The sequence below is a fragment of the Variovorax sp. YR566 genome, assembly GCF_051992195.1.
Taxonomy (GTDB): domain Bacteria; phylum Pseudomonadota; class Gammaproteobacteria; order Burkholderiales; family Burkholderiaceae_C; genus Variovorax.
This window is the reverse complement of sequence record NZ_CP197092.1, coordinates 7017640-7073089: the sequence shown is the minus strand read 5'-3', so window position 1 is coordinate 7073089 and position 55450 is coordinate 7017640. Positions and strand designations below refer to the sequence as shown.

Sequence of the window (55450 nt, the reverse complement as noted above, 5' to 3'; positions counted from 1 at the left end):
GCTTGTCCGCTGGCCACACGGCGCGCATGGCGCGGAACACTTCGAGCGGATAGCGGCAGCGGGCTTCGATGTCGCCGCCGTATTCGTCGGTGCGCAGGTTCGTGAGCGGGCTGATGAAGGCCGACAACAGGTAGCCGTGCGCGCAGTGCAGTTCGAGCCAGTCGAAGCCGCATTCGACGGCGCGACGGGTGGAGGCGACGAACTGGTCGCGCAGCGTGTCCATCTCGGCCCGCGTGATGGCGGCGGGCAGCTGGTTCTGTTCGCCGTAGGGCAGCGCGCTCGCAGCCAGCAGCGGCCAGTTGCCGCTTTCGAGCGGTTCGTCGGTGCCTTCCCAGCCCACGCGGGTGGAGCCCTTGGGGCCGCTGTGGCCGAGCTGCATGGCGATCTTTGCGCTCGACTGCGTGTGCACGAAATCGACGATGCGCTTGAACGCGGCCTGCTGCGTGTCGTTGTACAGGCCCGTGCAGGCCGGCGTGATGCGGCCTTCGGGCGTCGGGCTGGTCATTTCGACGAACACCATGGCGGCGCCGCCGAGAGCGCGCGCGCCCAGGTGCACGAGCAGAAAGTCTTGCGGCACGCCGTCGACCGCGCTGTAGGTGGCCATCGGCGACACCAGGATGCGGTTCTTCAGCGTGAGCCCGCGCACCTTGTAGGGCATGAGCATCGGCGCCATCGCCTTGCCGCCCGCCAGCCATTGCTCGTAGCCGCCGAGCCATTGCGTGTCGCGCACGCGCAGGTTCTCGTGGCTGATGCGCTGCGAGCGCGTGAGCAGCGAATAGGCGAACTGCTCGATCTCCATGCCGGTGTAGCGCGGCACGTTCTCGAACCACTCGGTGGAGTTGCGCGCGGCGTTCTGGATCTTCAGTACCTCGACGCTGCGGCGCGCTTCGTAGCCTTCGAGCACATGGTCGACCGTGCCGCCCTGCGCGAATTCGTTGGCCAGGTCGATCGCGTCTTCCAGCGCGAGCTTGGTGCCCGAGCCGATGGAGAAGTGCGCCGTGTGCGCGGCGTCGCCCATCAGCACCACGGGCACCGAGCGGCCTTCGACGTCGATGCGGTGCGTCCAGCGCTCGCACACCACGCGCGGAAAGCGGATCCAGTTGGCCGAGCCGCGCAGGTGCGTGGCATTGCTGATGAGCGAGTGGCCACCGAGGTACTTGGCGAACAGCTTCTCGCAAAAGGCGATGGCCTCGGGCTGCTCCATCTGGTCGAGGCCATGGGCCTTCCAAACGGCCTCGGGCGTCTCGACGATGAAGGTCGATGTCTTGTCGTCGAACTGGTAGGCGTGCGCCTGGAACCAGCCGTGCTCGGTCTGTTCGAAGGCGAAGGTGAAGGCGTCGAAGGTCTGGTGCGTGCCCAGCCAGACGAAGCGGCAGTTGCGCAGATCGACGTCGGGCTTGAACACGTCGGCGTAGCGCTGGCGGATGCGGCTGTTGAGGCCGTCGCTGGCAATGACCAAGTCGGCGTTGTACTGCGCGGCAATGGCCTGGTCGTCGGTGGCGTCGGTCTCGAACACCAGATCGACGCCAAGCGCGAGGCAGCGCTCCTGCAGGATGTTCAGCAGCCGCTTGCGGCCGATGCCGCAGAAACCGTGGCCTCCCGAGCGCACCTGGCGGCCCTTGAAGAACACCTGGATGTCGTCCCAGTGATGGAACTCGTTGCCGATGAGCGCCGCGGTGTCGGCGTCGGCCGCGCGCAGGTTGCCCAGCGTCTGGTCGCTCAGCACCACGCCCCAGCCGAAGGTGTCGAAGGGGCGGTTGCGCTCCACCACGGTGATCTGCAGCGCAGGGTTGCGCGCCTTCATCAACAGGGCGAAGTAGAGACCCGCCGGCCCCCCGCCAATGCACAGGATGCGCTGGAGGTCCGAAGCGGGAGCGGATTTGAGCGGGCTGATGCTGTTCATGGTTCAATAGTTTAGACATAAACAATCTCATGTCAATCCCGATTCGCACCGGGCGCCCGGCGTGCCGCTCGCGGCCGCCGCTGACACGGGTAGTCATGCAAAAACTTGGAAAAATCAATACCATGGGCCCCATGCAAAACTTGATACCCAAGATCGAGTCGCAGCTGGCTTCGCTGCCTGTCCCCATCGCGCTGGAGCTGCCAGATGGCCGGCGCGTTGCCCAGGCGGGAGCCCGCGTCACCCTGGCCTTCAAGGAGTGGACGGTGCTCGCCAAGCTGGCGGCCCGACAGGTGGGAGCCATCGGCGAGGCGTATGTCGAGGGCAAGGTGCAGATCGAGGGCGCCATGCGCGACCTGATCGACGCCACCGTCGGCATGCTGCCCGGCAACCCGGCCGAAACCGACACTGGTTGGTGGAGCCGCCTGCAGCACCGGGCAAAGTCCCATGGCTCGCACTCGCTGCGCAAGGACGCGGCCCAGATCGAGTTCCACTACGACGTCTCCGACGACTTCTACGCGCTGTGGCTGGACCCGCGCCGCGTGTATTCATGCGCCTACTTCCGCACGCCCGACCTCACGCTGGCGCAGGCGCAGGAAGCCAAGCTCGACCACATCTGCCGCAAGCTCATGCTGCAGCCGGGCGAGCGCTACCTCGACATCGGCTCAGGCTGGGGGGCGCTGCTGCTGTGGGCGGCCGAGCACTACGGCGTGGACGCCACCGGCATCACGCTGTCGAAGAACCAGCATGCCTACGTGCAGCGGCTCATCGAGCAGAAGGGCCTGCAGGGCCGCGTGCGCGTCGAGCTGCGCGACTACCGCGAGCTGTCGGTCGACCAGCCCTTCGACAAGATCTCGTCGGTCGGCATGTTCGAGCACGTGGGCGCGGCCAACATGCCGACCTACTTCCGCAAGATCCATTCGCTGCTGAAGCCGGGCGGCCTGGTCATGAATCACGGCATCACTTCGGGCGAGCTCAACTACCGCCAGCTGGGCGCCGGCATGGGCGACTTCATCGAGAAATACATCTTCCCCGGCGGCGAACTGCTGCACGTGACGCACGTGCTGCGCGAGACGGCCGCGGCTGGCCTGGAGATGGTCGACACCGAGAGCCTGCGCCCGCACTATGCGCGCACGCTCTGGGCCTGGTCGGATGCACTCGAGGCGCAGCTCGACACCGCGCGCGAGGTGCTGCAGCGCAACGGCGGCCGCCAGGCCGAGAACGCCGAGCGCGTGCTGCGGGCCTATCGCCTCTACCTCGCGGGCTCGGCCATGAGCTTCGAGCAGGGCTGGATCTCGCTGCACCAGATGCTGTCCACCAGGCCCGACGGCAAGGTCGAGCACGGCGTTTTGCGCGGCGCGCAATCGGTGTACCCTTTTGCCCGTGACTACATCTACAAGTGAGTGAAAACACCATGCTCTATCGATTCCAGTCCCGAGCCTCCCCCGACTTCGTGATGCTCGAAGTGCATGCGCGCCAGTTGCTCGACATCGTCGGCAAGTCGGCGGCCCCGCAAGGCATCATCACGGTCGAGCAGATCCCCGACGCCATCGCGGCCATCGAAGCCGCGCTGGCGCGCGAGGGCTCCAACGCCCACAACAACGACGACTACGCCGTCGAAGGCCACGCCAACGAGGCCGAGAAGCAGCATGTCGGGCTGCACCAGCGTGCAATCCCGCTGCTTCACATGCTCAAGGATTCGCTGGCCGAGAAGAAAGACGTGACCTGGAAGACCTGAGCTCCGTCAGTCGACTTTCGCGCCTGAGTCTTTGACGACCTTCGCCCACTTCACATGCTCGCTCGCAATGAGCTTGGTGAAGTCGGCGGGTGAATTCCCGCTCGGAATCGCGCCCTGCGCGAGCATCTTTTCCTTGATGGCCGGCGTGCCCAGCGACTTGGCCACTTCCTGCTGAATCCGGTTCACGATTTCGGGCGAAGTGCCGGCCGGTGCCAGCAGCCCGAACCACGAGCTCGCCTCGAAACCCTTGAGCGACGGGCCCCCCACTTCTTCCACCGTCGGAATGTCCGGCAGGGCAGGCGAACGCTGCGCGCTCGTCACGGCCAGGGCAGTGAGCTTGCCGGCCTTGATCTGCGCCATCGACGAGGGCAGGTTGTCGAACATCACGTCGGCGTTGCCGCCCACCATGTCCAGCAGCGCAGGGCCCGAGCCCTTGTACGGAATGTGCGCCATGAACGTGCCCGTCATGCTCTTGAACAGCTCGCCCGCCAGGTGGATCGACGTGCCGCTGCCGCTCGACGCCATGTTCAGCTTGCCCGGGTTGGCCTTGGCGTACTTGATGAAGTCCTGCACGTTGCGGATGTTCAGCGTCTTGGCCTTGTCGGCGTTCATCTCCATCACGTTCGGCACGGCGGCCACCAGCGTGATGGGCGCGAAGTCCTTGATCGGGTCGAAGGGCAGCTTGGGGTACAGCGCACGGTTGATGCCGTGCGTGCCCACCGTGCCCATCAGCAGCGTGTAGCCGTCGTTCGGCGCGCGCGCCACGATCTCGGCGCCCACGTTGCCGCCCGCGCCCGCACGGTTGTCCACGATGAACTGCTGGCCGAAGGCCTTCGACAGCTCGGGCGCCACGGCGCGCGCCAGGATGTCGGTGGTGCCGCCGGCCGCAAACGGCACGACGATGCGCACCGGCTTGGTCGGCCAGGTGCCTTGTGCCCACGAAGGGGCGGCCATCAGGGTCAGGGCGGTGGCTACGGATGCGGCCAGCGCGGTGCGGCGACTGGGCTTGAAGAGAGAGAAAGAAGAAGTCATGCGCGCGTTTGTACAGGTGCGCGCCACGGGCGTCGCGGGTGAAAACCCCGTGAGCCGGTGGGTCGACGCACAGTCGGCTCAGGCGACCTGCATGCGCTGCGCAAACCGCTCGTTGCGAAAACGCTCCAGCACGAAGTCGATGAACACGCGCGTCTTCGGCGGCAGCAGCTTCTTGCTCGGGTAGTAGAGCCACACGGCGCCCGCGTCCTGGTGCCATTCGGGCAGCAGCCGCAGCAGCTCGCCGCTGCGCAGCCCGCGTTCCACGAAGGGCATCGGCAGCATCGCCACACCCAGCCCCATCAGTGCGGCATGCGCGATGGCTTCGGGGTCGTTGAAGATCGCGCGCGGCCGGGGCAGATCGACCGTGACCTCCTCTCCGCGTGCCTGCCGCAGCGTCCAGCTGCGCAGCCGCCCCGTGGGCGAGGAGCGGCGCAGCAGGGCGTCGAGTTCCGCCAGATCCGAGGGGTGCCGCGGCCGCTTGCGCCCCTCCATGTAGCGCGGCGACGCCACCGCCACCACGTGGATGCGCGCCAGCTCCCGCGCCACCAGCCCGGCCGACAGCTCGATGCCGCCGCCGATGGCCGCGTCGAAGCCCTCGCCGACCAGGTCGACCTGCTGGTTGTCGAAATGCCAGTCCGGCAGGATGGCCGGGTAGCGCGCGAGAAAGTCACCCATCAGCGGCAGCACGTGCTCGCGCCCGAAGGCCTGGCCCATGCTCACCTTCAGCGTGCCGGCGGGCTGACCGTCGTCGGTGTCGATGCCGGCCACGGCCTCCTGCAGCGTGGCCAGCGCGGGGCCGATCTGCGCCAGGAAGCGCTCGCCGCCCTCGGTGAGCGTCAGGCTGCGCGTGCTGCGCTGGAACAGCCGCACGCCCAGCCGCGCCTCGAGCCGCGCCACATTCTTGCTGACCGCGGCCGGCGTCAGCCCCAGGCGCCGGGCGGCGGCCGAGAAGCTGCCGCCCTCCGCGCTCTGCACGAAGGATTCGAGGTGATTGAGCGGTTCCATGGCCGCATTTTCATTCTCATCTTCAACTTTAGGTTGAATTTGATTGCGCCAATTGATGGCTACCGCCGAGGGAATGAAATGCCGACACTGAAGGTCTTCTTTCTCCCGTCCTCCTTCAACTGATCGGAAAAATCATGACTTCCAGCACTGCTTCTTCTTCCGCCGTCCTGGCCGGCAAGGTCGCCTTCGTCACCGGCGGTTCGCGCGGCATCGGCGCCGCCATCGTGCGGCGCCTGGTGCGCGACGGCGCCGCCGTGGCCTTCAGCTACGCCAGCTCGGCCGCCCCGGCCGACGAACTGGTGCGCAGCATCCAATCCGAAGGCGGCCGCGCCCTCGCGCTGAAGATCGACAGCGCCGACGCTGCCGCGCTCACCGCCGGCATCGACGAAGCGGCCCGCGCCTTCGGCAAGATCGACATCCTCGTGAACAACGCCGGAGTGTTCCTCGGTGGCACCCTCGACGACTTCTCGCTCGAAGATTTCGACAAGACGCTGAACGTCAACGTGCGCGCCGTGTTTGTCGCGGCCAAGGCGGCCTCGCGCCACATGGGCGAAGGCGGCCGCATCATCAACATCGGCAGCACCAACGCCGAGCGCATGCCCTGGCCGGGCGGCAGCGCCTATGCGATGAGCAAGTCGGCGCTGGTCGGCATGGTCCAGGGCCTGTCGCGCGACCTCGGCCCGCGCGGCATCACGGTCAACAACGTGCAGCCCGGCCCGGTCAACACCGACATGAACCCGGTCGACGGCCCCAACGCTGCCGCCATGCACGGCCTGATGGCGCTGGCCCGCCATGCCCATCCGGAAGAAATCGCCGGCATGGTCGGCTACCTGGCCAGCCCCGAAGCGGCGTTCGTGACCGGTGCCAGCCTGAATATCGACGGCGGCTTCGCGGCCTGACTGTTGCTCGCCAGGCCGGTCCCTTCTTCTCTACTTATTTTTCTTATTAAAGATAGTAGTAGTAGATAAGGGTAAACCCCCGCTGTGGAAACTGTGCTTTTTTCCATGGCTGACAACGACTTGCGCTGCCTGCTTCACTGTGCGCACCTCTGCTTTCGGGACGGCCTCGAAAGAGGAACAACTTAAGGGCGGTCGGGCCGGCTGTGGACAACCGGCTCCTTGTGCCAAAACTTTCCCCAGAGTTTTCCCGCGCGTCTGCGCTCAGCGTCTGCACGCAGTGAAGACACCGGAGCGGGTCGTCCTTCGCCTACGCAGGATCGCCCAATGTGACGACGCGGCGGCGCCGTCGATCTTTCAACCATGGGTCTTCGCTCAGCCGCCAGAGCAATCAATGAAAGCAGAGGCAAGGCTGAACCCCGCAGACTTGGCCCGTCGCACAGACGGGCAACGAAAGGACCCCGACATGGCATACACCGAAGCAACCACAGACACCCTGAACACAGGCCCCATCCTCGCCAACGACGAGGTCGTGGACGTGCTCAACGACCTGCTCGAAAACTCGCGCGACGGCGAATACGGCTTTCGCGCCTGCGCCGAAGAAGTGAAGGACCCCGCGGCGAAGCAGTTGTTTGCCAGCCGCGCCGAGCAATGCAGGAAGGCCGGTGCCGAACTGATCGCGCTCGTCACCACCTACGGCGGCACACCGGCTTCCGGCGGCACCACCAGCGGCGCATTGCACCGCGGATGGGTGCACGTGAAGGGATCGCTGGGCGCGAACAGCGAGCTTTCGATCCTGGAGTCGTGCGAGCGCGGCGAAGACGCGGCGGTTGCACGCTATCGCAAGGCGATGAAGCAGAACCTGCCTGCCGACGTGCGCGGCGTGATCGCGATGCAGGCCGAAGGCGCGCAGCGCAACCACGACCAGATCCGCGACCTGCGCAACGCCGCGCGTGCGCGTGAGTAACTCGCGCTGATCGGATTCGCGCCGATCTCGCGGCGCCTCACGAAAAGGCCGGGACCTCCCGGCCTTTTTCACGCGTGCCTTCACCCGGATAGCGCACGCATTGCAGCGCCTCGAAACCCTTCTGCGTGACCGCCAGCACCTGCACCACGCGCAGGCCCGGCATCTTCGCGATGTCCGCGGCCGAGGGCACCAGCGCGAGCACCAGTCCGGCCGCGCGCAGTTTCAGGACTTCATCGATGTCCTTGCGCGAGGACATCACCATGGGTAGCCGCGTGGCGGCAATCTGCCTGAGCATGAGCATGTCTGTGAGCATTTCTTGTCTCCTTGTTCATCGGCGACAAAGGTCGGGAGAGCGTTCGGAATATGGCCTCCCGCCAGGCGGGAGGGATGCGAAAGATACCGGGCCGCACACGCCCGCAACGTAGGACCGCATCCCGCGACAAGGGTCGCAATGCGCTCCGGGAATTCCCGGATGCCCAGAGTCCCGCCGCGATGGGATAGTTAGTTCGCCCTTCAAACTAACTAATTTCTTACACGGCTGATCCCTGCGGGGCGCACCAACATTGGAGAGACATCGATGCAACTGAAACACACCCTGGCCGCCATGGCCTTCGGTCTCACGGCCGTGGGCGCGATGGCGCAGACCGTGGTCGGCGTGAGCTGGTCGAACTTCCAGGAAGAACGCTGGAAGACCGACGAGGCTGCCATCAAGGCCCAACTGGAGAAGCTCGGCGCCAAGTACATCAGTGCCGATGCGGGCGGCTCGCCCGAGAAGCAGCTCGGTGACATCGAGGGCCTGATGTCCAAGGGCGCCAAGGCGCTCATCGTGCTGGCGATGGACAAGGACGCCATCCTGCCCGCCGTCACCAAGGCCACGCGCCAGAAGGTGCCCGTGGTGGCGTACGACCGGTTGATCGAGGCGCCCGGCGTCTTCTACATCACCTTCGACAACGTCGAGGTCGGCCGCATGGAGGCGCGCGAAGTCTTCAAGGTCAAGCCCAAGGGCAACTACGTGATCATCAAGGGCTCGCCGAGCGACCCGAACGCCGACTTCCTGCGCGCAGGCCAGCAGGAAGTGCTCGACGCCGCCGTCAAGAAGGGCGACATCAAGATCGTCGGCGACGAATACACCGAAGGCTGGAAGCCCGAGGTCGCGCAGAAGAACATGGAGCAGATCCTCACCAAGAACGGCAACAAGGTCGACGCGGTGGTCGCGGCCAACGACGGCACGGCCGGCGGCGCGGTGGCTGCGCTCACGGCCAAGGGCATCCGCGGCATTCCGGTGTCGGGCCAGGACGCCGACTTCGCGGCGCTCAACCGCATCGCGCTGGGCACGCAGACCGCCACCATCTGGAAGGACTCGCGCGAACTCGGCCGCGAAGCCGCCACCGCCGCCGTGGCGCTGGCCGCCGGCAAGCCGGTCGACAAGGCCGCGCCATGGGCCGGCGGCGCCAAGAAGATCTCGCTGTCCTCGCGCCTGCTGACGCCGGTGCCGATCACGCGCGACAACCTCGACGTGGTCGTCAAGGCCGGCTGGATCAAGAAGGACGAGCTCTGCAAGGGCGCCTCGGGTGCGAGCGCACCCGCCGCCTGCAAGTAAGCCGTAACAACGGACGCGCCGGTCGCGCGTCCATCCGCGCAACGCTGCCGCCTCGGGCCGGCCCATCACGGGCCTGGCCAGGGCAGGTTGCGCACCTGTAGTCCCTGGGGGTTTCAAGAATGAGCAATCCAACACCGGGCTGGTGGCGCCGCACGGGCATCGACCTGCGGCTGATATTGATGTGCGTGCTGCTGGCCGTGATGGCCGTGGTGTTCAGCGTCATGTCGGGCGGCGTGTTTCTGTCGCCCGAAAATCTCTACAACGTCGCGCAGCAGACAGCCGTGGTCGGCATCGTGTCGACCGTGATGGTGCTGGTCATCGTGGCGCGCCACATCGACCTGTCGGTCGGCTCGGTGATGGGCTTCGTCGGCGTGCTGATCGCGTACCTGCAATACACCTCGGGCTGGTCGTGGCCCACGGCCTGCCTCGCGGGGCTCGCGGTGGCGCTGCTGGTGTCCATCTACCAGGGCTGGCTCACGGCGGTGCTCGGCGTGCCGTCGTTCGTGGTCACGCTGGGCGGCCTCATGTCGTTTCGCGGCGCGGCCTTCCTGGTGGCCGACGGCAAGACGCAGCCGGTGAACGACGAATTCTTCCAGCGCCTGGGCGGCGGCTATGACGGCGGCATCGGCGTCACCGCGAGCTGGGTGCTCGCTGCCATCGTGGCGCTGGTGCTGTTCGGGCGCATGCTGCAAAAGCGCCGCGCGCGCCAGCGCTACGACATGCCGACCGAGGCGCTGTGGCTCGACGTGCTGATCACCGCGGTGCCGGTGGCGGTGGTGATCGCCTTCGCATGGGTCATGAACAACTACCAGATCTCGTCGAAGAGCGAGCCGCAGGGCATTCCGATTCCGGTGCTGATCTGGGCGGTGGTGGCGATCGTGCTGTCGTTCATCGTGCACCGCACGCGCTTCGGGCGCTATGTGTTCGCGATGGGCGGCAACCCCGACGCTGCGGCGCTGGTGGGTATTCCGGTCAAGCGCGTCACGCTGATGCTGTTCGCGCTGCTGGCGGTGCTGGTCACCATTGCGGCCATCGTGTCGATCGCGCGGCTCAACGCGGGCACCAACTCGCTGGGCACGGGCATGGAGCTGTACGTGATCGCGGCGGCCGTCATCGGCGGCACGGCGCTCGCGGGTGGCAGCGGCTCGATCTTCGGGTCGGTCCTGGGCGCGCTGATCATGCAGTCGCTCGACAGCGGCATGCTGCTGCTCGACGTGCCCATCGGCAAGCGCATGGTCATCATCGGGCAGGTGCTGATCGTGGCCGTGGTGTTCGACGTGCTGTATCGCCGCAAGTTTGGGGAGAACTGAAATGGCAGACATCGACACCTCCAGACCCCTGGTGGAACTGCGCGAAATCCGCAAGGCCTTCGGCGGCGTCAAGGCCGTGGACGGCGTGAGCGTCAACCTCTACCCCGGCGAAGTGGTCGCGCTGCTGGGCCACAACGGCGCCGGCAAGTCCACGCTGATGAAGATGCTCGCGGGCGCCTACCCCATCGACTCCGGCGACACGCTGATCGCGGGCGAGAAGGTCAACATCCGCACGCCCGCCGAAGCGCAGGGCCAGGGCATCGAGACCATCTACCAGACCCTCGCGCTGGCCGACAACCTCGACTCCGTGTCGAACCTCTTTCTCGGCCGCGAGAAGATGACCCCGTGGCGCACGCTCGACGATCACTTCATGGAAGTGCAGGCGCGCAAGGTGTTCCATCGCCTCAACAAGAACTTCACCAACATCCGCGTGCCGGTGCGCAGGCTCTCGGGCGGGCAACGGCAGGTGGTGGCGATCTCGCGCGCGCTGTACTTCAACGCGCGCATCCTCATCATGGACGAGCCCTGCGCGGCGCTCGGCCCTGAAGAAACCGCGATGGTCGGCGGCCTCGTGAAGCAGCTCAAGGCCGATGGCGTGGGCATCTTCCTGATCACCCACGACATGCCCGACGTGTTCTCGCTGAGCGACCGGCTCGCGGTGATGAAGAACGGCAAGCTGGTCGGCACCTACCGCACCGCCGACGTGACCGAAGACGAAGTGCTCGGAATGATCATTGCCGGCAAGCGGCCCGAGGGCAAGGAGCAGGCCCATCACGCCGACACTGCCGCGCTCGCCTGATGTTGTCGTGAAGACGATAGGCGACCAGCAATTGCTCAAGCGCATGAACCGCAGCGTGCTGCTGCGGCTGCTGCGCGCGCAGCCCGGCCTGTCACGCGCGCGGCTGGCCAGCGAGAGCGGGCTCACCAAGTCGACCGTGAGCCTGCTGGTGCGCGAGCTGATCGACGAAGGCTGGCTCAGCGAGGCCGGCGCCACCGTGGCCGACGGGCTCGGCCGGCCTTCGACGCCACTGCAGATCAACGTCGGCGTGCGCGCGCTGATGGGCGTGGAGATCGCGGTCGAGACCGTGCGCCTCGTGTGCGTCTCGCTGCAGGGTGAGGTGCTTCACTCGAACACCCACGCACTCACCGACGGCTCGCCGGCCGGCGTGTGCGCGCAGGTCGCGCGCATGGCGGCCGCCGCGAATGCGCAGCTGGAGCAACTGGGCCTGCGCCTGTCGAGCATCGGCGTGTGCGTGCCCGGCGCGGTGGACGACTGCACCGGCGTGGTCCGCTTCGCGCCCAACCTCGGCTGGCGCAACGTGAGCCTGCTGCCCGCGCTCGAAAAAGCCTTTGCCGCCATCAGCCTGCCCGGCGTGACCGTGCAATTGCAGAACGACGCCGATGCCGCCGCGCTTGGCGAATACGAGTTCGCGGCGGGCGAGGGCGAAGACCCGCTGGTCTTCGTCAACTGCGACGTCGGCGTGGGCGCCGGCGTGGTGCTGAACGACCGGCTCTTCACCGGCGCGCAGGGCATGGCCGGCGAGATCGGCCACACCATCCTTGAACTCGACGGGCCGCTGTGCTCGTGCGGCCGACGCGGCTGCGCCGAGGCCTTCTTCGGTTCGCGCGTGCTGGAGCGCAAGGGGGTCGACCTGCCGCGCGCCGCCGCCTTCTTCGGCGTGCTGCTGCAGAACCTGTGGGTCACGTTCAATCCGCGCGCGATCGTGCTCGGCGGCAAGGCGTGCGCCGAGCATCGCGGCTTTGCGCAAGCGGCGTTCGAAAGCATGAAGCGCCACGCTGACGATGCCGGTATGCCCGCGCCCGACCTGCGCACCGCGCGCTACGGCGCGCTGGCGCCTGCGGTGGGCGCAGCTGCATTGGCGCTGCACGAATACCTGCGGCCGCTGCAGCCCGATGCGAAGGCGCGTCGCGCGCGTGCGCTGGCCCGCGCCGCGGCCTGATCAGTCCGCGGCGTCTTCTTTCCAGCCGCGCAGCCGGCGATAGAGCGTGCCGCGCGACACGCGCAGCTGCCGCGCCGCCTGCGACACATTGCCGCCGTGCGCCACTAGCGTTTCCTCGATCAGCTTGCGGCTGTGCTCGCGCAGCGTTGTCTCGGCATGGGGCTCGGGCTCGCAGGCTTCGGCAGCAGGCATCTGCGCATCCTGCTCGATGGCCAGCGGCGTGGCTTCGCCGGGCATCGCCACCGCATGCCGGAAGTCCACGCCATCCGCGCCCTTCAGCCGCGCCTGCACCCACACGCCCAGCCCGCTCGCCAGCCGCAGCGGCTGCGCTGCCTCGCGCCGCCCAAGGCGCAGCAGGCTCGCAAGGTCATGCCCCAGCAGGCGTTCGACATCGCGCTCGTCCGCCGCTTCGGGCAGCCGGCCCAGCAGCCGCGCGCCCGCGTTGTTGAGCCACGCGATCGTGCCGTCGGGCGCGATGCCGGCCAGCGCTTCGAGCGGCGTGCCCAGCAGCGTGGGGCTGGCCTGGAATCGCAGGATCAGGTGGTCGCGCGACTGCGCCTGCAGCAGCCGGTTCTCGATGGTCGTGGCATAGAGCGCCACCATCGATGCCGCGTCGAAGCCGAAGCGCCGCGCCTCTGCCGTGAGGTCGAGCACGCCGGCCAGTTGCCCCGTCACGTCGCGTATCGGCGCCGCCGCGCACTGCATCTGGCACAGCACGTCGAAGTAGTGCTCCGCGCCGTTGACCGTGCAGGCCTGGCCGGTGCTCGCCACGATGCCCGGTGCCGTGGTGCCGACGATGCGCTCGGAGATATTCACGCCCACGCGCGCGGTCTTGCACAGCACCGGCTGGTGCGCCATGGCGGGCTGCTGCGTGACGTGCACCAGCACGCCCTCGCTGTCGGTGAGGATCACGCGGCAGTCGGTGCCCGCGAGTGCGTGCTCCATCTGCACCAGCTCCTGCCGTGCCACCTCGAGCAGTTCGCGGTTGCGCGCGAGCGTGGCGTGCAGCCGGCTCGGCGTGACCGCGTCGAAGGGCACGATGCGCTGGCGGTCGGTGTGCGTGCGGCTGCAGCGCATCCACGACTGGATCACCGCCTCGCCGACGAGGCCCGAGGGGCGCACGCCTTCCTCGAAGAACTGCTGCCGCGCGAGCGCCACGCGCTGCGCGGGCGTGCTGGCAAAGAGCTGGCGCGGCGCATCCGCCGTGCCGATTCTTCTTCCGTCGAGGGCCATGGTGTTCGCTGCCTCCCGCAAGGGACCGAGTCCGGGACCAGCATCGAATGTGTTCCGCAATGGAACAGCACCGGACTGGGGAAATCCCGAAGATGAATGCGAAGCCCGCGCAGACCATCCTTGAGCCACAAAGGAGACCTGCGATGAAAAAAACACACTCCGGGCTGCTCGTGCTCGCCGGCGCTTTGCTGTGCCTGGGCGCAAACACGGCGGCCACGGCCCAGAGCGCACAGGACCGCGCGGCAGCCGCCACTAGGCGCGTCGACGGCAGCTTCATCCGCGCCAACGCGGCGCAGAAGAAAACACCCGACTGGCCCAGCGTCGGCCTCGACTATTCGGAGTCGCGCTTCAGCCAGCTCGACCAGGTGAACGCCGGCAACGTCAAGCAACTGGGGCTGGTCTGGTCGTACAACCTCGAGTCGACGCGCGGCGTGGAGGCCACGCCGCTGGTGGTGGACGGCATCATGTACGTCACCGCCTCGTGGAGCGTGGTGCATGCCATCGACACCCGCACCGGGCAGAAACTGTGGACCTTCGATCCGCAGGTCGATAAGTCCAAAGGCTTCAAGGGCTGCTGCGACGTGGTGAACCGAGGCGTTGCGATCTACGAAGGCAAGGTCTACGTGGCGGCCTACGACGGCCGACTGATCGCGCTCGACGCAGCCACCGGCCAGAAGGTCTGGGAGAAGAACACCATCGAGGGCCAGAAGGGCAGCTACACCATCACCGGTGCGCCGCGCGTGTTCAAGGGCAAGGTCATCATCGGCAACGGCGGCGCCGAGTACGGCGTGCGCGGCTTCGTCACGGCGTATGACGCGAAGACAGGCGACCAGAAGTGGCGCTGGTTCGTGGTGCCGGGCGACCCGGGCAAGCCCTTCGAAGACGAATCGATGGCGCGCGCCGCCAAGACCTGGGACCCGAGCGGCAAGTACTGGGAAGCCGGCGGCGGCGGCACCGCGTGGGACAGCTTTGCCTTCGACCCCGATCTCAACCTGATGTACGTGGGCACCGGCAACGGCTCGCCATGGGCCGCCAAGGCGCGCAGCCCCAAGGGCGGCGACAACCTCTACCTGGGCTCGGTGGTGGCGCTCAACCCCGACACCGGCAAGTACGTGTGGCACTACCAGGAGACGCCCGGCGACAACTGGGACTACACCTCCACGCAGTCGATGATCCTGGCCAACGTGAAGATCGACGGCAAGGCCCGCAAGGTGCTGCTGCATGCGCCGAAGAACGGTTTCTTCTTCGTCATCGACCGCACCAGCGGCAAGTTCATCTCGGCGAAGAACTTCGTCGAGGTCAACTGGGCCACCGGCTACGACAAGAACGGCCGGCCCATCGAGATTGCCGCCGCGCGCCAGAACGAGAAGCCCGGCGACAGCATCCCCGGCCCCTTCGGCGCGCACAACTGGCACCCGATGTCGTTCAACCCGCAGACGGGGTACGCGTACCTGCCCGCGCAGCACGTGCCGATCAACCTGATGGACGACAAGGACTGGAAGTTCGACCAGAACGTGCCCGGCCGCCCGCACTCGGGCCTGGGCTGGAACCTCGGCAAGTTCGCCAATGTCGAGCCGCCCACGAGCAAGCCCTTCGGCCGCCTCGTGGCGTGGGACCCGGTGGCTCAGAAGGAAGCGTGGGGCGTCGACTACGCATCGCCATGGAACGGCGGCACCCTCACCACCGCCGGCAACCTCGTGTTCCAGGGTACGGCCGATGGCCGCCTGCTGGCCTACAACGCGAAGACCGGCGAGAAGCTGTGGGAAACGCCCACCGGCACCGGTGTGGTGGCCGCGCCCTCGACCTACATGGTCGACGGCAAGCAATACGTGTCGGTCGCTGTGGGCTGGGGCGGCGTGTACGGCCTGGCGCAGCGCGCCACCGAGCGGCAGGGCCCGGGCACGGTCTACACCTTCGCGGTGGGCGGCACGGCCAAGATGCCGGACTTCGTTCAGTACCGCATGGACAAGCTGGTGCAGGGCGTGAAGTACGACCCCGCCAAGGTCCAGGCCGGCACCATGCTCTACGTGAGCAACTGCGTGTTCTGCCACGGCGTGCCCGGCGTGGACCGCGGCGGCAACATCCCCAACCTCGGCTACATGGACCCGGCCTACATCACGAACCTGGACAAGTTCATCCTCAAGGGCCCGGCCATGGCGCGCGGCATGCCCGACTTCACGGGCAAGCTCTCGGGGGACGACATCGAGAGCATCAAGGCCTTCATCCAGGGGACGGCGGACGCCATACGCCCGAAGTAGGGAGGGCCGCTCTCTCCTTGGCTACCGGCCGCCGTACCAGTACTGGGTGCTGGCGGCCCAGGTCGAATCCGGGTATTTCGCGTGCAGGGTCTGAAGGCCCTTGCGCGACCAGTCGCCCACCGCCTTGTCCGGGCAGGCGTAGCGCGCCATCTTCACCGCGACCGATAGCGCCTGCGGCACCAGCGGATCAGCGCGGTTGCGCTGCATCAGCGCCAGGCTTTCCTGGGTGAAGTAGATCGAGTCCTGCGGAATGGCGCGCAGCTTCGCGACCAGCGCGGCCTGCTGTGCACGCTCGTCCTGCGGCAGGAACTCGGGCATCTCGAAATCGGCAGCCGTGGCGGCCTGCGGGCCGGTGGTCATCACGCCGAGCGGGCGGCACCACTTGCTGTAGCTGCCGGTGGCCATGCTGCGGTCGTACGCCGGTTCGAGCCAGGGCTTGAGCGGCGTGGGCCGGATGCCGTCTGCCACGGGCCAGTGCGGCGGCAACAGCACCTCGGTGGTGCTTGCCATGCGCTCCAGCAGCAGGTGACGCCAGGCGGCGGTGTCGGTGACCGACAGCGCCATCGAGCGGCGGATGCCGGCGATCATGTCCGGCCCCTTGGCGGTAGCCCCCTGCGACGGTGACGCGATACGCATCTGCGCAGCGCGGCGAGCGCTGGCGTAGTCCTCGGCCAGCACGGCGCGGGTCCATGCGGTCTCCAGCAGGGAGTCGCGCAGCGCGGGCGAGAGCGCCGGGTCGGCCGCGAGCCGCAGCCACATTGCGAGCGGCGCGCGCGTGTTCAGGAAGCGCGTCGCGTCGTCGTCGAAGGTGCTGGCCAGCGGCACCGCATTGGGTTTGGCTTCCATCGCCTCGGGGTCGCGGCGAGCAACCACCAGGCGGATCGCCAGGCGGCGCCATTCCTCTTCCGACGAGGCCGTGGGCAGCAGCAGCGCCTTCACGATGTTCTGGCCCGAGAGGCTGTGTGCGATCAAGGGCGAATCGGCTGCACTGGCGACCAGTTCACGCGTCTCCTTGAAGCGGCCCTGCGCAAACAGGCGCTGGGCGCGCAACTGGGTGGCGGCGAAGCGTGCGGGGTGGTCTTCGGGCACGGCCGCCAATGCGGCCTGCAGTTCGGCCTCGCGCTTGTCGTCGGTGGCGGTGCTCACGGGCACCAGGCTTGCCGCGGCCATCAGCCAGGCGAGGTCGTGCGTGCGCTGGTAGTTGCTCCAGCTGAACTTCTCGCGCCACTTGTCCTGGGCGGTGATGCCGCTCGCCGGACCGTTGAAGCCGCGCACCGTGTTGAGCCACTGCACGAGATCCGACTTCTGATCCGGGCCGGCGTACGAACAACCGGCCATCATGCAGTAGCGGAACTCGTGGTTCAGCAACAGCAGCCTGGCGGCGGCGACATCGGGTGCGCCCATGGTCTTCAGGCTGTCGGCCAGGCGCTGCAGGCGCGTGCCGGGCGTGAGGTAGCGGATGCGCAGTGCCTCGGCCAGCCGGTGCACCGACGGATGCAGCGCCTGCAGGCGTGGGTTCTTCAGCAGCGGCAGCGCGATGGCATCGACCGCTTTGGTGAGTTCGGCCTGCTGCTTCAGCGCCTCGGGGCTTTCCTTGCCGGCGTCGTCCCGTTCCGAGAAAGACGGCTCGCCGCCCGGGCTCTGCCGCGCCAGCACGCGCAGCCGCATGTAGGCCGCGAGGTCGCGCCAGGGGCTGGCCTTGTCGGCCGCGATCTCGGTGAACGCGGTGTCGGCCTCGTCGAGATCGTCGGCGTAGAAGCGCTGTGCGGCCAGCTGGTAGGCATGGTCGGCCTGCAGCCAGGCGGGGGCGCGGGGTGGCAGTTCGGGGATGGTGCCGGGCTCCTTGTTGCAGGTGTCGAACACCGCGTCTTGCGCCTGCAGCCAATGCCGCACGTAGGGGGTGGCCGCCTTGTCGCCGGCGGCACGCGTCATGCGCTGGGCCAGCGTCTTCGTGGCGTTGCGGAAAGCGTCGCCGTAGAAGCAGTTGGGGCTCGCCTGCAGGCTGCTGGCGTTCCATTTCGGCTGCTGCTGCGAAGGCGCCAGCAGGGCGGGCCTGTCGCGGGGCGACTGGGGATCGAGCTTCGCATTGGCGTCGTCGCGCGCTTTTCGCCATTCGATCCAGGCGTCGTCCGTTTCGGCCATGCCGTTGTCTTCGCGCGGCAGCTTCTCCAGCAGATCGGAGAAGGCCCGCACGGCGTCGGAAGAGAACGGCTGGCCGTGCAATCGCCAGTACCAGAGCACCTGGTAGGGCACGAGGTAGTCGGTGTAGTAGCCCGCGGGCCGCTCGACGAACTCGCGCACCGGCTGGTCGGGCCGGGTGGTGGCGAAGAACAGGTCCTCGGGGTCGCCGCCGCCGCTGGCATGAGCCGCGAGAGCGCTGCCGAGCAGCGCGGCCATTGCAAGCAGCCTGGCGCCGGCGCGCATCGCGTTTGCTGTTGAAAGAATCATTTATGCGAATCCCTGTTGCCGAGTTGTTCGAAGTCTTCGTTCTTCCATGCGCCCGCGTGGAACACATAGCGCCGCTTCACGCTGCCGAGCACGGGCCATGCCTCGCCGAGCATCAGCCCCGCCGCGTCGCGGCAGGCCGGCACCGTGGCCGCGCCCGTGGCGTCGAGCCGCTGGCGAATGCGCGCTGATTCCGCCCCCATGCGGAAGTACATCGGCACGATCTCGTCGAGCAGGCCGGGAGGCAGCCACGCGTCGCTCATGCACCATGAGGCGAGCGCCGTGGCCGAGAGCCGCACGCCGCCGGCGCGCACCGGCTGCAGCCGCCGCAGCAGTGCGACATACGCCTCGCGCTGGCTGCGGCGCGCCTCGAAGTCGAGCTGCACCCAGCCCGAGCGGTTGCCGTGCTTCGCGGCATGCTCGATGGCGGCGGCAATGGCCTCCTGCTGCGCGTCGTTGACGGGCGAAGGCGCGAGGTTGTCGAGTGAAACATGGACCACCGGCACCACGGTGGTGGCGCCCGGCGCGATGCGCAGCGGCCACTGACGCCAGCTCGTGCGGCTGCGCTCGCCGCTCAGCTGCACCGTGGCATGCAGGTAGGCCACGCCTGCGCCTTCTGGCAGCGCGGAAAAAAGCTGGGGCCGGTCCCAGACCCACAGCAGCGTCTGCGGCTGGGCCATGCCGTCATGCGCCAGCAGGGCCAGGAAGACCGGAAAGGCCGCGCTGCGAAAACGCATGGGAGAGGGCGAAAGGGGCGGGAGGGTGGAAGAAAAATCCCGGCCAGCATAACGAAAAAAGCCGCCTGGCCCGGGGGGCGCAGGCGGCCTTGCGGCTGCTTGTGGCTGCGGTGAATCGATCAGTCGGCGTACACGCCGGCAGCCTTGATGATCGGACCCCACTTCGCGATTTCAGCCGAGACGAACTTCTTGTGCTCCGCCGGCTCGACGCGCTTGTCGGTCGTGATCACGGCGCCCAGCGCTTCTTCGCGCTTGATGAAGCCTGGGTCCTTCATCGCGGCCTTGATGGCCTCGTTGAGCTTCTTCAGCACCGGCGCGGGCGTGCCCTTGGGCGCGTACATGCCGTGCCAGATCGTCACTTCGAAGCCCTTCAGGCTCGACTCGTCCAGCGTCGGCAGGTCTTTCAGCGCGGGGGTGGTCAGGCGCTTGGCGGTGGTCACGGCATAGGCCTTGACCTTCTTGGCCTCGATCTGCGACGTGGTGTTGGTCGTCTGGTCGCACAGCAGGTCGATCTGGCCGCCCAGCAGGTCGGCGATGGCTGGGGCCGTGCCCTTGTACGGCACGGGCGTCATCTCGACCTTGATCGCGCTCTGGAACAGCAGGCCGCACAGGTGCGACGCAGCGCCCAGGCCAGCATTGCCCAGGTTGATCTTGCCCTTGTTGGCCGCGATCCAGGTCGTCAGTTCCTTGTAGTTGTTGGCGGGCAGGCCGGGCTTGCCGATCAGCGTCATCGGCACTTCGTTGACCATGCCCAGGTATTCGAAGTCGGTCTCGACGTTGAAGGGCAGCTTGCGATACAGCGCCGGCATCGTCGACATGCCGATATGGTTCAGCAGCAGCGTGTAGCCGTCGGGGTTGGCGCGCGCCACCTTGGCGGTGCCGATGGAACTGCCCGCGCCCGCGGTGTTGTCCACCACGATCGTGGTGCCGAGCGTCTTCTGCATGGCCTCCGCCAGATCTCGTGCGACACGGTCGGTCGGGCCGCCGGCTGCGAAAGGCACCACCAGCGTAACGGTCTTGCCCGCGGGAAAGTCCTGGGCGTGAGCACCGGCGGCTGCGGCGGCAATCGCCGCGAGGGCGAACAGTTTCTTCATGTCGTCTCCGGGAGGGGGTAATAAAAACGCCGCGATCTTAAAGGCTGACTGCTGCCTGACCTATAGCGAATAGCCCTTAGGTTCGCGTCGTCATCCGATACCCTTGCTTCTTCCGCGCATGCCACCGCATGCGCCATGTAAAGCGAGAAAAAGCATTCCCATGACGACGACCCCTTCCCCCGCAAGCGCGCAGCGCCTGCCGCGCGATCTTGCGCTCGTCACCGTGGCCATCGATGCCGCGATGGTGCTGGTCAACATGGCCATCCAGCTCTGGCCCGATTCGCCCCACGGCGAGCAGCTGCGCAGCACCTATGCCCTGCCGGGTGTGTGGATACCGATGGTGTTCAGCATCGGCATGGCCTGGGTGCTGGCGGCGGCGCTGGCCTGGAGCCACGGGCGCAATGCGCTCGAAAAGCGCGGCGTTGGCAGCGTGGCGCGGCTGCCCCAACCCCGCATCCGCTACGCCGCGGTGTACATCGCGGTGCTGGTGCTGAACTTCTACTTACTGAGCCCGCTGTTCTACGAAGTGCAACTGCTCTTCATGCCGGGCGGCCGCCTGCATGATTTTTTCGGCTCGACGTCCATGAGCGCGGCGATGGCGGTGTTCACGGTCTTGCAGTCCGTCGCCCAGCTGATATTGCTCGTGCTCGGCGTGTGGGTCTCGGCCTGGTTCGCGCTGAGAGCGGGCAGTGCAGTGCCTTCCGATGCGCAGCAGCAGGACGACGATGAAGCCATCGGCACATCGCCGCGCCGCGCCGTGGCCCTCGTGGGCGCCGCGGTGTTCGCATCGCTGCAGATGTGGAGCGGCGTGGTCGTGAGCCGCTGGACATCCGTCGCGCGCGGCATGGATGGGCTCGAACTGCTGATCGCCTGGATGCTGCCGCCGTTGGTGGCCTTCGCGCTCGCGTTCTGGGGCGGCTGGCTGGGCGCCAATGCCGGGCTGGCGCGGGTGCGGCCTTTCAGGGCCGTGGCGGCCGCGGTGCTGGCTTTCGTGCTGGTACAGGTCAGCTGCATCGCCATCGCATTGGCCTGGGTGATGCTGGCGACGTGGTCGCACAGCTTCGACAACGCGGGCGGCCTCATCGGCTTCGCCCTGGCGCTCGTGCTGATCTATTCGGTGCTCGTGGTGGTGTTGATGCGCGCCGCCACGCGCTGGCTGTACCGCCGCGACTGACTGGCTACTTGTAGCTGCGCGCGTCCTCGATCACCTTGCCGTCGTTGGGCAGACCGCCCGCACCCACGACGACGACCTCGCCACGCAGCTTGGTCACTTCGCGGATCACCGCGCTCACGCGGGCCTCGAGCCCTTCGGGCACCGCCCCCGCGCATTCGAGCTGCAGCGTCATCTTGTCGTCGCCCATCTCGCCGGACACGATGAGCCGCGCGCGCTGCACTTCGGGAAAGCGCCGTGCGATCTCGGCCACCTGCGAGGGATGCACGAACATGCCGCGCACCTTGGTGGTCTGGTCGGCGCGGCCGAGCCAGCCCTTGATACGCTTGTTGGTGCGGCCGGTGGGGCAGGTGCCCGCGAGCACGGCAGAGAGGTCGCCGGTGCCGAAGCGCACCAGCGGGTAGTCGGGGTTGAAGGTGGTGACGACGATCTCGCCGACCTCGCCATCGGGCACCGGGTCGCCGGTGCCGGGCCGCACGATTTCCACAAGCACGCCTTCGTCGATCACCAGGCCTTCGCGCGCGCTGGTCTCGTAGGCGATCAGGCCCAGGTCGGCAGTGGCATAGCACTGCGTGCCCTTCACGCCGTGCGCGGCAATCCAGTCGTGCAGGCTGGGCGGAAAGGCTTCGCCGGAGACGAGCGCCTTGGTGAGCGAGGGCAGCTTCTGCCCTTTCTCCTCGGCCTTCTCCAGCAATATCTTCAGGAAGCTCGGTGTGCCCGCATAGCCTTCGGGCTTGAGGTCGACCATGGCTTCGAGTTGCTGCTCGGTCTGCCCGGTGCCGCCCGCGAACACGGTGCAGCCCATGGCGCGTGCGCCGCTTTCCATGATGGAGCCGGCGGGCGTCATGTGATAGCTGAAGCTGTTGTGAATGAGCTCGCCGCTGCGAAAGCCCGCCGCATGCAATGCCCGAGCGGTGCGCCAGTAGTCGCGCGCTTCGCCCTCAGGCTCGTAGATGGTGCCGGGGCTCGCGAACACGCGCGGCATGCGCGGGCCGCGCACGATGGTCGAGAAGCCGCCGAAGGGGTCGTCGGTGCGGCGTGCCTTCTGCAGGTCGAGCAATTCCGATTTGCGCGTGACCGGTAGTTTCGCCAGCGCCTCGCGTGTCGTGATGTCTGCGGGCTTCACGCTGGAGAGGATCTTTGCGAATGCGGGTGCTGCCGTCTGGGCCTGTGTGATCTGTTTTGGCAGCGCGGCCAGCAGGTCGCGTTCGCGTTCGGCCGGGTCGCGGATCTCGAGCTTGTCGTAGTGGTCGGTCATGTCCGTACCCTTTGTCTTTCAGTTCGGTTTTTCGCCACGCTGGCGTTTGTTCGGGGTGCGTGCGAATGACACCGGGTGCTCCCCTCCGAGAATGTCCCCTGTCGGCGTGATCGCACCCCAAGCAGCGACACATGAATACATCAAGCCAGCCACCTCTTGCGCCGCTTGTAGCTCTTCACATCGCGAAAGCTCTTGCGATCCGCGCCGCCCACGCCAAGGTAGAACTCCTTCACGTCCTCGTTCTCGCGCAGGCTCTTGGCCTCGCCGTCCATCACGATGCGCCCGTTCTCCAGGATGTAGCCGTAGTCGGCGTAGCGCAGCGCCATGTTGGTGTTCTGCTCGGCCAGCAGGAAGGTCACGCGCTCCTTGGTGTTCAGGTCTTTCACGATCTCGAACACCTCCTCCACGATCTGCGGCGCCAGGCCCATAGAGGGTTCGTCGAGCAGCACCATGCTCGGGTTGGCCATCAGCGCGCGGCCGATGGCGCACATCTGCTGCTCGCCGCCCGATGTGTAGGCCGCCTGCGAAGTACGCCGCGTCTTCAGGCGCGGGAAATATGCGTAGACCTTCTCCAGCGTCTGCTGCACCGCCGCCTTGCCATCGGTGCGCGTGTAGGCGCCGGTCATCAGGTTCTCTTCGATGGTCAGGTGCGCGAAGCAATGACGGCCTTCCATCACCTGGATCAGCCCGCGCTTCACCAACTCGGCGGGCGAAAGCGCCTCGATGCGATCCCCGCGCAGCTCGATGGTGCCTTTGGTGACAGCGCCGCGCTCACCCGCGAGCAGGTTGCTCACTGCGCGCAGCGTGGTCGTCTTGCCCGCGCCGTTGCCGCCGAGCAGCGCCACGATGCCGCCGTCGGGCACCGTGAGCGACACGCCCTTGAGCACGAGGATCACGTGGTTGTAGATGACCTCGATGCCGTTGACATTGAGAAGGATGTTGGGTTCGCTCATGGTGTGGTCCGAAGCATTCGCAAGAACAGCGCGTGCAGCGCAGTGCTGTTCTTGCGAATGGCGGCTCTCGCGAGCCGCCACGGCACGCTCAGTGCATCAAGACTGGCAATCTGCTGCCTCGCGGCGCGTCAGCTTCTTCTCGCCCGCGTACTTGTCGGCAGCAGACTTCACCATCGGCTTGATGATCTGGTCGTCGGCCTGGTACCAGTCGGACATGTCGCCCCACTTCGCGCCGTCCCAGGTGTGCACGCGCGCCCAGGTCGAGCCCATGTGGTCCTGGCACGAAGTGCTCACCGGACGCATCACGCCCGAGAAACCGAGTGCGTCGAGCTTCTTCTGGTCGAGTGCCAGGTTCTCCATGCCCCAGCGCACCTGCTCGCCGGTCATGACCTTGCCCTTGCCGAAGCGCTCCTGCGCGCGCTTCACGGCCTCGACGGTCAGCATCTGGATGATCACGCCGCGCGTGTAGAGCACCGAGCCCACTTCGTCCTTCGGCCCTGTGCCCTGGCCCTTGTCGTGCACCTGCTTCAGGATGTCCTGGATCACCTTGGGCTGCGTGCCCGAGGTGTTCAGCGCCAGCGCGTGGTAGCCCTTGGCATTGGCGCCCACGTCCTTCACGTCGGGCTCGGCACCGGCCCACCACACGCCGTACATCTTCTCGCGCGGGTAGCCCGTGGCCACGGCCTCTTTCAGCGCGGTGGAGTTCATCACGCCCCAGCCCCACAGCAGCACGAAATCAGGGCGCTGCTGGCGCACCTGCAGCCAGGCCGACTTCTGCTCCACGCCGGGCGCGGTCACCGGGATCAGCGACAGCTCGAAGCCGTTCTGCTTGGCGCGCTCCTGCAGCAGCGGAATGGGCTCCTTGCCGAACGGCGAGTCGTGGTACACGAGGGCGATCTTCTTGCCCTTGAGCTTGTCCATGCCGCCTTCGGCCTTGCCGATGTGCTGGATCAGGATGTCGGCCGCGGTCCAGTAGGAGCCCATCAGCGGAAAGTTCCACTTGAAGACGCCACCGTCCTGCGAGGCGGCCAGGCCGTAGCCCAGCGTGATCAGCGGGATCTTGTCGGTCGGCACCTTGTCGGTCAGCGCGAAGGTGATGCCGGTGGCCTGCGGGTCGAACAGCGCAACGCCCGGGCGGCCCTTCAGACGCTCGTAGCATTCCACGCCCTTGTCGGTGGCGTAGCCGGTCTCGCATTCTTCGTATGTGATCTTCACGCCGTTGATGCCGCCGGTCGCATTCACCAGCTTGATGTAGTCCTGCTTGCCGTTGGCCCAGGGCGTGCCGTTGGGTGCATAGGGGCCCGTGCGGTACACCAGCAGCGGGAAGAACTGCTCCTTGGCCTGCGCATTGGCGAGCGATGGCGCGAGCAGGGCGCCGAGGGTGCTGGCCACCAGGGCGGCGGTCAGAGCGAGCGATTTCAGTTTCATGCCTGTCTCCTTTGTGGGCACCTCGGTGCCGGGTTTTTTACGAACGGGAACTCATCAATCAATGAGGGAAGGGCCAGAGCCGCAGCTTCTCTTTGGCCGTGGACCACAGCCGCGCAAGACCATGCGGCTCGACGATCAGGAAGAACACGATCAGCGCGCCGAAGATCATGGTCTCCAGGTGCGAGGCCAGCGCGGTCGAAATCGAGAAGCCCAGCCACCCCGGCAGCTGGTTCAGAAACAGCGGCAGCAGCACGATGAACGCGGCGCCGAAGAAGCTGCCCATGATCGAGCCCAGCCCGCCGATGATCACCATGAACAGCAGCTGGAACGAGCGGTCGATGCTGAACGCCGCCGGCTCCCACGCACCCAGGTGCACGAAGCCCCACAGCGCGCCGGCCACGCCGACGATGAAGCTGCTCACCGCAAAGGCCGTGAGCTTGGCGTACACCGGGCGAATGCCGATCACCGCGGCTGCCACGTCCATGTCGCGCATTGCCATCCACTCGCGGCCGATGGCGCTGCGCACCAGGTTCTTTGCCAGCAGCGCGAACACCACCACGAAGAGCAGGCAGAACAGATACTTCTGCACCGGCGATTCGATCGGCACGCCGAACACGTTGAGCCCCGCCACGCTCACCGAGCCGGATGAAGAATTGTTGGTGAACCACTGGATGCGCAGGAAGGCCCAGTCGGTGAAGAACTGCGCCGCCAGCGTGGCCACAGCAAGGTACAGCCCCTTGATGCGCAGGCTCGGTATGCCGAACAGCACGCCGATCACCGTCGCGCACAGGCCGCCCAGCAGCAGCGATGCGATCAGCGGCATGCCGTCGATGCGCACCTGGAAGTTATAGGCCGCATATGCGCCCACCGCCATGAAGGCGCCGGTGCCCAGCGAGATCTGGCCGCAATAGCCAACCAGGATGTTGAGGCCCAGCGCCGCGAGCGAAAGAATCAGGAAAGGCGTGAGGATCGCGCGCATCCAGTAGTCGGACACACCCAGCGGCACCACGACGAACGCCACGAGCAACAGCACCAGCATCGCGATGCGATCCTGCGCAATCGGAAAGATCTGCTGGTCGGCCCTGTAGCTCGACTTGAACTGACCGTTTTCTCTGTAGAACATTGCTCAGACCCGATCGATGATTTTTTCGCCGAACAGGCCTTGAGGCCGAACGAGCAGGAAGACCAATGCCAAAACATAGGCAAACCAGATCTCGATGCCGCCACCGAGCATGGGGCCGAGATAGATTTCAGACAGCTTCTCGCCCACGCCGATCAGCAGGCCACCGATGATGGCGCCCGGAATCGATGTGAGCCCGCCGAGGATCACCACCGGCAGCGCCTTCAGCGCCACCAGCGAGAGCGAGAACTGCACGCCGAGCTTCGATCCCCAGATGATCCCGGCCACCAGCGCCGAGAAGCCGGCCACCGACCACACGATCACCCAGATGCGCTTGAGCGGAATGCCGATGGACTGCGCGGCCTGGTGGTCGTCGGCCACAGCGCGCAGCGCTCGGCCCGTAGCCGTCTTCTGGAAGAAGATGGCCAGCACCACCACGAGGCCGGCCGCCACCAGCGCGGCGATCAGGTCTTCCTGGCTCAGCAGCAGCCCGCCCTGGAAGGTGCCTTCGAGCACCATCAGCGGCTCCTTGGGCATGCCCACGTCGATCTTGTAGATGTCGTTGCCGAAGATCGTCTGGCCCACGCCGTCGAGAAAGTAGGCGATGCCCAGCGTGGCCATCAGCAGCGTGATGCCTTCCTGGTTCACCAGCTTGCTGAGCGCGAGCCGCTCGATCAGCCAGGCCACCACCACCATCACCGCCATCGCGGCAATGAAGGCCAGGATGTTCGCGAGGATCTGGCTCTGGAAGCCGAACCACAGCGGGAACCACTCGGAGAAGCGCGCCATCGCCAGCGCCGCGAAAAGCACCATCGCGCCTTGCGCGAAGTTGAAGACGCCCGAGGCCTTGTAGATCAGCACGAAGCCGATGGCGATCAGCGAATAGAGCATGCCGACCATGAGGCCGCCGAAGAGGGTTTCAAGAAAAAAGCCCATCGTGTTCTTTCGTGATCAGTGCTCGACGCCGAGGTAGGCGCGAATCACGTCTTCGTTGTTGCGCACTTCATCCGGCGTGCCGTCGCCGATCTTCTTGCCGTAATCCAGCACCACCACGCGGTCGGAGATGTCCATCACCACGCCCATGTCGTGCTCGATCAGCACGATGGTCGCGCCGAACTCGTCGTTCACGTCGAGGATGAAGCGGCTCATGTCCTGCTTCTCTTCCACGTTCATGCCGGCCATCGGCTCGTCGAGCAGCAGCACCTGCGGCTCCATTGCGAGCGCGCGGCCCAGGTCGACGCGCTTCTGCAGGCCGTAGGGCAGGCGGCCCACCGGTGTCTTGCGGTGTGCCTGGATTTCGAGGAAGTCGATGATGTGCTCGACGAACTCGCGGTGCCGCAGCTCCTCGCGCTCGGCGGGGCCCCAGCGCAGGGCTTGTGCGAGCAGGCCGCTCTTCATCTTGAGGTTGCGCCCCGTCATGATGTTGTCGAGCACGCTCATGCCCTTGAACAGAGCCAGGTTCTGGAAGGTGCGCGCCACGCCCATCTCGGCCACCTGGCGAGAGTTCATGTGCTTGAAGGTCTGGCCGCGGAAGGTGATGGAGCCCTGCTGCGGCCAGTACACGCCGTTGATGCAGTTCAGCATCGAGCTCTTGCCCGCGCCATTCGGGCCGATGATTGCGCGCACCTCGTGCTCGCGCACGTTGAAGCTGATGTCGGTCAGCGCCTTCACGCCGCCGAAGCTCAAGGAGATGTTCTGCACGTCGAGGATGACGTCGCCTGTCTTCCGGGTGCTCATGCCGCCGCCTTCACGATGGGAAACGTCTTCGCTTCAACGACCTTCAGCGTGGCGCTGACAACCCCCGTGCGTCCGTCCTCGAACTTGACCTGGGTCTCGATGTACTGCTCGGTCTTGCCGCCGTAGAGCGCTGCCACCAGCACCGCGTATTTCTCGGCGATGAAGCCGCGGCGCACCTTGCGCGTGCGGGTCAGTTCGTCGTCGTCGGGGTCGAGCTCCTTGTGCAGCACGAGGAAGCGGGCGATCTGCGTCTCGCCCATGCCGTCTTCGCTCGCGAGGTCGGCGTTCACCTTGGCGATGCATTCGGCCACCAGCGCCAGCACGTCGGGCTTGCCGGCCAAATCGACGTAGCCGCCGTAGGCGAGACCGCGGCGCTCGGCCCAGTTGCCGACGGCTTCGTAGTCGATGTTGATGGCCGCGCACACTTCGTCTCGCGCGTTGCCGAAGCACACGGCTTCCTTGATCTGCGGGAAGAACTTGAGCTTGTTCTCGATGTAGTTGGGCGCAAAGATCGCGCCGCTCACGAGACGGCCTACGTCCTTCGCGCGGTCGATGATGCGCAGGTGCCCTTCGCTGTCGAGCACGCCCGCGTCGCCGGTGTGGAAGTAGCCGTTTGCATCCAGCACTTCGGCCGTGGCGTCGGGGCGCTTGTAGTACTCCTTGAGCACCGACACGCCACGCACCAGCACTTCGCCGTCTTCCGCGATCTTCAGTTCGATGCCCGGCGCGGCCGTGCCCACGGTCTGCAGCTTGACCTTGCCGTCCTGCTGCAGGCACACATACGCGCAGGTCTCGGTCTGGCCGTAGAACTGCTTGAGGTTGACGCCGATGGAGCGGTAGAAGCGGAACAGATCGGGCCCGATGGCAGCGCCAGCGGTGTAGGCCACGCGGATGCGGCTCATGCCAAGCACGTTGCGCAGCGGGCCGTAGATCAGCAGGTTGCCCAGGCCGTACATCAGGCGGTCGCCGGTGCCCACGGGCGCTCCGTTCAGGATGTCCGCGCCCACGCGCCGCGCCAGCGCCATGAACTTCGCATAGAGCCAGCGCTTGGGCGCGGCCGCGTCTTCCATGCGGATCGACACGGCCGTGAGCAGCCCTTCGAAGGTGCGCGGCGGGCCGAAGTAGTAGCTCGGGCCGATCTCGCGCATGTCGTTCATCACCGTCTCGGCCGACTCGGGGCAGTTGAGCGTGAAGCCGCCCACCAGCCATTGCGCGACGGAGAACAGATGGTCGCCCACCCACGCCATCGGCAGGTAGCTCATGATGTTGTCGCCGGGGCCGAGCTTGTCGGTCTGCACGCCGCCGCGGCCGGCTGCGATGAAGCTCGCATGCGTCTGGCACACGCCCTTGGGGCGGCCGGTGGTGCCCGAGGTGTAGAGGATCACGCCGACATCCGTAGCCTCTCCGCTGGCCACCGCGCGGTCGTAGTAGCCGACGTTGGCCTTGTCGAACTCGCGGCCCAGCGCGCGCAGTTGCTCGTAGCTCATCAGGCCCGGCTGGTCGTAGTGGCGCAGGCCCTTGGGGTCGTCGTAGATGATGTGGCGGATGCCGTGCTGCTGGTCTTTCTGGAGCTCGCGGCATTCGAGCAGCTTGTCGACCTGCTCCTGGTCTTCGACGATCACGAAGTCGATGGCCGCGTCCTGCAGCATGAAGACCATCTCGCTTGCCACCGCATCCTGATACAGCGGCACCGGCACGCCGCGCAGGCTTTGCGCCGCGACCACCGCCATGTACAGGTGCGGCCGGTTGGCGCCGACGATGGCCAGGTTGTCGAAGGGCTTGAAGCCGAGGCTCGCGAGACCGCAGGCCATTTCGCGCACTTCCTGCGCCACGGCGTTCCAGGTCCAGGTTTGCCAGATGCCGAGATCCTTCTCGCGCACGGCGGGCGCCTCGGGTTGGGCGTCGGCATGCGCGAGCAGCAGACGGGGGAAGGTGGGGGCGGTTGTTTGCACAGTGGGCGGATCGTAGGTCTCACTTTGACGCCCGGTTGTCGTTCCAACGACAATCCTAGGGACACTACTCCCCGGAGTTTCCCGATGCCTCACGGCAATCTCAACCACAACGTGCTCGGCGGTTCGATCAAGGATCGCGTGCGTCCCGCCAATGCCGCGGAGCTCGAAGGCATCCCCTGGCTGCCCACGCTCACGCCCGCCGAGCGCCGCCGCGCCGAAGCCGCGCTGGTGGTGGGCGAGGCCGAGCCCGGCGACCTGGTGTGCCGCGTCGGCCGCTCGCCCACCTACTGGTTCGGCGTGGTCGAGGGGCTGCTCAAGATGAGCAACGACAACGCCGACGGCGGCTCGGTCACCTACACCGGTGTGCCGCCAGGCGGCTGGTTCGGCGAAGGCACGGTGATGAAGCGCGAGCCCTACCGCTACAACATCCAGGCGCTGAGGCGCAGCCTGGTGGCGGGGCTGCCGATCGAAAGCTTCCACTGGCTGCTCGACCACTCCATCGGCTTCAACCGCTTCGTGATGAACCAGCTGAATGAACGGCTGGGCCAGTTCATCGCGGCGCTGGAGATCGACCGGCTCAACAACCCCGACGCGCGCGTGGCGCGCAACCTGGTGTCGCTGTTCAACCCGGTGCTGTACCCAGGCGTGGGCGAAGTCTTGCGCATCACGCAGCAGGAGCTGGCCTACCTGGTCGGCCTTTCGCGCCAGCGCGTGAACGAGGCGCTGAACGGCCTCTCGGCACAGGGCCTGATCCGGGTGGAGTACGGTGGGCTGCGCGTGCTCGACCTGCCGGGCCTGCGCGCGACCGCGATGTCGAACAGGAAGAACGCCTCGGCGGAAACGGAAAACACATGACCCTCAAAGACCAGCTCCAGGTGGTGCCCGCGAACGCGGAAGCCGCTTTCATCCCACCGTCAGAGGCGCCGAAGACGAAGGCCGAGGACGCCGGCCCGACGCTGCAGGAGGCCATCGAACGCAACGAGGCGTTGAACGAGAAGCTCGATGCGCTCAACGAAATACTGGCCAAGCCGCTCAGCGAAATTCTTGCCGACCGCGAGAAGTCCGAAGAGGCCGCGCTCGCGTGGGACCGCTTCGGCGCGATGTGGATGCTCTCGCAACGCGCGATGCGACGCGTGGCGCTCGACCTCGCAGCGCAGCTCGGCGTGAGCGAGGAAGAAGTCGTCGCGCGCGCCATGGCCAATGCCAATGCAGTACTCAACGGCGCAGACGAGGTCGACCTCGACGGCACCATCGCGCCTGCGCAGCTGCAGCACATCGCCCGCCACCGCAACTTCCTGCGTAAGCAGTTCCGTACCGGCTGAGCACCAAGGCCTCTCGATACCGCTTAACCTCCCCGCCTTCGTTCAAGAAAGAGCTTCCCGATGACCGCTTCCCACCTCACCCTCATCACCGGCGCCTCGCGTGGCCTGGGCCGTGCCATGGCCGAACAGCTGCTGCAGGCCGGCCACACGGTGCTGGGCATCTCGCGCAAGCAGGATCCGGCGCTTGCCGAAGTAGCCAAGGCCGCCGGCGCCGAACTCGTGCAATGGGAGCAGGACCTGTCCGACCCCGTGGCCGCATCGGCCCGCGTGTCGGCATGGCTCAAGACCATCGACGCGCAACGCTTCGACAGCGTCACGCTCATCAACAACGCCGGCACCGTCGGCAACCCCGCGCCGCTGTCGAGCGCGGTGGAGGCGGAGCTGTCGCTGGCCCTGCGCATCGGCCTCGAAGCGCCGATGCTGCTGACGGCGGCTTTCCTCGGCGCCACCCGCGAATGGCGCGGCGCGCGCAAGGTGCTGAACATCTCGTCGGGCCTGGGCCGCAACGCCATGGGCAGCCAGGCGCCCTACTGCGCGGCCAAGGCCGGCATGGACCACTTCTCGCGCGCCGTGGCGCTCGAGGAAGCGAATGCAACGAACGGTGCACGCATCGTCTCGCTTGCGCCCGGCGTGATCGACACCGACATGCAGGTGCAGCTGCGCGGTGCGTCGGCCGAGAAGTTCCCGGACCGCACGCGCTTCGTGAGCATGAAAGAGGACGGCCGGCTCGACAGTCCCGCCACTGCGGCGGCCAAGGTACTCAAGTACCTGGCGCGCGAAGACTTCGGCAACAACCCCGTGGCCGACGTGCGCGACCCTGCCTGATCGAAACGAAGGACACGCACGCCATGGCTACCGCCAAGTCGATCGACACCCTCGAGTACAAGCTCTTTCCGTCGCCGAGGAACGTGCACCGCATCGTCTTCGAGCACCAGGTCTTCGTGCCTTACCCGTACGCACTGATCGTGATGGACGAGTTCTACTTCAAGGGCCGCTACAGCCTGTTCTCGGCCTGCAGGCTGAGCGACGGGAAGATGGGGCAGGTGGCGACGTTCGAGGATGCGTCGGACGTCGCCATCTTCAACACGAAGTTCGTGCCGGACTGAACTGCGACTACTGCATCGCGAACCGGTCGCGCTGCGCCTGCGCGCATTCGCCCATCACGTTCAATGCGCGCTCCACCGTGGGCGTGCCCATCACGAAGGGGTTCGCCGCGCCGGCCGGCTGCTGCCGCATCGCCGCCATCTTGGCCTGCGAGCTGTCGACGTTCGAGTGGTTCGACAGCATCACGTCGATGCCTTGCGCCTTCACCAGGGAGTCCATGCGCCGGGTGGACGCGATGTAGCTGTCCAGCCGAGGCACGTCCTTGCCGAAGTTGAAGCCTGTGCCGCCCCAGAGCATGGCGCGGTGCTTCCTGCCGTTCTCGCTCACGTCGAACACCGGCGAGAGCGTGCCCATGGTGTGGCCCGGCGTGAGGTACAGCGTGACGGTGGTGTCGCCCAGGGTGACGCGGTCGCCGTCCTTTGCCGAGATGTCGCCCGCGCCGCGCTTGGGCGGCGCGCCCCAGATGGGCGTGGCGAACTCCAGCTTCGTCTCGGTCATCGTCCAGTCGGCATCGCTCATCACCACGCGCGCGCGGTACTTCTGCGCGAGGTAGGGCGCGCCGCCGTAGTGGTCGCCGTGGCCGTGCGTGATGATCACGTACTTGATCTGCGCCGGGTCGAGGCCCAGCTTGCGCATGCCGCCTTCGATCAGCGCGGCGGCCTCCACCTGGTTGTTCAGCGCATCGATGAGGATGATGCCGTCGGAGGTCTTGATGGCCCAGGCGCTGACCCAGTCGGCGCCCACGAAATACAGGTTGTCGAAGGCCCTGGCGGGCGGTGGCGCCGGCTTGTTGATGAGCAGCGGGAGGCCCTTGTCGAGCTCCTCCTGCGGCGGGCGCGTGGCGGGGGCGGGCTTGCATAGCGTGAGCAGCGGACCGAGGTCGGTGCCCGCGGCCTGCGTGGCTGCCGCGACGTGGGCAGCCACGGTTGCGTCGGAAGGTTTCTGCGCGGGCGTCTGTGCGCAGCCCTGGACGAGGGCGACAACCGCCGCCAGAGCGGCTGTCTTCAGGGGAAGGGAAGGAACCATCGGTGTCTCCATGCCGTCGTTGCGGCTTGTTCTGGAGACACCATTCTGCGGCGCGCAGGCTTATTCGATTGTCGCGCCCGAGGCTTGCACGATGCCCTTCCACTTCTCGTAGTCGGTCTTGAGCAGCGCGCCGAACTGCTCCGGCGTCATGCTCTGCGGCTCCGCGCCCTGCGCGATGATGGCCGCCTTCATTTCAGGCGTGGCCAGCAGCTTGTTGATATCGGCATTCAGCAGCGTCACCACGTCCTTCGGCGTGCCGGCCGGCACGAAGATGCCATACCAGGTGCTCACGTCGAAGTCCTTGTAGCCGAGCTCGGCCACGGTGGGCGTGTCGGGCAGCGAGGTGCTGCGCCTGGCCGAGGTGACTGCCAGCGGGCGCAGCTTGCCCGCCTTGATCTGCGCCATGGCCGAGGGCACCGACGACACCATCAGGTCGACGTTGCCCGCGAGCACGTCCATCATGGCCGCGTTGGAGCCCTTGTAGGGCACGTGGCGCATCTTGATCTTGGCGGCGCTGTTGAAGATCTCGCCGGCCAGGTGGATGGTGGTGCCGTTGCCGGGCGAGCCGTAGGTGACGGTGTCTGGCGCGGCGCGCGCGGCCTTCACCACATCGTCGAGCGTCTTGAACTTGGAGTTGGCCTGCGTGACGATCACCACCGGCGTGTAGGCCACGTGGGCCACCGCGGTGAGGTCTTTCACCGGGTTGTAGCTCAGGTTCTTGTAGAGCCAGGGCGCGACGACCATGTTGTCCTTCTGGCCCATCACGATGTCGTAGCCCGTGGGCGCGGCGCGCGCGGCCTCGGCAATGCCGATGGTGCCGCCGGCACCCGCGCGGTTGTCGGGCACCACGGTCCAATGGTTCACCTCGGTGAGCTTCTGGGCCACCAGGCGCGCCAGGATGTCGGTGCCGCCGCCGGGCGGGAAGGGCACGACCATGCGGATGGGCTTGGCGGGGTAGGCCGCGGTCTGTGCATGAGCGGTGGCCGTGAAGGCCAGGGGGAATGCCAGCGCGAGGGCCAGCTTGCCGAGGTGTCTGCGGATCATGGGTTGTCTCTTTGTCGGGGTCGATTCGGGGTTGCAGTCGTTGCCGTCGTCACTGCACCGGGGGTGCAGTGTGCCGGAAGCCGGGTAAGAAGGATTTCTTCATTTGCGATGGGGCTCGTATCGACTTGCGGGGTGCCATTTTCCGATGCCTTGACAGGGCCCTGTTCGACGCAAATACTGCACCGTATGGTTGAGTATTTTTGGCAAGCCCGGCATGCGTCGATGGCACGCCGGGCCTCCCCGAAGGAAACCCAGGAGACTCGCATGCTCGGAAACATCAACGCAGTGGCCAATCTTGCGGTGAAAGACCTCGCGGTGGCCCGCCGCTTCTACGAAGACACGCTGGGCCTGTCGCAGGTCGACGCGGAGGGCGACGAAGTCATCGTCTACCGCAGCGGCAACACGCGAATCAACGTGTACCGCTCGCAGTTCGCCGGCACGAACCAGGCGACGGCCGTCACCTGGCAGGTGGGCGAAGACATCGAGCGCCTCGCCGCTGCCCTCAAGGCCAAGGGCGTGCGCTTCGAGCATTACGACATGCCCGACACGAAGCTCGTGGGCGACCTCCATGTCATGGGCGACATGAAGGTCGCATGGTTCAAGGACCCGGACGGGAACATCCTGAACCTGATCAACGGCTGATCGATCAGCCGAAGTTTCAGCCGAAGTTCTTCGCCGCGAAGTCCCAGTTCACCAGCTTGGCCAGGAAGGTCTCGACGAACTTCGGGCGCAGGTTGCGGTAGTCGATGTAGTAGGCGTGTTCCCAGACGTCCACGGTCAGCAGCGCGGTGTCTGCAGTGGTCAGCGGCGTGCCGGCGGCGCCGGTGTTCACGATGTCCACCGAACCGTCGGCCTTCTTCACCAGCCACGTCCAGCCCGAACCGAAGTTGCCCACGGCCGACTTCACGAAAGCTTCCTTGAACGCGTCGTAGCTGCCCCACTTGGCTTCGATGGCCTTGGCCAGCGCGCCGGTGGGAGCGCCGCCGCCTTGGGGCTTCATGCAGTTCCAGAAGAAGGTGTGGTTCCAGATCTGGGCAGCGTTGTTGTAGATGCCGCCGCTGGACTTCTTGATGATCTCTTCAAGCGTGAGCGACTCGAACTCGGTGCCCTTTTGCAGGTTGTTGAGGTTCACCACGTAGGCGTTGTGGTGCTTGCCGTAGTGGTATTCGAGGGTTTCCTGCGAGTACTCGGGTGCCAGCGCATCGAGGGCGTAGGGCAGGGGTGGGAGCTTGTGTTCCATCGTGGTTTCCTTGTGGTGGTTGCTGAAAAAACAGAGTCAGGCATTCGCCTTGGGTTCGACCCGGTAGGCGCACCTTCGCGCGCCCGCCAGCACGTGTTCGACGCGGCTGACGCTCACGTCGGGCCCCAGCACTTCGTCGAAGAGTTGCAGCTCACTGCGGCACAAGCTCGTGCAGGCCTGCGCCGCGGTGCAGATGGGGCAGTGGTTCTCGATGAATAGAAAACCCTTGCCCTGTTCGTCGGGCCGGAACTCGGCCATGTAGCCCTCGCGGCTGCGGATTTCCGCCAGCCGCTCCAGCCGCGCCTTGAGGCTGCGCGCGCCGCGCATGGCCTCGGTGTAGTTGGTGCGCATGGTGGCTTCGCGCGCGCTGATGAGCTGGTCCATGCCCTTCTCGCCGAACACGCTGATGACGGCGCTGATCATCTGTACCGTCATCTCGGCATGCGTGTCGGGAAAGCGCTTGTGGCCCTCCCCGGTGAGCCGCCAGATCTGCGTGGGCCGGCCGCGGCCGCTGGAGCGGCTCTCGGCGTCGACCAGGCCTTCGGCTTCCAGCTTGGCCATCTGCTGGCGCACCGCCTCCACAGTGACGTTCAGCACCTTGGCGATGTCGGGAATGCCGAGCGCGCCGCGGGTTTTGAGCGTCGAGAGGATGCGGTCTGCCGGCTGGTGCGGCATCCAGGTGGGCTTGGCATCGGGGGCGGACATGGCGGATTCGGTCGTAGGGAGGAAACAGCGCCATTGTCAGGTGGTTGGCACTCCCTTCGCAGCGGCGGGTGCTTGCCAGCCGCCGCCCAGCGCCTTGTAGAGCGCGACGAGGCTGGTGTACGAGGCGGTTTCAGCCTCGGCCACCGCGTCTTGCGCGCGCAGCAGGGTGCGCTGCGCATCGAGCACGCTCAGGTAGGGCGCGGCCCCTTCGCGGTAGCGCACCTCGGCCAGCTCGGCGGCGCGGCCGCTGCGGGCGGAGGCTTCCACCAGCCGCTGCAGGCGCAACTGGTTCTGACCGTAGCCGGTAAGGGCGCCTTCCACGTCCTCGATGGCGCGCAGCACGGTCTGCTCGTAGAGCGCGCGGTCGCCTTGGGCGCGGGCCTCGGCGCCACGCACGCGGGCCTTCACCGAGCCCAGCCGGAGAGCCGGCCAGCTCACGCCCGGCGTCACGCTGAAGGCGCGGCTCGACGAACTGCCCAGGTCGGAGCCCCGCAGCGCGACGAAGCCCAGGAAGCCGCCGATGTCGAAGCGCGGATACAGCTCGGCCGTGACCGCACCCACGTTGGCCGTGCTGGCCGCCAGGCCGCGCTCGGCGCGCAGCACGTCGGGCCGGCGGCGCAGCAGTTCGGCCAGGTCGCCGATGGGCAGGCGCTTGTCGAGCACGCGCAGCTGGCGCGGCTGCAGCATCGGCTCCAGCTCGCCGGGGCGCAGGCCGGCCAGCACCGCGACGCGGTAGGCCGACTGCCGGCGTGTGGTTTCAAGCGCGGGCAGCTGGCTTTCGGTGGTCGCCAGGTTGGCCTGCGCGCTCGCGAGGTCGCCTTCGAGGCCGCGGCCGGTCTGCACCTGCGCCTCGGTCACGCGCAGGCTCTGGCGCAGGCTGTCGAGCGTGCTGCGCGTCACGGCAATGCGCTGCTCGGCGCCGCGCATCTCGTAATAGTTGCGCGCCAGTTCGGCCACGGCAACGATGCGCACCTGTTCGAGGTCGGCGGCGCTGGCCTCGGTGCGCGCGGTCGCTGCCTCGTCGAGCCGCTTCAGGCGGCCGAACAAATCGATTTCCCATGAGGCGTCGAAGCCCGCGCGGCTGCTCTGCGACAGCGAACGCACATCAGGCTGCGTGCCGCTGTTGCCTTGCGCAATGCTGCGCGTCTTGCTCGCGCCGGCGGTCACGACCGGCAGCCGGTCGAGCTCCGCCTCGGTCTGCGTAGCGCGCGCTTCGAGCAGCCGGGCCTGGGCGATGCGGATGTCGTGGTTCTCGGCCAGTGCGCGGTCGATCAGCGCATCGAGCTGCGGATCGTCGAGCTGGCGCCACCAGTCGCGCTGCACCGCGTCGTCGGCGAACAGCGAGCGCTCGGGCGCAGTGATGGCAACGGGTGCGTCGGCCGGCGCCTTGTAGTCCGGCCCGACGGCGCAGCCGGCCAGCACCAGCATGCCCAATGCGAAGGGAGCGGCGTATGAAAAGAATCGGTTCATGGTCATGCTCCTTCGGCCAGCGCATCGAGTTCGGCCGCGCGCTGCGAGTGGCCCGCCGCGCGGTGGTCGCGCGCCAGCAGCGTGTACATCGTGGGCAGCACGAACAGCGTGAAAAGCGTGCCCACCAGCATGCCGACCACGATCACCAGGCCGATGCTGAAGCGGCTGTTGGCACCCGCGCCGCTGGCAAACAGCAGCGGCACAAGGCCCATCACCATCGCAGCCGTGGTCATAAGAATGGGGCGCAGCCGGATGCGTGCGGCCTCCTCGATCGACGCGCGCCGGTCGAAGCCCTTGTGCACCTGGATCTCGTTGGCAAACTCCACCATCAGGATGCCGTGCTTGCTGATGAGCCCGATGAGCGTCACCAGCCCGATCTGCGTGTAGATGTTGATGGTGCCGAAGCCCAGTGCCAGCGGCACCAGCGCGCCGCAGATCGACATCGGCACGCTGATCAGAATGATCAGCGGGTCGCGCAGGCTCTCGTACTGCGCGGCCAGCACCAGGTAGATCACCACGATGGCGAACACGAAGGCCATCACCAGCGCCGAGCCCTCCTGCGTGAACTGCCGTGCGTCCGACTGCCAGTCGTAGCTGAAGCCGGCCGGCAGCTTCTTAGCCTCTTCGCTCAGGAAGGCCACCGCGTCGCCCATGGTCACGCCCGGCATCGGAATGGCCTGGAAGGTGGACGCGTTGAGCTGGTTGAACTGCGTGAGCTTGTTGGGCCCCACGCTGGTCGACAACTGCACCAGGTTGGCCAGCGGCACGGGCTGGCCGCTGGCGCTCTTCACGAAGTAGCGCGACAGCGCTTCCGCCGTGAGCCGCTGCTCGCGCGGCGACTGCGGGATCACGTCGTACGAGCGGCCGTCCATGCCGAAGCGGTTGACGTAGTTCTCGCCCACCAGCACAGCCAGCGTGTCGCCGATGGACTTCATCGTCACGCCCATGCTGTTGGCCTTGGCGCGGTCCACGCGGATCTCGACCGTGGGGTTGTTGAATTCCAGGTCGCTGTCGACCACGGCGAACTTGCCGCTGTCGCGCGCCGACTTCTTCAGCGCTTCCATCGCCTCGAACACGGTGCGATGGTCGCCCGCGCTGCGAACGACCATCTGCACCGGCAGCCCGCCGGTAGAGCCCGGCAGCGAGGGCAGCTGGAACGCGAAGACGCTGCTGCCTTCCACGTCATTCATGCGGCCCTGCGTGTCGCCCTGGATCTGGTCGGCATTGCGCTTGCGGTCTTTCCAGTCGGACAGCTGCACGCCGCCGATGCTGTTCGACACGCCGTCCGAGCCGTTGATGAGCCAGCGGCCGGTGTTCTCGGGCAGAGTGGCAAACACCTCGTCCCACTTCTTGCCGAACTTCTCGACGTAGTCGATGTTCGCGTGCTGCGGCGACTTGATGGCCGTGAGCACCATGGCCTGGTCTTCACCCGGGGCCAGCTCGCGCTGCGCCGCGTTGTAGAGGAAGGGCAGGCTCACCAGCACCAGCGCCGCGAACGCGCCGGTCACCCAGCGGTGGTGCAGCGACACGTCGAGCAGCCGGCCGTAGCCCGTGGCGAGCCGGTGGAAGAAAGCCTCGGCAGCGCGCGCCATGCGGCTGCCTGTGGTGTCCTGCGGCAGCAGGAACGAGCTCATCACCGGCGACAACGTGAGCGCGATCACGCCCGACACCACCACCGCACCCGCCAGCGTGAAGGCGAACTCCTTGAAGAGCGAACCGGTGAGCCCGCCCATGAGCCCGATGGGCGCGTACACCGCGGCGAGCGTGAGCGTCATCGCGATCACCGGGCCGGCCACTTCGCGCGCGCCGATCAATGCGGCCTGCACGCGCGACTTGCCTTCTTCTATGTGGCGGTGCACGTTCTCCACCACCACGATGGCGTCGTCCACCACCAGCCCAATGGCCAGCACCATCGCCAGCAGCGTCAGCAGGTTGATGCTGAAGCCGAACAGCAGCATCAGCGCGGCGGCGCCCAGCATCGACAGCGGAATCGTCACCACCGGAATGAGCACCGCGCGGATCGAGCCCAGGCACAGGAAGATCACGATCACCACGATGGCGATGGCTTCGAGCAGCGTGTGCCGTACCTCGTCGATGGAGGCCTCGATGAAGCGCGCCAGCTCGAAGGGCAACTGCACTTCAACGCCCGGGGGCAGGTTCTGCTTGATGCCGGGCAGCAGCTCGCGGATGCGCTTCACGATCACCAGCGGGTTGCCGTTGGGCGCCGCCTGCAGGCCGAGGTAGATGGCGGGCGCGCCGTCCATCGTCGCGCTGCTGTCGGCGCTTGCAGCGCCCAGCTCCACCGTGGCCACGTCGCCCAGGCGCACGATGGCGTCGCCGTCTCGCTTGATGACCATGTCGCGGAACTCGGCCACGTTCACCAGGTCGGTGTTCACGCGGATGTTCGACACCACGTACAGGCCCTTCACCTGGCCGGGTGCGGCCTGCACATTGTTCTGGCGCAGCGCGTCGGCCAGTTCGCCGGCCGAGATGCCGCGCGCGGCCATGCGGTTGGGGTCGAGCCACACGCGCATGGCGAGCGTCTGCCCGCCCGACACCTCGACGCCCGAGACGCCGGTGATGGAGGCGAACTGCGGTTGCACCACGCGCGAGAGGTAGTCGGTGAGCGCCGGCATCGGCATCGTCTTGCTGGAGAAGCCGACATAGGCCACGGCAGTGGCCTCGCCCGACGATTTGAGGATGACCGGGTCGAAGGCCTCGGCCGGCAACCGGTACTTCACCTGGCTGACCTGCGCCATCGCCTGTGTGAGCGCCTGGTTGGCATCGGCGTTGAGCTTCATGCGCACGCTGATCACGCTGCGGCCCAGCGTGGAAGACGACGAGAGGTAGTCGACGTTCTCGATGGTCGCCACCGCCTGCGCGATCGGCTGCGTGACGAAGCCCTGCATCAGCTCCGGCGAAGCGCCGGGGTACTGCGTGGTGATGGTGAGCGTGGTGCTCTCGGTCAGCGGGTACTGCCGCACCGGCAGGTCGCCCAGCGCACGCGCGCCGAGCAGCAGGATGAGCGTGCTCACCACCAGCGCCAGCACGGGGCGGCGCACGAAGAGGTCGGTGAACTTCATGACTTCGATTCCTGCGCGACGGCCAGCGTGTCTTTTGCAGTCGGCATCACGGCGGCGCCGGTGTACAGGCGCAGCTGGCCGGAGGTGACGACCTTGTCGCCGGGCATCAGGCCCTTCTCGATGACGACCAGGCCGTCCTGCCGCTCGCCGGCTTTCACGAACACCTGCTGCGCCGTGAAGCCGTCGCCCTTTTCGGCGGGCCGCACCACGAAGACCGAGTCGCCGTGCGTGCTGTAGGTGATGGCCGTCTCGGGCACGGTGATGGCGTCGGCACGCGCTGGCAGCGCGACCTTGCCATTGACGAACATGCCCGGCGTGAGGGCGCCGTCGGCGTTGTCGATGGTGGCCTGCAGGCGCACCGTGCGCGTGTCGCTGCCGATCTGCGGCTCGATGGTGCTGAGCCGTCCCTGGAACACGCGCCCCGGATAGGCATCGACCGAGAGCGCCACCTGCTGGTTGCGCTTGAGCACGGGCAGCGCGGTTTCGGGGAGCGTCAGGTTGGCGAACAGCGTGCGGCTGTCGGTGAGCGACACCAGCGCATCGCCGGCCCGCACGAACTGGCCGAGGTTGACGCGGCGGATGCCGAGCACGCCGTCGAACGGCGCCTTGATGCGCTTCTGCTCCAGCAGCGCCTGCACGCGCCGCAGATCGCCGCTGGCCTGGTCGAAGGCGGCCTGCGCCTGTTCGAGCTGTTCCTGCGTGGCCGCCTGCTGCGGCACCAGGCGGCGCGTGCGGTCGAGCAGTGCCTTGGCATTGGCGCGCTGGGCCGTCAGGCGCTCCAGGTCGCCCTGCTCGGGTGCGTCGTTGAGCTGCACCAGCAACTGCCCCGCGCGCACTTCGCCGCCGGGCGTGAAGAGAATCTTCGCGACGCGGCCTTCCACTTCCGCCGGCACTTCGACCTGCCGGTTGGCCTCCAGCGTGCCGATGCCGCTGAGGAAGCGCGCCACCTCAGTCTTCTGCGCGGAGGCCACCGCCACCTTGGCCGGCGGCCTGCCGCCACCCTCCGCATGCGCTGGCGTGAGCTTCGTGACGAGCCCGTAGCCGGCTCCCCCAATTACCAATGTCGCGAGGCCGGCGCCTAGCCACGCCCTTGATTGCTTGTTCATTACGACGTCCATTATTAATCAAAGAAAGTACTTTGATTATTAAAAGATGCCGGTGGCCTGTCGATGAAGGCGTGGCAATGGCCGTCGTAGGCCGGGGCTATTTGTGCAAGGCTGTGCATGTCGAGTTCTCCAGGGTTGCGCGGGGATTCCCGCTGACCTCAAGAAGACGCGCCACCCACCCGGGTTGTGACAACCCGGTGCCTTGCTATCTGTCTATCTGTAGTGAGTCGCCATGAAATCGATGAAGGCGCGCACCGCGGGCTGCACGTGCCGTGTGCGCGGATAGAGCGCCGCGTAAGTGCGCTGACCGAGCGTGACCTCCGGCAGAACGCGCACCAGCGCACCCGCCTGAAGATCGGCGCGCGCCGTGTGCCATGTCAGCGCCGCAATGCCCAGCCCGCATTTCGCGGCCGAATACAGCGCGGTGATCGTGTCGCAAGCGAAGCGCGACTCGGGCCTGAGCGTTTGCTGTTGGCCGTCGCGCAGGTGGAGGGTCCAGTGCGCAGGGCTTTCCGGCCCGTTGTGCTGCAGGCACTGGTGCTGCGACAGGTCTTCCGGCGTGCGGGGCAGGCCGTGCTCGGCCAGATAGCGTGGCGCGGCGACCAGCACCATGTCGGAGACGGCCAGCGTCCGCGCCATCATCGAGGCATCTTCCAGTTCGGCGCTGATGCGCAGCGCGACGTCGATGCCTTCGGCGACCAGCTTGGTGAAGCGGTCGGTGCAAACGACTTCCAGTCGGATGCCTGCATACCGCGCCTGGAAGGCCGGCAGCCAGTCGGGCAGCTCCAGCGTCGCGATCGAGAGCGGCATGCTTACCTTCAGTGTTCCCGAGGGCGCCTTGCTATCCGCCGCCGCATCGGCATGGGCCGCATCCAGTCGCGAGAGGATGTCCGTGCAGGCGGCGAGATAGCGATGCCCCGCTTCAGTCAGCGTGATACCGCGCGTGTCGCGCCGCACCAGCTGCGCGCCGAGCGACGCTTCCAGCGCCTGCAACTGGCGCGACAGGCTGGAGTGCGTGGTGCCCAGCGACTGCGCCGCCGACGAAAGGCTCTTCGCCTGCGCGATGCGTTGAAAGGCGCGCATCGCCTTCACCTGATCCATGCGCCGCCCTCCTGCGGGTTTCTTAGATTCCTCGCATTTTCAGGCAACCGGCAATGCCAGGATCTGCGCGGTGGTCAGCACGTCGCCGAAGGTGTCTTCGATCTCGGCCAGCGCTGCGCGATGCAGGCTGTCGTGCGAAACGGTGTCGCCGTTCTCGCGGCGGATCGACCGGGTGGCAGTGGCATCTGACGACACCACCACGTCGAAGCCTTGCACAGCGCCGTCGCGGGCAGCGCCGGCCACGCATGCGTGGGTCATGAGCCCGGCGATGACGAGCGTCTGCACGCCGGCTGAGCGCAGGCGCTGTGCGATGTCGGTGCTGGCGAACACGCTGACGGTGGTCTTCTGCACGACCGTATCGCGCGCCCTCGGTTGCATGTCTGCGTGGAACTTCACGGTGTCGCCGCCCTGGGCGAATGTCGCGGAGCCCGCCGGCGCCACGTGCTGCATCTGGAACACGGGGAAAGCGTGCCGGTCCGCCCACGCCAGCAGGCGTTTCGCGTGGGCGACGGCATCCGATGCGTCGGCAATGGGCATGCGGCCGGTGAAGTATTCGTTCTGGAAGTCGATCACCAGCAAGGCGGTGGCCTTGCCGTTCAATTGCTGCAGAGGCTTGGCGCCCGACATGGCGCGGAGGGTCGGCGTCGGTGCGGGGGAAGACGCGGGTGCGGCAGCGGAAGTGCCGACGATGCCGGCCGCGCAGGGCACGGCCAATACGCTCATGAGTCCGCGGCGAGAGAGTCCTGACATGGTTGCTGTTCCTGGAAGAGATTCATCAAAAGTGATGAGGAAGTCTAGGAACGGCAGCGGACAGCGACTAGGCCGGCACGGCGACAAGTGTTGTGCGGCTTGCGCACACCGCCACCGGACGCGGATGCAATTCAAGCCGCGTCGGGCATCCGGCTGATGAGCTTGTCCAGCGTGATCGGATAGTCGCGCACCCGTATGCCCGTGGCGTTGTGGATCGCGTTCGCCACCGCCGCACCCACGCCGCAGATGCCGAGTTCACCGACGCCCTTGGCCTTCATCGGCGAAGAGATCGGATCGGTCTCGTCCAGGAAGATCACTTCCTGGTGCGGGATGTCGGCATGCACCGGCACCTCGTAGCCGGCCAGGTCGTGGTTGACGAAGAAGCCCAGGCGCTCGTCCACGGCAAGCTCTTCCATGAGCGCGGCTCCTACCCCCATGGTCATCGCGCCGATGACCTGGCTGCGCGCCGACTTGGGGTTGAGAATGCGGCCCGCGGCGCAGACGGCGAGCATGCGCCGCACCCGTATCTCGGCCGTGAATGCGTCGACCCCGACTTCCACGAAGTGCGCGCCGAAGGTGGACTGCTGGTACTGCTTGTCGAGGTTGCCGAACTCCAGCACGTCTTCCGCGACGATGCTCTCGCCGGCCGCGATACCGGCGAGCGGCACGCTGCGGCCACCGGCGCGCACCATGCCGTCCGCGAAAACGGCGCCGGCGGAGTCAAGGCCCGCCCGCTGCGCGACGGCCTCCCGCAGCTTGGTGCAAGCAGCGTAGACACCAGCCGTCGAGCAGTTGGCGCCCCATTGCCCGCCGGAACCGGACGACGCGGGAAAGTGCGAATCGCCGAGCCGCACGACCACGCGTTCGAGCGGCACGCCCATCATCTCGGCGGCCGTCTGCGCAATGATCGTGTAGCTGCCGGTGCCGATGTCCGTCATATCGGTCTCGACGGTCACGATGCCGCGCGCATCCAATGCCACGCGCGCGGCCGACTTCATCACCTGGTTGTTGCGGAAGGCGGCCGCCACACCCATGCCGACGAGCCATCGGCCGTCGCGCACGAGGCCGGGCCGCGCGCTGCGCTTGTTCCATCCGAAGCGCTCGGCACCCGTGCGCAAACACTCGATGAGGCGGCGCTGCGAGAACGGACGGCTCGGGTTGGCCGGGTCTACCTGCGTGTCGTTCAGCACGCGGAATTCGATGGGGTCGATGCCCAGCTGCTGCGAGATTTCGTCGACGGCAATCTCCAGCGCCATCAGCCCCGGCGCCTCGCCCGGTGCGCGCATCGCGTTGCCTTCGGGCAGGTCGAGCAGAGCCAGCCGGGTGCCGGTGAGCCGGTGCTCGCCCGCGTAGAGCAGGCGCGTCTGCTGCACCGCGTTCTCGGGCTTGCCGTCCACCAGGTTGCCGGACCAGCTTTCATGGCCGATGGCGGTGATCTTTCCCTGCGCGGTGGCGCCGATGCGGATGCGCTGGATCGTCGCGGGCCGGTGCGTGGTGTTATTGGCGATCAGCGGGCGCTGCAGCGCGACCTTGACCGGCCGGCGCGCAATGCGCGCGCCCAGCGCCGCCAGCAGCGTGTCCGCCCGCAGGAACAGCTTGCCGCCGAAGCCGCCGCCGATGTAGGGCGACATGAGGTGGACCTTGTCCTTGGGCATGTCCAGCGTCTTCGCGAGTTCGCCGGTGGTCCAGTCGATCATCTGGTTCGAGGTCCACACGGTGAGCCTGTCGCCGTCCCATGCGGCGATGGTGGCTTGCGGCTCCATCATCGCGTGCGAGTGGTCGGGCGTGGTGTAGGTCTGGTCCAGCCGCACCTCGGCCTTGGTGAATGCGCTGGCGAAGTCGCCGACGGTGTTGTCGCGGTTGATCGTTTTCTTGTCCGTAGCAGCCTTCGCATCCGCGAGGCCGAAGCTGCCTTCGGCGCGTGCGTACTTCACCTGCACGAGCTGCGCCGCGGCGCGCGCCTGCTCGAAGGTCTGCGCCACGACGAGCGCAACGGCCTGGTGGTAGTGGTCGATGACGGGGCCACCGAGCAGCCGGGCCGTATTGAAATTGCCCTTGCCCAGCTTGCCTGCGTTCTCGTGGGTGACGATGGCGATCACGCCCGGCGCGGCCTTCGCGCGGCTCAGGTCGATCGAAACGATCCGGCCCTTGGCAATGGCCGATCCGACGATGTAGCCATACGCCTGGTTGGGCACCACGTCATGCCGCTCGTATGCGTAGGGCGCAGTGCCCGTGGTCTTGAGCGGACCGTCGATGCGGTCCACCGGCTGGCCGATCACCTTCAGCTGGTCGATGGGGTTGGTGGTGGCGGGGGTGTCGAACTTCATCGCTCAGCTCCTGGCTTGCGTCAGCACCGCATCGAGCGTGCGCTCGACCAGCGACACCTTGAAGGTGTTCTGTGAAGTGGGCTTGGCGCCGGCAAGCAATGCCGCGGTCACGGCCCTGGCGCCGCGAGGCATCTCGGCCTCCGCCGCTTCCACGCGCCACGGCTTGTGCGCGACACCGCCCACCGCAATGCGGGCGCTGCCATCGCGCTGCACGATCGCACCTACCGAAACCAGCGCGAAGGCATAGGAGGCCCGGTCGCGCACCTTCTGATAGATGTGCCTGCCGCCCACCGGTGCGGGGAGCTTGACCGACGTGACCAGCTCGCCAGGCGTCAGCGCGGTTTCGACATGCGGCGTAGCGCCGGGCAGCTTGTGGAAGTCGGCGATGGGGATGGTGCGCCGCGAGCCGTCGGCGCGGATGGTCTCCACCGTTGCATCGAGCGCGCGCATTGCGACGGCCATGTCGCTGGGATGTGTCGCGATGCATGCATCGCTCGTGCCCACGATCGCATGCTGCCGGGTGTATCCGCCGATGGCCGAGCAGCCGCTGCCGGGCTGGCGCTTGTTGCAGGCCTGGTTGGTGTCGTAGAAGTAAGGGCAGCGCGTTCGCTGCAGCAGGTTGCCCGCGGTCGTTGCCTTGTTGCGCAGCTGGCCCGATGCGCCGGCGAGCAGGGCGCGCGACAGCAAACCGTGGTCGCGCCGCACGCGGCTGTCGGCGGCAAGATCGGTGTTGCGCACCAGCGCGCCGATGCGCAGGCCGCCGTCTGGCGTGCTTTCGATCTTGTCGAAGCCCAGGCCGTTGACGTCGATCAGGTGAGCGGGCGTCTCTATCTCCAGCTTCATGAGGTCGAGCAGGTTGGTGCCGCCTGCGATGAAGCGCGCACCCGGAACCCTTGCCGCCTTCATGACGGCTTCCGTCGGCGAAGACACGCGCTCGTAGGTGAAGGACTTCATGCCGTTCTCCCCGCGGCCACTTCGGTGATCGCATCGACGATGTTGCTGTAGGCCCCGCATCGACAGATGTTGCCGCTCATGCGCTCGCGCAGTTCCACTACCGTGACCTGGGGCCTGGCCGTCAGGTCGGCACTCACGTGGCTGGGGATGCCTTCGCGAATCTCGTTCAGCACGGAGACGGCGGAGCAGATCTGCCCCGGCGTGCAGTAGCCGCACTGGTAGCCGTCGTGCTTCACGAAGGCAGCCTGCATCGGATGCAGCGCGCCCGGCTTGCCCAGGCCTTCGATGGTGGTGACCTTGGCGCCTTCGTGCATCACCGCCAGCGTCAGGCACGAGTTGATGCGGCGGCCGTCCACCATCACGGTGCAGGCGCCGCATTGGCCGTGGTCGCAGCCCTTCTTGGTGCCGGTCAGGTGGAGGTGCTCGCGCAGCGCATCGAGCAGGGTGGTGCGGTTGTCCAGCGTCAGGACGTGTGTCTTGCCATTCACTTCAATGGTCGTCTTCTTCGACAGGCCGGAGAGCTTTGGCGCGGGTGTCGTCGCCGCGTTGGCCGCGGGAGCCTCCGCGACCACTGCCGCCGAAGCGGCCCCGGCAATCAGCAGATCGCGCCTGGAGATGGTGGTGGGTTCGTCGGGGGTATTCATGCCGTGCCGCGTGCCTTTCATCTCGAACAACTGCAATCCGCCAATGTAGGCCGGTACCCCCGGGCCGAACTAGGCGGAACGGCCTTGATGCACTGACAAGTTGCTCTTGATAATCGACGGCCACACTGGAGGCCTTTATGCCTATCAATGAACTGCGTTCCATCGCCACATTCGCCAGGACGGCCGAACTCGGCAGCCTGCGACAGGCCGCCGCGGCGCAAGGGATGACGCCGCAAGCCGCCAGCCAGGCCCTGGCCCAGCTGGAGCAGCACCTGGGTGTGCGGCTGTTCCATCGCACCACGCGCAGCATGGCGCTCACCGACGAGGGGCGGCAGTTTCTGGAAGCCGCGCAGCCCGCGCTGCTCGGCCTGCAGCGTGCCCTGCACATGGCGCGCCGGGCAACCGACGAGATTGCCGGGCCGCTGCGCATCGTGGGGCCGCGATCGACCTTTGCGCCCGTTTTCTGGCCCCTGCTCGACGAGTTCTGCAGGCTTTACCCTGAAGTGCAGCCCGACGTGCAACTGGACGACCGCATCGGCAACTGGGTGGAAGACCGGGTCGACGTGGGCTTTCGCGTCGGCCCGTCGCCGGCCGAGGGCGTCATTGCACGAAGGTTGTTCGGTCTCCAGCTCATCATCTGCGCGGCCCCGTCGTATCTTGATCGCCATGGCGCGCCCGACAGCCTGAACGCGCTGGCCGCGCATCGCTGCAGCGGCTTCCGTCTCCCGAGCACGGGCAAGGTCATGCCCTGGTACGTGAAGGTCGGGGAGGATGTCGTCGAGCATCACATCGTTCCGGCACTGTGCGTCAACGACGAAGCGCTGGAAACCGAAGCGGTGCTGGCCGGGCATGTCATCGGTTCGATGACCAGCGTGAGCGCCAGCGCGCACATCCGGGCCGGGCGGCTGATACCGCTGCTGAGCGAGCACGCCGCCGACCGTTCGGCCGTGTTCGTCTACTACGGAAGCCGCGCGGCCCAGCCCGCGCGCGCCAAGGCATTCATCGACCTGGCCATCGAGCGGCTGACCAACAATCCCGCATACCTGCTGACGGCGGAAGAACTGCGCTCCGCGGAATCCGCAGGGCGGCTTGCACATGCACGTCGTTAGGGTGAGTCGACATTCAATCCGATGCGCTAACCTGTGCCGCCGATGAACGACGTTTCCCGCCCTGATCCCGACGCCCTGCTGGCCCAACTGCGAAACGACGAAGCGCGCGCATTGCGCGGCAAGCTGCGCATCTACTTCGGCGCCAGTGCCGGTGTCGGCAAGACCTGGGCCATGCTGAGCGCGGCGCAGCGCGAGCGCGCCACCGGGCGCGACGTGCTGATTGGCGTGGTCGAAACCCACGGCCGCACCGAAACCGCCGCGCTGCTCACGGGGCTCGACACACTGCCGCTGCGCGAGCTGGACTACCGCGGCCGCACCCTCGCCGAATTCGACCTCGACGCCGCGCTCGCGCGCAAGCCCGCCGTGCTGCTGGTCGACGAACTGGCTCACACCAACGCCCCCGGCTCGCGTCACGCCAAGCGCTGGCAGGACGTGCAGGAACTGCTGGCCGCCGGCATCGAGGTGTGGTCTGCGCTCAACGTGCAGCACCTCGAAAGCCTCAACGGCACGGTCGGCGCGATCACCGGCGTGCGTGTGCACGAGACCGTGCCCGACACCGTGCTCGACGAGGCCGACGAGGTGGTGCTGGTCGACGTCACGCCCGACGAACTCACGGCGCGGCTCGCGGCCGGCAAGGTCTATCTGCCGCAGCAGGCCGAACGCGCCGCGCAGAACTTCTTTCGCAAGGGCAACCTGATCGCATTGCGCGAGATTGCACTGCGCCGCACCGCCGAGCATGTGGAAGACGACGTGCGTGGCTGGCGCGTGGAGCAATCGGGCGCTGGCGGCAACGGGCAGGGCCGCGAGCTGCAGGCCTGGAACACCTCGGGCGCGATCCTCGCCTGCGTGGGCCCGCATGAAGGCGCGGCGCAGACGGTGCGCACTGCGGCGCGTCTCGCGGGTCAACTGAATGTGCGCTGGCATGCGGTGTATGTCGAAACGCCCAGGCTGCAGCGGCTGGCCGCGGCGGAGCGCGATCGCACTCTTGCTGTGCTCAAGCTGGCGGAAGAATTGGGCGCGGCCACCGCCGTGCTCACCGGCTCCGATGTGGCGGAGCAGCTGGCCGAACAGGCACGCCGGCTCAACTGCGCGACGCTGGTGCTGGGGCGCGCCGAACCGGCCACCGGCTGGCGCCGCTGGTGGCCCGCGGGAGCACAGCCGCTGGCGCGTGCGCTGGCCCAACGCGCACCCGCGCTCGACATCATGGAAGTGGCCCGCGCGGAAAGCTCGCGCCGCCTGTCGCGCACCCAGCTGGAGGGCATGCGCATCGACAGCGACGATCACGAGAAGGCGCCCACCCACTGGCCCGCCTACGCATGGGCCGCTGCCACCAGCATCGCGCTCACGCTGATCTGCACGCCGCTGGCCCACGTGCTGGAGCTGTCGAACATCGTCATGCTGTTCCTGCTCGGCGTGGTGGGCGTGGCGATGCGCTTCGGCCGCGGGCCCGCGGCGCTGGCGGCTCTGCTCAACGTCGCGGCCTTCGACTATTTCTTCGTGCCGCCGCGCCTGTCGTTCGCCGTGAGCGACGTGCAGTACGTGCTGACCTTCGCGATCATGCTCGGTGTCGGCCTGCTGGTGGGGCAGCTTACGGCGGGGCTGCGCTTCGCGGCCGGCGTGTCGGCCAGCCGCGAGCGGCGCGCGCGTTCGCTGTTCGAGCTCACGCGCGAACTGTCGGCCGCGCTGGAAAGCTCGCAGGTGATCACGCTCGGCACCGCCGCTGTGCAAGGTCACTTCGGCGGCGATGCACTGGTGCTGGTGACCGACGCGGCCGATCAACTGATGCTGCCCGCCGACCCTCCCAAGGGCTTCGACCCGCAGGTGGCCGACTGGGCCTTCCGACACGCCCAGCCCGCCGGCCTTGCGACCGCCACGCTGGCGGCGCAGGCCTGGCACTATGTGCCGTTGCAGGCGCCGATGCGCGTGCGTGGCGTGCTCGCACTGTCGCCCGCGCAGCCGCGCTGGCTGCTCATTCCCGAACAGGCGCAGCAGCTCGACACGCTGGCGCGGCAGATCGCGATTGCGCTGGAGCGCGTGCACTACGTCGAGGTGGCGCAGCAGGCCGTGGTCGAGATGGAATCAGAGCGCCTGCGCAACGCCCTGCTCGGCGCCATCTCGCACGACGTGCGCACGCCGCTCACCGCGCTGATCGTGCTGGCCGAATCGCTGCAGACCCTGCCGCCCGAGGAGCACGGCAACACCGCGCGCGCCATCGTCGCGCAGGCGCACGAACTGCATGCGCTGGTCAACAACCTGCTCGACATGGCGCGGCTCGAAAGCGGCATTGCGGGCGGTGCGGTGAACCTGCGACGCGACTGGCAGTCGGTGGAAGAGGTGGTGGGCTCTGCGATTCGCGCAGCGCGCACGTCGCTCGGCAATACCGTCGTTCAGACCGCGCTCGACCCCGACCTGCCGCTGGTCGAGTTCGATGCGGTGCTGATCGAACGTGTGCTGGTCAACCTGCTGGAGAACGCCACCAAGTACGGCGCGCCGCCCATCGTGGTGGGTGCGCGGGCCGAGCCCGGCACGCTGGTGCTGACGGTGCGCGACCACGGCCCCGGCCTGCCGGCCGCGCTGCTGGGCCACGAGCAGAAGCTGTTCGACAAGTTCACGCGCGGCGAGGTCGAATCGGCCACGCCCGGCGTGGGCCTGGGCCTTGCGATCTGCAAGGCCGTGGTGAACGCGCACGGCGGCGAAATCGCCGCGGGCAATGCGCGCGACGGCGGTGCAGAATTCACGGTCACTTTGCCCCGCCGCGAGCCTCCCGAACCGGCAGAAGCCCAACTCTGAACCCATGCCAACCCCCATCGCCATCGTGATCGAAGACGAGCCGCAGATTCGCCGCTTTGTACGCGGCGCGCTCGAGGCCGAAGGCTGGGTGGTGCATGAGGCCGGAACGTTGCGCGAGGGACTGGCGGCGGCCGGCACGCGGCAGCCCGATCTGCTGGTGCTCGATCTGGGGTTGCCCGATGGCGATGGCGTCTCGCTGATTCGCGACGTGCGTGGTTGGTCGGCGGTGCCGATCATCGTGCTGTCGGCACGCACCGACGAAGCCGACAAGATCGCCGCGCTCGACGCAGGGGCCGATGACTATCTGACCAAGCCCTTCGGCACAGGGGAGTTGCTGGCGCGCGTGCGAGCGAACCTGCGGCGCCCGCGAGCGGCAGGTGGCAACGGCAGCGAAGAACCTCCCGAGGCACTGTTCCGCTTCGGCGAGATCGAGCTCGACCGCGCCGCGCGCCTCGTGCGGCGTTCAGGCGTCGAGGTGCATCTGACACCTACCGAGTACCGCCTGCTGTCGGTGCTGGTCGCGAACGCGGGGCGCGTGCTGACGCAGCGCCAACTGCTGCGCGAGGTGTGGGGGCCGTCGCACTCTGACCAGAGCCATTACCTGCGGATCTACATGGGGCATCTGCGGCAGAAGCTGGAGGCCGATCCGGCGCAGCCCCGGCATCTGTTGACTGAGACGGCTGTGGGGTATCGGTTGGTGGTGTAGCTGCACGCAAGGGGATGCCTCAGAGGCAGCCCCACAGATATAGGGACTTGTTCCTGGCGAGCGCCTCGGCTGCGAGCCTCCGGAGGTCTTCCATGACAGGATGCAGCTCGGTGGGCTCGCACGCGAGTTCTTCCGTGTTTGCCCATCGCTCCAGCACGGGGGCCAACGATGCAGAGTCGACTTGGGTCAACAGTGTCGTCAGTTCATCGGGAAATCGATTGAGCCACGCATCGTTGTCTTCGCCGAGTTCGACGTACTCGAGCATGTGCCTGTCGACGTCCCACTCCACGCCTTCCATGATGGCCCAGAGCGTCGTGATCTCGATGTCGGTGAATCGCTTGTACTGGACCGGCTCCAGCAGTTCCTCGATCTCGTCGCCCTCATCGGGTTCCTCGATCCGGTTGGCATAGCGCAATGCCTCTTCGGGGCTGGCGACGAAGAAATCCGAGAGTATTCCCATCTTCTGTTCCTCAGCAAGCTGAATGATGAGCCTGGATTACACCCTGCTTGCCCTTCGCCAGTTTTACGGATCGATGACGTTCGTCGAGGGAAGGGGTTGGACGCAGCGCTTGTACAGGCCGATCAACGAGTGCCCTGAACGATCACGCCGTCGGCGTGATCGCACCCCCGCCGGAAAACCTTCTCAGCCCGCAACGCCCTTGTTCGGATTCAGCAAGAACTTCTCACCAGTAGCCTGCTTCCCATAAACACCGATCGCATCGAACTGCAGCGCCTCGACCAACGACACCTCACGCGTGTAGTGGCTCGCAAACGTCGTCTTCAACTCCGCAACGACACGCGCCTTCAAACGCTGGGTGCCCGCATCGCCGAGCTTCCCGAGGAACGGGAACAGCAGCCACCCGCCCATGCCCCAAGCCATGCCGAAGTTGCGCACAAATTCCGTGGGAGCGCGGTCGAGGCCGCCGTAGATGTACACCTGCTTGTGCGTGGTCGAGCCGTAGCGGCTGTATTCCTTGGCGGTGCGGTTGATGGCCGCTTCCATGCAGCCGAGGATCTGCCCTGCGAGCTTGCCGCCGCCGGTGGCGTCGAAGGCCAGCGTGGCGCCGGTCTCGACCAGCGCCTGCGTCAGGTCTTCGAGGAAGGTGGGCGAGGTCGCGTTGCACACGTACTTCGCGCCCAGGCCGCGCAGCAGGTCTTCCTGCTCCTGCTTGCGCACGATGTTGACGAGGGCGATGCCGTCCTTCTGGCAGATCTTGTTGAGCATCTGGCCCAGGTTGGACGCAGCAGCCGTGTGCACCAGCGCCTTGTGGCCTTCCATGCGCATCGTCTCGACCATGCTGAGCGACGTAAGCGGGTTGACGAAGCACGAGGCGCCTTCGGCTGGCTTGGTGCCGTCCGGCAGTTCCAGGCACTGCGCGGCGGCAAGGCAGCGGTACTGCGAGTACATCGCGCCGCCGATGGCCGCCACGGTCTTGCCGAGCAGCGCCTGCGCGGCTGGCGACGAACCGGCTTTCACCACCACGCCCGCGCCTTCGTTGCCGACCGGCATCGACTGGTCGAGCCGCGCCGCCATCGCGGGAAGCACACGTTCGGGCACGGTGGCGGTGACGACGGGGCGATCGGCGGTGCCGGAGGCCTTGGCGGTGCTCATGTCGGCCGCGCCGAACAGCAGGCCCAGGTCCGACGGGTTCAGGGGCGACGCCTCGACGCGGATCACCACTTCGTGGGCCTGCGGTTCGGGAATCGGGTCGTCGTGCAGCGAGAGTTCGAGTTCGCCGCTGGCGCGAATGAGGGAGCGGATTTGCAGTGCCATGGAAGAGCCCTTTTCAGAAGGTTCGCAGATGGCCTGTGGCCACGGGGCGGCCAGTATAGGAGCGGGGTACGAAAGGCGCTGGCGCCTTCAGGACACCACGGGCACCACCGGGGCATGGGCCAGCGCCTGGCGCATCTTCACCGGGTCGAGCCGCTCGATGTAGCGCGGAATGTTGCGCCACAGCGTGTGATAGCCGTAGCCGCCGCGCAGCATCTCGTGGCGCGCGCTGTCCTTGTTCCAGTCCTGTACCGCCATGCGGTACACCGCCGCGACCACGCCGGTGCGGTCGGCGCCGTGCATGCAGTGGATGAGCACCGGGCCGTGCTTTTCGGCCTCGCGAATGGCGAGCAACGCGCGCAGCACCTTGGCGTCGTCGATGGACCAGGTGTTGATCGGCACGCGCACCAGCCGGATGCCGCTGCCCGCGAACACCTTCCTGTCGTCGTTGAAGGAGCGCAGGCTCACCACCGTGTGGATGCCCAGCGATTGCAGCGCCGCCATGTTGGCGCGCCGCGGCTGCGCGCTGCGGTACAGCGTGGGCGTGATGCGGTGCAGGTTCTCGACTTGCAATGCGTCCAGCGGATCGGCCCAGTGGCCGGGGCGCGGGTCGGCGATGCCTTCTTCTGCTGCCGCTGCAGCCTTGCCGTGTTTCTTCTTCGTCATTGCTGTCGTTGCTTCTGACGAGGCCAGTGCCGCGTTGCCAGTATCAGGGCCGCCACCGCGAGCCCGCCCCAGTAGTCGACCGGCGCACCCCACATCCAGTGCTTGTGCCAGAACGCATCGACCGGGTTGAAGCGCGCCCAGCCGAAGGCCGGGTTGATGAGGAACCAGGTGAAGTCCTCGCAGACCCAGAAAACGATGAGGCCCGCCACCGCCAGCCCCACGTCGCGCCAGGTCCATCGCCCGTTGAATGCCAGCGGCGAGAAGAACACCAGCGCCATGAAGGTGAACACCCAGGCGTGATAGCCCGTCATCGCGCGGCCGCCCCAGAAGATGTCGAGCCAGATGCTGTTCTCGATGCGCCAGGTCGGCAGCGACGTGGCCCAGCCCGCGCCGCCTTCGATCTGGATCTCGGCATTGGCGAAGAAGAAGGCCATGACGACCACCCAGGCGAGATAACCGAGCGTGCGGGCCACGCTCGTCTTTTCGACGGCGCCGCTCACGCCCTGGCACCCAGCACGTGTTGCAGCACCGCGCGCGCCGCCTGCGGCTTGCCCAGCGCCCGGCTGCGCGCAGCCATGGTCGCGAGCTTGGCGGGGTCGGCCATCAGGCGCGCCACCTTGTAGTCGAGGCCGATCGCGTCGTAGGCCAGCCAGGCCGCGCCTTCTTCCATCAGGAAGCCGGCGTTGTGTTCTTCCTGCCCGGGAATCGGCGAGATCAGCAGCATCGGCTTGCCCAGC

50 protein-coding genes (2 of these 50 running past the window's edge) are annotated in these 55450 nt (G+C 67.1%); 18 read left to right on the top strand and 32 right to left on the bottom strand.

Translation table 11 applies throughout. The features are described 5' to 3' along the window. Positions 1 to 1903, bottom strand: the 5' portion of a protein-coding gene (locus ACTG4X_RS33200; protein WP_440532934.1) for a bifunctional salicylyl-CoA 5-hydroxylase/oxidoreductase. It extends 482 nt beyond the left edge of the window; only the first 1903 of its 2385 coding nucleotides appear in the window; its start codon is at positions 1901 to 1903; the stop codon falls past the left edge of the window. A 131-nt stretch (positions 1904 to 2034) separates the two neighbouring features. Here ACTG4X_RS33200 and ACTG4X_RS33195 point away from each other — a divergent pair, with 131 nt between their 5' ends. Continuing rightward, a complete protein-coding gene (locus ACTG4X_RS33195) occupies positions 2035 to 3303 on the top strand; it encodes an SAM-dependent methyltransferase (RefSeq protein WP_093059430.1) in 1269 nt (422 codons plus the stop codon). Positions 3304 to 3314: 11 nt separating this feature from the next. After that, entirely contained in the window at positions 3315 to 3638 is a 324-nt protein-coding gene (locus tag ACTG4X_RS33190) for a DUF1840 domain-containing protein (protein ID WP_440532933.1), read from the top strand. 6 nt (positions 3639 to 3644) lie between these two features. Here the strand turns inward: ACTG4X_RS33190 and ACTG4X_RS33185 are convergent, their stop codons facing one another. Together ACTG4X_RS33185 and ACTG4X_RS33180 are read right to left on the bottom strand one after the other, a co-directional pair. Continuing rightward, entirely contained in the window at positions 3645 to 4670 is a 1026-nt protein-coding gene (locus tag ACTG4X_RS33185; RefSeq protein WP_093059362.1) for a Bug family tripartite tricarboxylate transporter substrate binding protein, read from the bottom strand. Between the two features lie 78 nt (positions 4671 to 4748). Further along, a complete protein-coding gene (locus ACTG4X_RS33180; protein ID WP_440532932.1) occupies positions 4749 to 5675 on the bottom strand; it encodes a LysR family transcriptional regulator in 927 nt (308 codons plus the stop codon). A 134-nt stretch (positions 5676 to 5809) separates the two neighbouring features. Here ACTG4X_RS33180 and ACTG4X_RS33175 point away from each other — a divergent pair, with 134 nt between their 5' ends. Then, positions 5810 to 6574, top strand: coding sequence for an SDR family oxidoreductase (locus tag ACTG4X_RS33175; protein ID WP_426390718.1), 765 nt, complete (start codon positions 5810 to 5812; stop codon positions 6572 to 6574). 463 nt (positions 6575 to 7037) lie between these two features. Beyond that, complete coding sequence (locus tag ACTG4X_RS33170) at positions 7038 to 7538, top strand: ferritin-like domain-containing protein (protein ID WP_093059428.1); 501 nt, start codon at positions 7038 to 7040, stop codon at positions 7536 to 7538. A gap of 37 nt (positions 7539 to 7575) precedes the next feature. Here ACTG4X_RS33170 and ACTG4X_RS33165 read toward each other — a convergent pair whose 3' ends face one another. After that, entirely contained in the window at positions 7576 to 7851 is a 276-nt protein-coding gene (locus tag ACTG4X_RS33165; RefSeq protein ID WP_258352397.1) for a hypothetical protein, read from the bottom strand. Positions 7852 to 8115: 264 nt separating this feature from the next. Between ACTG4X_RS33165 and xylF the strand changes: the two genes are divergently transcribed. From xylF to ACTG4X_RS33145, 4 genes are all read left to right on the top strand, one after another. Further along, positions 8116 to 9138 (top strand): D-xylose ABC transporter substrate-binding protein, encoded by a 1023-nt coding sequence (xylF, locus tag ACTG4X_RS33160; protein WP_093059354.1) that lies wholly within the window; start codon positions 8116 to 8118, stop codon positions 9136 to 9138. A gap of 119 nt (positions 9139 to 9257) precedes the next feature. Beyond that, complete coding sequence (locus ACTG4X_RS33155) at positions 9258 to 10448, top strand: sugar ABC transporter permease (protein ID WP_093076134.1); 1191 nt, start codon at positions 9258 to 9260, stop codon at positions 10446 to 10448. A gap of 1 nt (position 10449) precedes the next feature. Beyond that, entirely contained in the window at positions 10450 to 11247 is a 798-nt protein-coding gene (locus tag ACTG4X_RS33150) for an ATP-binding cassette domain-containing protein (RefSeq protein ID WP_093059350.1), read from the top strand. A 7-nt stretch (positions 11248 to 11254) separates the two neighbouring features. Further along, a complete protein-coding gene (locus tag ACTG4X_RS33145; protein ID WP_440532931.1) occupies positions 11255 to 12409 on the top strand; it encodes an ROK family transcriptional regulator in 1155 nt (384 codons plus the stop codon). Here ACTG4X_RS33145 and ACTG4X_RS33140 read toward each other — a convergent pair whose 3' ends face one another. Next, positions 12410 to 13642 carry a helix-turn-helix domain-containing protein gene (locus ACTG4X_RS33140; RefSeq protein ID WP_440532930.1) on the bottom strand — a complete coding sequence of 411 codons (1233 nt, stop codon included), beginning with the start codon at positions 13640 to 13642 and terminating at the stop codon, positions 12410 to 12412. 143 nt (positions 13643 to 13785) lie between these two features. Here ACTG4X_RS33140 and ACTG4X_RS33135 point away from each other — a divergent pair, with 143 nt between their 5' ends. Beyond that, positions 13786 to 15900, top strand: a complete 2115-nt coding sequence (locus ACTG4X_RS33135; protein ID WP_440532929.1) for a PQQ-dependent dehydrogenase, methanol/ethanol family — start codon at positions 13786 to 13788, stop codon at positions 15898 to 15900. A 21-nt stretch (positions 15901 to 15921) separates the two neighbouring features. On the opposite strand, the gene ACTG4X_RS33130 is transcribed toward ACTG4X_RS33135, so the two are convergent. The 3 genes from ACTG4X_RS33130 to ACTG4X_RS33120 form a co-directional block, all read right to left on the bottom strand. Beyond that, on the bottom strand, positions 15922 to 18348 hold the full coding sequence (locus ACTG4X_RS33130) for a hypothetical protein (RefSeq protein WP_440532928.1): 2427 nt from the start codon (positions 18346 to 18348) through the stop codon (positions 15922 to 15924). Next, the gene (locus ACTG4X_RS33125; RefSeq protein ID WP_440532927.1) at positions 18345 to 19082 is read right to left on the bottom strand and encodes a hypothetical protein; all 738 of its coding nucleotides are present in this window, start codon (positions 19080 to 19082) and stop codon (positions 18345 to 18347) included. Before ACTG4X_RS33125 ends, ACTG4X_RS33130 begins: the two co-directional genes overlap by 4 nt. A gap of 119 nt (positions 19083 to 19201) precedes the next feature. Beyond that, complete coding sequence (locus ACTG4X_RS33120) at positions 19202 to 20176, bottom strand: tripartite tricarboxylate transporter substrate-binding protein (protein ID WP_440532926.1); 975 nt, start codon at positions 20174 to 20176, stop codon at positions 19202 to 19204. 160 nt (positions 20177 to 20336) lie between these two features. Between ACTG4X_RS33120 and ACTG4X_RS33115 the strand changes: the two genes are divergently transcribed. Next, a complete protein-coding gene (locus tag ACTG4X_RS33115; RefSeq protein ID WP_440532925.1) occupies positions 20337 to 21350 on the top strand; it encodes a hypothetical protein in 1014 nt (337 codons plus the stop codon). 4 nt (positions 21351 to 21354) lie between these two features. On the opposite strand, the gene ACTG4X_RS33110 is transcribed toward ACTG4X_RS33115, so the two are convergent. The 7 genes from ACTG4X_RS33110 to ACTG4X_RS33080 form a co-directional block, all read right to left on the bottom strand. Next, complete coding sequence (locus ACTG4X_RS33110) at positions 21355 to 22605, bottom strand: phenylacetate--CoA ligase family protein (protein WP_093076122.1); 1251 nt, start codon at positions 22603 to 22605, stop codon at positions 21355 to 21357. A gap of 140 nt (positions 22606 to 22745) precedes the next feature. After that, entirely contained in the window at positions 22746 to 23558 is an 813-nt protein-coding gene (locus ACTG4X_RS33105; protein ID WP_093059335.1) for an ABC transporter ATP-binding protein, read from the bottom strand. 96 nt (positions 23559 to 23654) lie between these two features. Beyond that, on the bottom strand, positions 23655 to 24986 hold the full coding sequence (locus tag ACTG4X_RS33100; RefSeq protein ID WP_093059333.1) for an ABC transporter substrate-binding protein: 1332 nt from the start codon (positions 24984 to 24986) through the stop codon (positions 23655 to 23657). Between the two features lie 58 nt (positions 24987 to 25044). Then, positions 25045 to 26109: a branched-chain amino acid ABC transporter permease gene (locus ACTG4X_RS33095; protein WP_093059331.1), complete on the bottom strand. Its 1065-nt coding sequence runs from the start codon at positions 26107 to 26109 to the stop codon at positions 25045 to 25047. A gap of 3 nt (positions 26110 to 26112) precedes the next feature. Next, positions 26113 to 27042: a branched-chain amino acid ABC transporter permease gene (locus tag ACTG4X_RS33090; RefSeq protein ID WP_093059329.1), complete on the bottom strand. Its 930-nt coding sequence runs from the start codon at positions 27040 to 27042 to the stop codon at positions 26113 to 26115. A gap of 15 nt (positions 27043 to 27057) precedes the next feature. After that, entirely contained in the window at positions 27058 to 27843 is a 786-nt protein-coding gene (locus ACTG4X_RS33085) for an ABC transporter ATP-binding protein (RefSeq protein WP_093059327.1), read from the bottom strand. Continuing rightward, complete coding sequence (locus tag ACTG4X_RS33080) at positions 27840 to 29795, bottom strand: AMP-binding protein (protein ID WP_093174201.1); 1956 nt, start codon at positions 29793 to 29795, stop codon at positions 27840 to 27842. The genes ACTG4X_RS33085 and ACTG4X_RS33080 overlap by 4 nt, the downstream gene beginning before the upstream one ends. Positions 29796 to 29879: 84 nt before the next feature. Here ACTG4X_RS33080 and ACTG4X_RS33075 point away from each other — a divergent pair, with 84 nt between their 5' ends. From ACTG4X_RS33075 to ACTG4X_RS33060, 4 genes are read left to right on the top strand one after another with little or no spacing between them, the layout of a single operon-like run. Then, positions 29880 to 30650, top strand: a complete 771-nt coding sequence (locus ACTG4X_RS33075; RefSeq protein WP_093059323.1) for a Crp/Fnr family transcriptional regulator — start codon at positions 29880 to 29882, stop codon at positions 30648 to 30650. Further along, positions 30647 to 31117, top strand: a complete 471-nt coding sequence (locus ACTG4X_RS33070) for a hypothetical protein (protein WP_097197712.1) — start codon at positions 30647 to 30649, stop codon at positions 31115 to 31117. Before ACTG4X_RS33075 ends, ACTG4X_RS33070 begins: the two co-directional genes overlap by 4 nt. A 60-nt stretch (positions 31118 to 31177) precedes the next feature. Next, complete coding sequence (locus ACTG4X_RS33065; RefSeq protein WP_307616973.1) at positions 31178 to 31942, top strand: SDR family NAD(P)-dependent oxidoreductase; 765 nt, start codon at positions 31178 to 31180, stop codon at positions 31940 to 31942. Between the two features lie 23 nt (positions 31943 to 31965). Continuing rightward, positions 31966 to 32223, top strand: a complete 258-nt coding sequence (locus ACTG4X_RS33060) for a hypothetical protein (protein WP_093174195.1) — start codon at positions 31966 to 31968, stop codon at positions 32221 to 32223. Between the two features lie 7 nt (positions 32224 to 32230). Here the strand turns inward: ACTG4X_RS33060 and ACTG4X_RS33055 are convergent, their stop codons facing one another. Beyond that, positions 32231 to 33247 (bottom strand): MBL fold metallo-hydrolase, encoded by a 1017-nt coding sequence (locus tag ACTG4X_RS33055; RefSeq protein ID WP_440532924.1) that lies wholly within the window; start codon positions 33245 to 33247, stop codon positions 32231 to 32233. A gap of 60 nt (positions 33248 to 33307) precedes the next feature. Then, on the bottom strand, positions 33308 to 34291 hold the full coding sequence (locus tag ACTG4X_RS33050) for a Bug family tripartite tricarboxylate transporter substrate binding protein (protein ID WP_093174191.1): 984 nt from the start codon (positions 34289 to 34291) through the stop codon (positions 33308 to 33310). Between the two features lie 264 nt (positions 34292 to 34555). Here ACTG4X_RS33050 and ACTG4X_RS33045 point away from each other — a divergent pair, with 264 nt between their 5' ends. After that, a complete protein-coding gene (locus tag ACTG4X_RS33045; RefSeq protein WP_093059422.1) occupies positions 34556 to 34933 on the top strand; it encodes a VOC family protein in 378 nt (125 codons plus the stop codon). A gap of 16 nt (positions 34934 to 34949) precedes the next feature. Here ACTG4X_RS33045 and ACTG4X_RS33040 read toward each other — a convergent pair whose 3' ends face one another. The 10 genes from ACTG4X_RS33040 to paoA form a co-directional block, all read right to left on the bottom strand. Then, positions 34950 to 35531 carry a superoxide dismutase gene (locus tag ACTG4X_RS33040; RefSeq protein ID WP_307616970.1) on the bottom strand — a complete coding sequence of 194 codons (582 nt, stop codon included), beginning with the start codon at positions 35529 to 35531 and terminating at the stop codon, positions 34950 to 34952. A 36-nt stretch (positions 35532 to 35567) separates the two neighbouring features. Further along, positions 35568 to 36236 (bottom strand): helix-turn-helix transcriptional regulator, encoded by a 669-nt coding sequence (locus tag ACTG4X_RS33035; RefSeq protein WP_440532923.1) that lies wholly within the window; start codon positions 36234 to 36236, stop codon positions 35568 to 35570. A gap of 36 nt (positions 36237 to 36272) precedes the next feature. Further along, positions 36273 to 37712, bottom strand: a complete 1440-nt coding sequence (locus ACTG4X_RS33030; RefSeq protein WP_440532922.1) for an efflux transporter outer membrane subunit — start codon at positions 37710 to 37712, stop codon at positions 36273 to 36275. After that, positions 37709 to 40789: a MexW/MexI family multidrug efflux RND transporter permease subunit gene (locus tag ACTG4X_RS33025; RefSeq protein WP_440532921.1), complete on the bottom strand. Its 3081-nt coding sequence runs from the start codon at positions 40787 to 40789 to the stop codon at positions 37709 to 37711. Before ACTG4X_RS33025 ends, ACTG4X_RS33030 begins: the two co-directional genes overlap by 4 nt. Further along, positions 40786 to 41895, bottom strand: a complete 1110-nt coding sequence (locus tag ACTG4X_RS33020) for an efflux RND transporter periplasmic adaptor subunit (RefSeq protein ID WP_093076104.1) — start codon at positions 41893 to 41895, stop codon at positions 40786 to 40788. Before ACTG4X_RS33020 ends, ACTG4X_RS33025 begins: the two co-directional genes overlap by 4 nt. A 213-nt stretch (positions 41896 to 42108) precedes the next feature. Next, entirely contained in the window at positions 42109 to 42996 is an 888-nt protein-coding gene (locus ACTG4X_RS33015; protein WP_440532920.1) for a LysR family transcriptional regulator, read from the bottom strand. A gap of 39 nt (positions 42997 to 43035) precedes the next feature. Further along, entirely contained in the window at positions 43036 to 43746 is a 711-nt protein-coding gene (locus ACTG4X_RS33010; protein WP_440532919.1) for an isochorismatase family protein, read from the bottom strand. A gap of 131 nt (positions 43747 to 43877) precedes the next feature. Further along, positions 43878 to 46073, bottom strand: a complete 2196-nt coding sequence (paoC, locus tag ACTG4X_RS33005) for an aldehyde oxidoreductase molybdenum-binding subunit PaoC (protein ID WP_440532918.1) — start codon at positions 46071 to 46073, stop codon at positions 43878 to 43880. 3 nt (positions 46074 to 46076) lie between these two features. Next, positions 46077 to 47027 carry an FAD binding domain-containing protein gene (locus tag ACTG4X_RS33000; RefSeq protein ID WP_440532917.1) on the bottom strand — a complete coding sequence of 317 codons (951 nt, stop codon included), beginning with the start codon at positions 47025 to 47027 and terminating at the stop codon, positions 46077 to 46079. Continuing rightward, on the bottom strand, positions 47024 to 47671 hold the full coding sequence (paoA, locus tag ACTG4X_RS32995) for an aldehyde dehydrogenase iron-sulfur subunit PaoA (protein ID WP_440532916.1): 648 nt from the start codon (positions 47669 to 47671) through the stop codon (positions 47024 to 47026). Before paoA ends, ACTG4X_RS33000 begins: the two co-directional genes overlap by 4 nt. 137 nt (positions 47672 to 47808) lie before the next feature. Between paoA and ACTG4X_RS32990 the strand changes: the two genes are divergently transcribed. The 3 genes from ACTG4X_RS32990 to kdpE are packed head-to-tail and all read left to right on the top strand — an operon-like array spanning position 47809 to position 52276. Beyond that, positions 47809 to 48780, top strand: a complete 972-nt coding sequence (locus tag ACTG4X_RS32990) for a LysR family transcriptional regulator (RefSeq protein ID WP_307616962.1) — start codon at positions 47809 to 47811, stop codon at positions 48778 to 48780. A gap of 42 nt (positions 48781 to 48822) precedes the next feature. Next, positions 48823 to 51570 carry a DUF4118 domain-containing protein gene (locus ACTG4X_RS32985; RefSeq protein ID WP_440532915.1) on the top strand — a complete coding sequence of 916 codons (2748 nt, stop codon included), beginning with the start codon at positions 48823 to 48825 and terminating at the stop codon, positions 51568 to 51570. Positions 51571 to 51574: 4 nt separating this feature from the next. Next, a complete protein-coding gene (gene kdpE, locus ACTG4X_RS32980; RefSeq protein WP_097197724.1) occupies positions 51575 to 52276 on the top strand; it encodes a two-component system response regulator KdpE in 702 nt (233 codons plus the stop codon). Positions 52277 to 52295: 19 nt separating this feature from the next. Here kdpE and ACTG4X_RS32975 read toward each other — a convergent pair whose 3' ends face one another. From ACTG4X_RS32975 to ACTG4X_RS32955, 5 genes are all read right to left on the bottom strand, one after another. Further along, positions 52296 to 52736 (bottom strand): hypothetical protein, encoded by a 441-nt coding sequence (locus ACTG4X_RS32975; RefSeq protein WP_093058641.1) that lies wholly within the window; start codon positions 52734 to 52736, stop codon positions 52296 to 52298. A 183-nt stretch (positions 52737 to 52919) separates the two neighbouring features. Further along, positions 52920 to 54050 (bottom strand): zinc-binding dehydrogenase, encoded by a 1131-nt coding sequence (locus ACTG4X_RS32970; protein WP_440532914.1) that lies wholly within the window; start codon positions 54048 to 54050, stop codon positions 52920 to 52922. A gap of 87 nt (positions 54051 to 54137) precedes the next feature. Continuing rightward, positions 54138 to 54713: a dual specificity protein phosphatase family protein gene (locus tag ACTG4X_RS32965; RefSeq protein WP_097197726.1), complete on the bottom strand. Its 576-nt coding sequence runs from the start codon at positions 54711 to 54713 to the stop codon at positions 54138 to 54140. Next, positions 54710 to 55213, bottom strand: coding sequence for a hypothetical protein (locus ACTG4X_RS32960; RefSeq protein WP_440532913.1), 504 nt, complete (start codon positions 55211 to 55213; stop codon positions 54710 to 54712). The genes ACTG4X_RS32965 and ACTG4X_RS32960 overlap by 4 nt, the downstream gene beginning before the upstream one ends. Further along, positions 55210 to 55450, bottom strand: partial view of an MGDG synthase family glycosyltransferase gene (locus ACTG4X_RS32955; protein WP_440532912.1) — the final stretch only. The gene runs 914 nt beyond the window's last position; only the last 241 of its 1155 coding nucleotides appear in the window; its start codon lies off the right edge, out of view; it ends in the stop codon at positions 55210 to 55212. Before ACTG4X_RS32955 ends, ACTG4X_RS32960 begins: the two co-directional genes overlap by 4 nt.

Excerpts from the sequence above, each read along its gene's own strand:
- ACTG4X_RS33195 (WP_093059430.1), top strand. The coding sequence starts at position 2,035 with ATGCAAAACTTGATACCCAAGATCGAGTCGCAGCTGGCTTCGCTGCCT.
- ACTG4X_RS33190 (WP_440532933.1), top strand. The coding sequence starts at position 3,315 with ATGCTCTATCGATTCCAGTCCCGAGCCTCCCCCGACTTCGTGATGCTC.
- ACTG4X_RS33185 (WP_093059362.1), bottom strand. The coding sequence starts at position 4,670 with ATGACTTCTTCTTTCTCTCTCTTCAAGCCCAGTCGCCGCACCGCGCTG.
- ACTG4X_RS33180 (WP_440532932.1), bottom strand. The coding sequence starts at position 5,675 with ATGGAACCGCTCAATCACCTCGAATCCTTCGTGCAGAGCGCGGAGGGC.
- ACTG4X_RS33175 (WP_426390718.1), top strand. The coding sequence starts at position 5,810 with ATGACTTCCAGCACTGCTTCTTCTTCCGCCGTCCTGGCCGGCAAGGTC.
- ACTG4X_RS33170 (WP_093059428.1), top strand. The coding sequence starts at position 7,038 with ATGGCATACACCGAAGCAACCACAGACACCCTGAACACAGGCCCCATC.
- ACTG4X_RS33165 (WP_258352397.1), bottom strand. The coding sequence starts at position 7,851 with ATGCTCACAGACATGCTCATGCTCAGGCAGATTGCCGCCACGCGGCTA.
- xylF (WP_093059354.1), top strand. The coding sequence starts at position 8,116 with ATGCAACTGAAACACACCCTGGCCGCCATGGCCTTCGGTCTCACGGCC.
- ACTG4X_RS33155 (WP_093076134.1), top strand. The coding sequence starts at position 9,258 with ATGAGCAATCCAACACCGGGCTGGTGGCGCCGCACGGGCATCGACCTG.
- ACTG4X_RS33150 (WP_093059350.1), top strand. The coding sequence starts at position 10,450 with ATGGCAGACATCGACACCTCCAGACCCCTGGTGGAACTGCGCGAAATC.
- ACTG4X_RS33140 (WP_440532930.1), bottom strand. The coding sequence starts at position 13,642 with ATGGCCCTCGACGGAAGAAGAATCGGCACGGCGGATGCGCCGCGCCAG.
- ACTG4X_RS33135 (WP_440532929.1), top strand. The coding sequence starts at position 13,786 with ATGAAAAAAACACACTCCGGGCTGCTCGTGCTCGCCGGCGCTTTGCTG.
- ACTG4X_RS33130 (WP_440532928.1), bottom strand. The coding sequence starts at position 18,348 with ATGATTCTTTCAACAGCAAACGCGATGCGCGCCGGCGCCAGGCTGCTT.
- ACTG4X_RS33125 (WP_440532927.1), bottom strand. The coding sequence starts at position 19,082 with ATGCGTTTTCGCAGCGCGGCCTTTCCGGTCTTCCTGGCCCTGCTGGCG.
- ACTG4X_RS33120 (WP_440532926.1), bottom strand. The coding sequence starts at position 20,176 with ATGAAGAAACTGTTCGCCCTCGCGGCGATTGCCGCCGCAGCCGCCGGT.
- ACTG4X_RS33115 (WP_440532925.1), top strand. The coding sequence starts at position 20,337 with ATGACGACGACCCCTTCCCCCGCAAGCGCGCAGCGCCTGCCGCGCGAT.
- ACTG4X_RS33110 (WP_093076122.1), bottom strand. The coding sequence starts at position 22,605 with ATGACCGACCACTACGACAAGCTCGAGATCCGCGACCCGGCCGAACGC.
- ACTG4X_RS33105 (WP_093059335.1), bottom strand. The coding sequence starts at position 23,558 with ATGAGCGAACCCAACATCCTTCTCAATGTCAACGGCATCGAGGTCATC.
- ACTG4X_RS33100 (WP_093059333.1), bottom strand. The coding sequence starts at position 24,986 with ATGAAACTGAAATCGCTCGCTCTGACCGCCGCCCTGGTGGCCAGCACC.
- ACTG4X_RS33095 (WP_093059331.1), bottom strand. The coding sequence starts at position 26,109 with ATGTTCTACAGAGAAAACGGTCAGTTCAAGTCGAGCTACAGGGCCGAC.
- ACTG4X_RS33090 (WP_093059329.1), bottom strand. The coding sequence starts at position 27,042 with ATGGGCTTTTTTCTTGAAACCCTCTTCGGCGGCCTCATGGTCGGCATG.
- ACTG4X_RS33085 (WP_093059327.1), bottom strand. The coding sequence starts at position 27,843 with ATGAGCACCCGGAAGACAGGCGACGTCATCCTCGACGTGCAGAACATC.
- ACTG4X_RS33075 (WP_093059323.1), top strand. The coding sequence starts at position 29,880 with ATGCCTCACGGCAATCTCAACCACAACGTGCTCGGCGGTTCGATCAAG.
- ACTG4X_RS33070 (WP_097197712.1), top strand. The coding sequence starts at position 30,647 with ATGACCCTCAAAGACCAGCTCCAGGTGGTGCCCGCGAACGCGGAAGCC.
- ACTG4X_RS33065 (WP_307616973.1), top strand. The coding sequence starts at position 31,178 with ATGACCGCTTCCCACCTCACCCTCATCACCGGCGCCTCGCGTGGCCTG.
- ACTG4X_RS33060 (WP_093174195.1), top strand. The coding sequence starts at position 31,966 with ATGGCTACCGCCAAGTCGATCGACACCCTCGAGTACAAGCTCTTTCCG.
- ACTG4X_RS33055 (WP_440532924.1), bottom strand. The coding sequence starts at position 33,247 with ATGGTTCCTTCCCTTCCCCTGAAGACAGCCGCTCTGGCGGCGGTTGTC.
- ACTG4X_RS33050 (WP_093174191.1), bottom strand. The coding sequence starts at position 34,291 with ATGATCCGCAGACACCTCGGCAAGCTGGCCCTCGCGCTGGCATTCCCC.
- ACTG4X_RS33045 (WP_093059422.1), top strand. The coding sequence starts at position 34,556 with ATGCTCGGAAACATCAACGCAGTGGCCAATCTTGCGGTGAAAGACCTC.
- ACTG4X_RS33040 (WP_307616970.1), bottom strand. The coding sequence starts at position 35,531 with ATGGAACACAAGCTCCCACCCCTGCCCTACGCCCTCGATGCGCTGGCA.
- ACTG4X_RS33035 (WP_440532923.1), bottom strand. The coding sequence starts at position 36,236 with ATGTCCGCCCCCGATGCCAAGCCCACCTGGATGCCGCACCAGCCGGCA.
- ACTG4X_RS33030 (WP_440532922.1), bottom strand. The coding sequence starts at position 37,712 with ATGACCATGAACCGATTCTTTTCATACGCCGCTCCCTTCGCATTGGGC.
- ACTG4X_RS33025 (WP_440532921.1), bottom strand. The coding sequence starts at position 40,789 with ATGAAGTTCACCGACCTCTTCGTGCGCCGCCCCGTGCTGGCGCTGGTG.
- ACTG4X_RS33020 (WP_093076104.1), bottom strand. The coding sequence starts at position 41,895 with ATGAACAAGCAATCAAGGGCGTGGCTAGGCGCCGGCCTCGCGACATTG.
- ACTG4X_RS33015 (WP_440532920.1), bottom strand. The coding sequence starts at position 42,996 with ATGGATCAGGTGAAGGCGATGCGCGCCTTTCAACGCATCGCGCAGGCG.
- ACTG4X_RS33010 (WP_440532919.1), bottom strand. The coding sequence starts at position 43,746 with ATGTCAGGACTCTCTCGCCGCGGACTCATGAGCGTATTGGCCGTGCCC.
- paoC (WP_440532918.1), bottom strand. The coding sequence starts at position 46,073 with ATGAAGTTCGACACCCCCGCCACCACCAACCCCATCGACCAGCTGAAG.
- ACTG4X_RS33000 (WP_440532917.1), bottom strand. The coding sequence starts at position 47,027 with ATGAAGTCCTTCACCTACGAGCGCGTGTCTTCGCCGACGGAAGCCGTC.
- paoA (WP_440532916.1), bottom strand. The coding sequence starts at position 47,671 with ATGAATACCCCCGACGAACCCACCACCATCTCCAGGCGCGATCTGCTG.
- ACTG4X_RS32990 (WP_307616962.1), top strand. The coding sequence starts at position 47,809 with ATGCCTATCAATGAACTGCGTTCCATCGCCACATTCGCCAGGACGGCC.
- ACTG4X_RS32985 (WP_440532915.1), top strand. The coding sequence starts at position 48,823 with ATGAACGACGTTTCCCGCCCTGATCCCGACGCCCTGCTGGCCCAACTG.
- kdpE (WP_097197724.1), top strand. The coding sequence starts at position 51,575 with ATGCCAACCCCCATCGCCATCGTGATCGAAGACGAGCCGCAGATTCGC.
- ACTG4X_RS32975 (WP_093058641.1), bottom strand. The coding sequence starts at position 52,736 with ATGGGAATACTCTCGGATTTCTTCGTCGCCAGCCCCGAAGAGGCATTG.
- ACTG4X_RS32970 (WP_440532914.1), bottom strand. The coding sequence starts at position 54,050 with ATGGCACTGCAAATCCGCTCCCTCATTCGCGCCAGCGGCGAACTCGAA.
- ACTG4X_RS32965 (WP_097197726.1), bottom strand. The coding sequence starts at position 54,713 with ATGACGAAGAAGAAACACGGCAAGGCTGCAGCGGCAGCAGAAGAAGGC.